Source organism: Enterococcus sp. DIV1328a (assembly GCF_050536905.1).
GTDB lineage: Bacteria > Bacillota > Bacilli > Lactobacillales > Enterococcaceae > Enterococcus > Enterococcus faecalis.
Window position 1 is genome coordinate 1,757,744 of record NZ_CP172912.1, and the last position, 57,671, is coordinate 1,815,414.

Here is a 57,671-nt window from a genome sequence, read left to right on the forward strand (position 1 = left end):
CCACTTGCATTTCATGGGTGATTAAGACAATCGTCAAGTTCAGTTCTTGATTTAACTTTTTTAACAAAGCTAAAATCTGTCCCGTTGTTTTTGGATCTAACGCACTCGTCGCTTCATCACAAAGTAAAATTTCAGGATCATTTGCTAAAGCGCGGGCAATCGCAACCCGCTGTTTTTGCCCTCCTGATAGTTGACTGGGGTAAGCGTCCCGTTTTTCACTTAGTCCAACTAGCTCTAATAAATGGCTGATTTTTTGACGCCGTTCACTTTTACTTAGCCCAGAATATTTTAATGAAAAATCGATATTACTAAATATGGTCCGCTCTTTCATCAAATTAAAATGTTGAAAAATCATTCCAATCTTTTTTCGTTGTTGTCGTAATTCCTTTTTAGAAAAAGTTAAAATATTTTCTTTGTTAATAATAACGGTGCCCGCTGTTGGTCGTTGCAATAAATTAATTACCCGTACTAACGTACTTTTTCCAGCACCGGAATAACCAACGATTCCGTAGATATCCCCTTTATCAATTGTCAAAGAAACATCTTGGACAGCCTGAATTTCTTGTTTTTTTTGTTGAAATGTCACACTGATATTTTTTAGTTCAATCATTCTTTATCCCCCTTCATTCTTACCAACCTGCATTTTTTTCATAAAAAAGAAAAAAGCATCCTCAACGACACAACTCGAGTTGTATCGTTGAGGACGCTTTTTTGCGTGTTACCACCTCATGTTCAGAATTTGCTCACACAAATTCCCTTTTCAAGTACGGAACAATATGTTCGATACCCTAGCTCGATAACGGGAGCCCCCGTCGCCGCCTTGTGTTTAACACTCGGAGCGCTTGCTCAATAGCCATTTTCCAAAACGTCTTTGTCACCTATTCTCAGCTACCTAGGCTCTCTGTTAGACAAATCAAGTCTTGTACTTACTATATCACTGCTTTTTTATTTCTATTCATTCTAAACTGATTTTCGTTTATTTTCAAAATCAAACAGACTAGAGTTCCTACCCCTTCAAGCATCGAGTAATCGCAGATAATAGCTGCTCTCTCTCTTTGCATCAGTCGTAGTGCCCAACAGGATTTGACTGTGGCGAGAATCGTAGGAACACTTTCGTGCAAATGACACAACTTACCCTTCGGTCACCTTGTACTGTTCATCACTTACAAAGGCCATCCTGCGTCGAGTAATCGCAGACAGCATCTACTCTGTCGCTTCGCGCCAGTCGTAGTGATTCACAGCAAAAAGCCCTTCACTAGCATTTTGCTAGTAAAGGGCGAATAATTCGCGGTACCACCTTTTTTCGAAATATAACTGATTCTTTATATCTCATCTCTTATCCAAGTCTTTATTAACTTGGTGCACATGGTAACGGGTGCTTAGCCGAAATTGCTTACTTATCAGCAATTTATTCTCAGAGGCCATCTTCAACTTTTCTGAACCTTGTCCCTTTTCACCAATCAGGACTCTCTTTTGAAGGTCATCAAAATTTACTCTTCTCTTCAACGAATGAATAGTTATCTGTGATGTTGATTTACACTTTACTAGAGAAAAAAGAGATTGTCAACAGTTTTTCTTAGAAAAAAATCATTTTTCTTTTTTTACGAAAGAGCAATTGACAAACTTTCGTCTATACGTTATTCTATTTCTTGTGCACGAGATTTGTACGATTTTTCAAAAGGAACTTTGACGATTACTCGTCGCAGTGTAGCCTTTGAAAATGAACTCTATGGGTTTCACTTCGTTGCAATCCTCGAGTTAGTTTAGCCTTTGAAAGTGCCGCCTTAGCTCAGTTGGTAGAGCACCACCATGGTAAGGTGGGGGTCGCCGGTTCAAGCCCGGCAGGTGGCTTTTTGGTAAAATCCCAACTCTTTAATAAAGAGTTGGGATTTTTTTGTTTTGCCTACCCTTAGTGTTCTGTCAAGATGAGAAAATAACAAAAGCAATTTCTTCATTCCACTCGTTATGGTATATTTTAATTGTTAAATAATTATTGGAGTGGAGTACAATGATGAAACAATTACCTACAGAATCAAAAAAATTTGATTTAAAGAATTGGTGTATTGAAAATAAAGCCTATCTTCTATTGATCATTTTAATTTATCAAGTGGCAGTTTTATCCATCGGCATTATCAATTTCCCTTACTTAGATGATAATGCTCGCCAAGTCGCTGGAATGACAGATTTTGGTACGACTTACGCACGTTGGGGCAGTGAATTTCTCTCATGGTTTGTTCAAGGAAGTCGTCATTTGACAGATCTGGGCTTGACCACACCGATTCTAACAGGTCTTATCTTATCTCTCACAAGCATACTGGCAATTTATATCATCAATGACCAAAAAATTAGCTGGGGTTCCTCTTTAGTAGCTACTTTAATTGGCCTCAATCCTTGGTTCCTCCAATGTCTTAGTTTCAGGTTTGATAGTCCCTATATGGCATTGAGTATTTTTTGTTCGTTTCTTCCTTTTTATTGGTGGCAGCGTAATTCTTTTACGTTTTTCTTGGTTTCTGTCTTTTCACTGTTTGTTATGTTTAATACTTACCAAGCCTCGTCAGGAATTTATATAGTTATCGTCTTATTCCTTACTTTCAAGCAGTTACTTGCTGGAGAAAATTTCATTGCTCTTTGTAAAAAAGTCGCACTTGCTGCTATCGCTTATCTACTTTCTATAGTCAGCTACCTTATCGAGTTAAAATTTGTACCTTCCGCAACAAACAACATTGGGGGCAGTCAGGCCTTACCAAGTTTCCACGATATTCCCAGTGTGGCTTATCAAAATAGTTACCATTATTTTTCAGAGCTATTGAACCAGAGTAATCGTTTATGGCTTTTATTACTGCTCCTACTGCTTGTTTTATTTTTTATTAGTCATCTATCAAATAGCAAAATCAACTTAGGCTTAAGTTTCCTTTATTGTATCTTGTATTTAGGACTTGCTTCTCTCTTAAGTTTTGGTATTTTTATTGTCTATTCAAGAAATATCGCAGGTGATGCGCCTCGCTATATTTACGGATTTGCTGTTTTCGTTACAATCAGCATGTTAAGTTTATTTAACAATCGACAAGTGAAAGCAATTTATCTAACTTCGTTACTTGTGGCCAGCTTGTTATCTTATTATATTTTATCGTTTGTTTTGGTTTATTCTTCCACATTAAACTATCAAAAAGAAGCATTCAATCGCCAAGCAGCTGTTTTAACAGATGATTTAAAAAATGTTGTAACAAACGAACGAAAAAAAGTTTATTTAAATACGTTTTTCAAAAATTCAACTGTTTATGCTAATACAAGTCGAAACTACCCAATTCTTTCAAAAATCGTGCCACCAAATGACGGTCTATACTTCCCTAATTACGTTTGGTTCAATACTTCATCGAATTTAGGAGTAGAGATGGCACCACTGAAAGATACGGATATGTCTAAAAATCAAAAAGTAGTAAGTAATCACTTTTATGACATTTATACAAACAACAAAGAAATATTTGTGTTTATGAAATAATTTGTTCCATCCAAAAACACTTCTTTTGCAATAAACGTGACTGTATGGTTTGATTAAGATGGATTAAGTATTCTTTTCGGGTACATTTATTACTTCCTGAAACTTGTTTCTTTCCCATTTTTCTTATGAAGTAACAAAATTTTTGAGAAAAAACAGCTCGTTTTCTATGTTATGATAGAGAAGTGAAAATCACCAGAAAGGTTGTTGCGGACTATGAGAACTCGTCAGAAAAAATTATTTTTATTTTCAATGATTTTATGGTTAGTTGAATTTTTAATTACACGGATTTCTGATTCTTTTCCAGGAGCAACGCCATTGTTCGTTGTGATTTGCTTGATTCAAGGAATTCTTTTTACTTATTTCTGTCTTGCTTTTTTCTATTATCCGCAATAATCAGTCAAGAAAAGCAATTAGAGCAGATTCAGCAAATTTCTGAAACTGAAAAAATGGCACGTCCTCGCTTTTAGGACGTGCCATTTTTTAAAGCATTATTTGTGTAAATGCCGTTCGTATCGCCTGTTGAACATTTTGAACAGCATCGATTTGATGGCCTTTTGCTTCAGTCAATTCTTTTTCAATATATTCAGGATAATAGGTTGCCAAATAACCCCAGATCCAGATAGTTGAATCTGAAATAACCGTCTCTGCTAATGGATACAAATAGGCAAGATGCAACCGAATTTCTTCTTCCAAATGCTGCAGCATAATTGGATCATCATTTTCTAAGTGATTCCTAAGTTCAGTACAAATTTCGGAATAGATCGGCGTATTTAACGGTCCAGTTTTTCCTTCTAGTAAGACTGTCTGAGGCTGATTGTCATACCAAAGAAAAGTCAGTGGTTCTGAAAATTGCAACAGTGCTAATTCTTCAATGAACCATTCCCGAGCAAAATAACTAAGTGCTTGGTTCATAACTAAATCTTTTGCGACTTCCACAAATACTGGTTTAGGCAAATATAAACTGGTTTTAATGTTCGCTAATTGTTGATAAACGGGCAATTGATCGCTTACTAACAAGTTCCTTTTAATTGCTTGAATTTGCTGCGTTTCTAATTGTTGATACGCCTCTTCCACTTGCATTAATTGCTGTTCTAACGTTTTTTGTTGTGCTAGCGTTATTTTTTTAGTTTGAAGTAATTGCTTCAATAAAATATACCCTTCAATAAAGCGACGACTTTGACTATAAATTTGCATATAAATTGCCGCTGTTTCAAGGTTCTCAAAATAAGACTCTTGGAACGCTTCTGCCAATGCTAGTGCTTCGTCAGCTTCACCCATTTCCAACAATAATTGGACAATTTTTTGGTTTACTGGCGGCGTTTGTTGTAGCTGATAGGCTTGTTGAAAATTTTCTAAAGCGGCGATCTGATTATGTTCTACAAGTGCTTCTTCTCCTTGTGCAATAAAACGTTCATAGTTTTTTGGAAATTCATGAATGGTACTCATATCTAACCTCCTTTATTTCTTATTTAAAGCAGATGAGCCTGGGACAAAAATCACTTTGGATTTTTGCTCCAGGCTCAAAACCTGATAACCGGCGGGAACAGAACCAACACTACGCGTTGCTCGGAGCTAAACGGTTCTGTCCCGACCTCGATTTTAACTATTCAAACGGACTTTTTTAGTAAAGATTACGAATAATAATTGCCGTTTCTAGGTCGCCCTCAGCGTTCATCTTCTCCGCCTTTTCTTCTAAACTATACCCAGCAAAACTTTCGTTTGTTAAAACATCTGCTACTGTAAATTTAGCAACTTTTTCAATACTGACCGCATCTGGGGCTACTTCTTGCACGCTATCCCAGCCTGTATCAATAAAGACCTTTGTATCTTCTGTAATCGCTTCGTTTGCTTCTAACGCCTGCATAATTTCTTTTAACTGTGCATACGTCATAACCTCGACTTGATTTTCCATTTAAACGCCTCACTTCGTCCATTCCTTTTAAGGATTAGGTTTTAATTTTAGACTTTTTCTTTAATTGTTTTTAATGCGTGATATAAGGCATATTTCATTGGTTTGGCTTTCCATTGGAAATTGCCCATTAATTCTTCGACATGACCGCCAAAGGATTGTTTGAATTTAAGAACCCCATCACTTCCATCAAAGACACCGTCAACGCCATAAAAATTATATTTGGGAATGTTATTTTCTACTGTGTAAGTTAACATTTTATGTTGAATTAAATACGGTGCATAGTATTGTTTATATTTTTCATACGTACCACTAAACAAGTAAACCACTTCTTGTGGATGAACAATGAATAAGGCGCCTGCTAAAATTTCAGGTTCATCTGATGTTTTCATTTCTTTAGCTTCGTCAATCCGTTTGCGCACGGTACGAACTTCATCTTCGAATTCACGTTTCTGGTTATTTTTTTTACGGCTTTTAGGATTGGCAATTAACGCTTCATTGACTTCGTTGAGCGTCTCTTGTAATTTGCGTAATTTCTCATGAAGATTTTCTAAATAAGTAGCAAAGTTTAGTTCCGCCACCATAAATTTCGCTCGTTCACCAAACTCTTCATAAACAGCTTGGTAATAAGCTAAATCCTTATCTTCAAAATTACGCCGTGCACTTGTTTCTTCCGTTAATTTCTTAAAGAGAGGTAACTCTTCGTAACGAAGTTCTCGGGTTGTTACTCCATATTCCCATGTTTTCTTGATGTCATATTTAGCATCTTTTCCATAAGATTTCCAAAGCTCTTCTTCTGTTAATCCAGCCATATCTTTGACAAACAGCCAACGTGGCGCGCCATCAAAATTGTGCACATCAAATCCTTGGTGTTCAAAACCAATTGATGTGAAATAGTCAAATGTTTCTTGATTGACCTTTTCAACTTCACCGCCATTAAAATCACGTAAACAAATTTGTTTATTTGGAGTAAAGGTTAAATAAAGGCCATCATTTTTTTTCACATATTTTTTTAAGCCTGTGAAAAAGGCTTCTACACATTTTTTATCTGTATAATCCATCAAAATTCCGCCGTCAATGTCGAAAGCATAACCAATTTTGACTTTTTTCTTGCTTAGGATACACGCAGCAATTAGTTGGCCTTCTCGATTGACGCCAACGTATTCACAATGCCAGCCACGTCGTTCCAATAAATGTTTCATTTCGGGTGTTTCTAAAAAGTTACCTGCAGGGTGTGTCATTGCAAAGGTAGTAAATTCTTGTTCAGTTAATGTACTAAACTGATCCATATCAAACAACTCACAATCTTTTTTTGTTAAATAAATTAGCACTTTTCAGCTTAACCTACTTTTTGCTTTCTTTCAAACAAAGTTACCTCACTGGCTAATTCTTATTTTTCGGTTCTTATTAATTATATCTAATTTTGCTAAAATGCAAACAGTTTTCAACGGAAAAAAAGAATTTCTTTGGAATCTTTCATTTTTGACTGAATATCTTTCTTTTATAAAAAATATCTGAGCGTGGGACAAAAATCACTTTGGATTTTTGCTCCACGCTCAAAAACTTATAAACGGCGGGAACAGAAGCAACACTACGCGTTTCTCGGAGTTAAACGCTTCTGTCCCGACCTCAGATATTAAAACTTATGAAAACCCGTTGAACATCTTTCTCTCAGGTTCTTGATTTACTCAACAGTTACACTTTTGGCTAAGTTCCTTGGTTTATCAACATCGTAGCCTCTTTGTAAGGTTGCATAGTACGCTAATAATTGGCCTGGAACAATGCTAACTAAGGCAGAAAGTAACGGATGCACATCTGGAATAATCAGTTGGTCCTGTGGTTTTGCCAAGGATTCCAAGGCAATCACAATATTTCTTGCTCCACGACTTTCGACTTCCTTTAAATTGCCTCTTGTATGGGCTGCGACTTTGGCATCTGTCACAATCCCAATCACAGGTGTTCCTTCTTCAATTAAGGCAATCGTTCCATGCTTCAATTCACCTGCCGCAAAGCCTTCTGCTTGAATGTAGGAAATTTCTTTCAACTTCAAGGCCGCTTCCATCGACACATAATAGTCGACTCCTCGCCCGATATAGAAGGCATTTCGAGTATATGTCAGATAATCTTCCACTAAGGCTTTCATTTGTTGTTTTTCATCAATCAAGGTTTCCATGACAGCTGCTACCACGCTCAATTCGTGAGCCACATCAAATGAGACGGCTGCTAATGTTTGGCGTTCTTCGCCAATTGCTTTTGCTAAAATAGCTAAGACAGCGATTTGAGCAGTATAAGCTTTGGTGGAAGCGACAGCAATTTCTGGTCCTGCGTGTAATAACAAGGTATCGTCCGCTTCACGTGATAATGTTGAGCCAGCAACATTTGTTAATGTAAGTGATGGATGCCCTAATTCATTAACCTGTACCAGTACTTGACGACTATCCGCCGTTTCACCACTTTGACTTAAGAAAATGAAGAACGGTTTTTCAGATAAAATAGGCATGTTGTAGCCAAATTCGCTTGATAAATGAACTTCCACAGGAATACTGGCAATCGTTTCAATTAAAGATTTTCCGACCCAACCTGCATTATAACTTGTTCCACAAGCAATAATGTAAATTCGGTCACATTGATTAATTTTTTCAAGTAACGCCTCATCTAAGGTCACTTTTTCACCTTGAGTATACGCTTGAACAATTTTGCGCATCACTGCAGGTTGTTCATCAATTTCTTTGAGCATATAAAACGGATATGTTCCTTTTTCAATGTCATTTAAATCTAATTGCGCTTCAAAAGGTTCTCGGTTGATTACTTGTCCTTCTGGCGTTTCGATTACTACTTTGTCCGCTGTAACAGTTACAATTTCACCATCAACAATCTCAACAAATTGATTGGTTTCTTTAATCATCGCCATCGCGTCACTACAAATAACATTAAAGCCTTCACCTAGACCGATAAGTAACGGGCTTTTATTTTTCGCTACGTAGATAGTATTGGGGTCCATTTTATCCATTAATGCAAAAGCGTATGAACCTTTAATTTCGGCTAAAGCCGCTTTAAAAGCATCTTTTGTTGAAAAAGCATTTTCAGCAAAATGAGCAATTAATTGAACGACGATTTCAGTATCTGTATCACCAATTAAGTGAGCACCACTTAAAAATTGTTCTTTTAATTCTTCAAAGTTTTCAATGACACCATTATGCACTAATGCAAAGCGTTGATCGCTTGAAACATGGGGATGTGCATTGGCGACAGTTGGTTCGCCATGAGTGGCCCAACGAGTATGACCAATACCAACTGTTCCATCGATTTCTGGCGTTAATTTTGCTGCTAAATCGGCAATGCCCCCAACTGCCTTAACTACATGGGGCTGTTGGCTTTGATCATTCACACAAATCCCAGCAGAATCATAACCTCTATATTCCAATTTTGTTAATCCTTGAATCAAACTTTCCGTGACATTTTCTTTTCCAATCATTCCGACAATTCCACACATAATGCTAATTCCTACTTTCCAATTGAAATTCTGTATTTACTAGGTCCTGTTTAACTAGCAAATCCCATTATATGTTTCTACCTGCGTGATAACCGCTTTGTTCTAACTTCACAATTAGTTTTTCTTTGTTATCTGTAGAGTGCAGTCCCTAGAGCCACCCGCCGAATCTTCGATAAGCTCTCTCCTCGTCACCTGAACGTTCAGGTCTGGCGCTATCCGATATTGGTCTATATACCTCCTTTGTAAACATATTCCGTAGAAACATAAACAATCATACAATTAAAAGTAGGTACTTGTCAACAAAAATCTAAAAACCGAAAATTGGTCTAGTTCTTTAAAGTTGTAAAAAAAGAATCTAGTACACTCATAGTAAGAGAAAGTACTAGATTCTTAATAATAAAAAAATATCCGTTCTATTTATAGAACCTTATCAATTTGTTATTTATTGGAATGGATTATAAAACCGGCCACCATTCACATGGAACAACCAGAAACTGATTCCTAATAAGCACAAGGCAAGTATCATTACCGAAAAATCACGCAGATGAAAAGGTTGTTGCGCATACCACGTTCGATTTTTCTTTTGACCAAAACGCCTTAATTCCATAGCGGTACTCACAGTTTCAATTCGATCTAAACTAGATAGGATTAAGGGTAAAACGATTTGTGCTACGCCTTTGATTCGTTGGCCTAACCGTCCCTTTTTAGACATCTCATACCCTCGCGCTTGTTGTGCTAAAGAAATATTAAAAAAATCTTCTTGGATATCGGGAATATAACGAATAGCCAGCGCTACTGCATAACTAATCCGATAACTCACACCAATTCGATTCAAGCTGGAGGCAAATTCACTAGGATTTGTTGTTAATAAAAAGATTAATGCCAACGGAATCGTACAGAAATATTTTAAAACTAAATTAAATTCATAAAATAATTCTTCTTGTGTCAAAGTAAACCGTCCGATTCCTTCCCAAATCACGGTACGTGATTGATATAAATCAACCCCATATTCAGGTGCAAAAAGGTAAACCGTTAAAATATTTAACAAAGAAAAAATAGCAATAAATTTAATAACAAAAGATATTTGATGCCATTTAATATTTGATAATTTTAACAAAACAAGCGAAACCACAGACATTCCTAACAGATAACGAGTATCATACGTGGTCATACAAGCCACAGAGACAACGATTAAAAAGACTAATTTGCTTGTGCCGTTTAAGCGATGAATCCAGGTTGAATCAGGATGATAGCCTAACATTTGTCGTTCACTCATCCAAAACGCACCTCACGATCGTAAGCAACAAATTTTTCCGTAAATAGCAAGGGATTTTCCAAGCCTAACGCTTTAGCAAAGGTAAACAAGCTCGTTTCTTTTAAAGAAGCTGCTTGAATTAATTTTTCATCTGTTAAAACAGCAACTGGAGTCGCATCTGCTAGTAAACGTCCATCACAAACTACTAACGCACGTGTTGTATATTCCAACATTAAGTGCATATCGTGAGTGATCATTAAAATAGTCACACCTAAGCGGTTCAATTCTTCTAAAAATGTCATCATTTCTGTATAATGTTTAAAATCTTGTCCAGCTGTTGGTTCATCTAAAATTAATAATTCAGGTTCTAAAACTAAGATCGATGCAATAGTTACCCGTTTTTTCTGCCCAAAACTCAACGCAGAAATCGGCCAGTTCCGGAAGGGATACAGCCCACAAATATGTAAAATATTCGTCACACGTTCCTCAATTTCTGCTTGTGGCACATCTCGTAAAACTAATCCTAAAGCTACTTCTTCAAAAATCATTTTTTTAGAAATCATTTGATTGGGATTTTGCATCACATAACCAATTTTATCTGCACGTTCTTTGATTGAATAATTGGAAAAATCCTGTCCCTCCCATAAAATCTTGCCCGATTGAGGCGTGATGAACCCGCAAATTATTTTAGAAAGTGTAGACTTCCCGGCACCATTTTTTCCTACAATGCTGATCATTTCTCCATGATGAATAGTTACTGAGAAGTCATCTAACACTTTTTCACCATGACGATCATATTGATAGGACACTTGTTCCAAACGTAATAGTTCAGCTCCTTTGACCGCACTAACTGAACTAGGTTGGACAGACCACTGTGTCATTTTGGGCAAAACCGTTTCGCCTGATACTTCGGCTAATTTGTCTAAATGACTAACTTGTGTTAAATCAATCCCAGCATATTTCATGGCTGTAACGTACAAAGGTTCACGAATCCCTTGCTGGGTCAACGTATCTTGACGTAACAATTCATCTGGCGTTGTATCAGAAATAATTGCGCCCTCATTCATGACAATAATTCGATCAACTGATTCGCAAAGAACGTCCTCTAAGCGATGTTCTATTATTAAAACAGTTGCTTTTGTTTCTTGTTGAATGGTGTCAATCAAAGTCATTGTTTCTTGTCCCGCTCGTGGGTCAAGATTAGCCAAAGGTTCATCAAAAAGTAAAATTTTTGATTGGTTAATTAGAACGCCCGCCATAGATACACGTTGTTTTTGACCACCTGACAAATCTTGTGGACGGTGTTGCAATAACTGATTCAGCTCAACAATCTCGGACCATTTGTGGACCGCTTTTTTCATTTCTGCTTGTTCAACTGCATCGTTTTCTAAAGCAAAAGCAATATCCTCAGCAACCGTTAAACCGATAAACTGCCCATCGGTATCTTGCAAAACAGTTCCTACATCAAAAGACAAATCAAATAGACTTGTTTCTTGGATATTTTTACCAGCAACCGTAGCTGTTCCTTGAATCTCACCTTCATAAATATTGGGAATTAACCCGTTGATACATTGCGCCAATGTTGATTTGCCACTACCACTAGGCCCAACGATTAAAACCTTTTCTCCTTCATAGATGGTTAATTGAATCCCCTTTAATGTCGGTTCAGATTGGCTATGATATTGAAAGGAAAAATTATTAAAAGTAATGATTGGTTTTTTCATTCGGCCTCACCTCAGTTTCTCCATAAAAGAAAGGGTCTGAGCATTAGCAAAGTAATTACTAGGGCAGACCCTTAACCATTTAAATTATTTCGACAGTTTCTTAATCTTTCGATAAACTGCCTTTCTTTGTTCTTGTTGATGCATAAGCTTTCATCAACAATGTTCCAATAATCCCCACAGCGACAATATTTGAAACAGTCGCGAATACGCCTTGTGTAAATACTTTACTTGCGGGTTCACTATAAATCAAAATATCCAAACTAGGCGCGATTAAGCCCCAAACGACGATATTGCCAAAGGCTTGGAAAATATTGAAACGCACCATGTCATTTGTTGTAAATTCACCATGTTGAAGATCCATTTTACGACCAGCGAAGCCAAAAATAATACCAATAATTCCTGAACAAATAATCCAGCTCCACCAAGCGCTACCATACGTGGTAAAATCTTTTAACGTGTGACCGATCAAACCAATTAGCCCTCCAGCTACTGGTCCAAAAACAACTGACATTAAAGCAAGAAATGGATACGACGTTTCTAAGTTCGTATTAGGAATCCCAGTTGGAATTACAACGAATCGACCTAAAATAACAAAAACTGCAGAGCCAATTCCAATTGCTACAATTGTCTTGACGGACATTTTTTCTTTCATTTCGCTCCTCCATTCTATAACTCCATTGATTTACAGCCGCTCCCTTCTTGATTTTATCAAATAAAAAAAGAAGATACGCGGTGCATCTTACTTCTAAAATAGTACCCTTTTAACCGCTCTATGTCAATGATAGACGGAGCTTATTAGCTATTTTCTTTTTTTGATTTCCAACAAAGAAACCAGACACTTAACGCAAGCTAGCATTAAGTGTCTGGTTTCTAATTGGTTCTTATTCAACGCCGATTTCTGCACGTACTACTTCGGCAATTTTATCAACGTAATAATCAACTTTTTCTTGTGTCGGCGCTTCAGCCATCACACGTAACAATGGTTCTGTTCCAGAAGGACGAACTAAAATACGACCTTCGCCATTCATTTCTGCTTCTGCTTGTTCGACAACTGCTTTGATTGCTGGAACTTCCATTGCACCATTTTTATCTGTGACACGAATATTGACTAATTTTTGTGGATAAATCGTCACTTCATCCGCTAATTCAGATAATTTTTTTCCCGTTTGCTTCATAACATTCAACAATTGAATCCCTGAAAGCATACCATCACCTGTTGTGTTGTAATCTAAAAAGATCATGTGACCAGATTGTTCGCCACCAAAATTGTAATCATTTTTACGCATTTCTTCTACAACATAACGATCACCCACTTGCGTTACCACATCTTTTAAGCCAATTTCTTCTACAGCTTTATGGAAACCTAGATTACTCATCACTGTTGTAACGATTGTATCTTTTTTCAAACGTTTTTTCTCAGCTAAATATTTAGCACAAATATACATGATTTTATCACCATCGATAATTCGTCCTAATTCATCGACTGCAATAATTCTATCACCGTCGCCATCGAAAGCCAAACCAGCATCCGCGCCTTTTTCAACAACCATTTCTGCCAAAGCTTCAGGATGAGTGGAACCCACACCATCATTGATATTCAATCCATTAGGACTTGTTCCCATTGTATAGAAATCTGTCTCTAAATCCGCGAAGACACGATTGACTGCTGTTGCAGTTGCTCCGTTGGCAGCATCTAAACAAACAGTCATATCTGCTAAATCGCCAGGAATACTTTGAACTAAAAATTGCGAATATTTTAGTAAGCCTTCTGGAAATTCATCTAATGAGCCTAAGCCTTCTGCAGAAGGTCTTGGTAAGGTGTCTTCTTCTGCATCTAACAATGCTTCAATTTCTGCTTCCTGATCGTCTACTAATTTGAAGCCATCTGCCCCAAAAAACTTAATCCCATTGTCTTCCGCAGGATTATGTGAAGCTGAAATCATTACGCCAGCGGATGCTTTTTGTAAACGAGTAAGATATGCTACACCAGGTGTTGAAATCACCCCTAATTGGAAAACTTCAATTCCGACTGATAATAGTCCAGCAATCAATGCTTGTTCCAACATCTCACCTGAAATACGTGTATCGCGGCCTACGAGAACACGAGGTTTTCTTGAACTATCTTCATGTTGACTCAACACATAACCACCGTAACGTCCTAATTTAAAAGCTAATTCAGGTGTTAACTCCTTATTTGCAATTCCTCTTACACCATCTGTTCCAAAATATTTACCCATTTTGATTCTCCTTAGTCACTTGATTCTCTGTATTTTCAGTTGAACCAGCAGTTGTACTTTCTACTGTTGATCCCTCACTTGTTGTTTCAGAAGTATTTGATTCTACTTGACTGGATGTACTTGGTTGTACTGCTTGGCTACCTGAGCCAACCGTTGTTGAACTTGCAGGTTCCCCTGAAGTTTCATTTGTATTTGATGACTGTTGTTGATTGTACACGGGGCTCAAAGAAACGTCAACCTCATCTGGTGTAACTACGTATTCTCCATTAACGGGAATAGTCACTGATTGTTTTGTTTCTTTGCGAATATCAGAAATATCTACCGGTACTTCAATTGATTCTAGCGTATCTAAAATTGATTGCGGGCCACTGACCCTAACTTGGTACGTTGATAAACTATAATTGTAATGAGCGATCCCAGCTGGTGGCGTACCTGTCATACTAACATTCAGTGGTACATCTTTTGTTGGCGCAGTTAAGCCTACTGTTACTTTGACTTGTGGTGCTGGATTTTCGATACTTAGGACTTGACCTTTGGCATCTAGCGCTTGGACATTTACCGTTTGTTTAATCGTATCAATTGTTTGTTTGGCACTTGAGACTGGCGCAATCACTTTGTCAATTGCTTTCGCTGTTTCTTCTCCAGTTGTTACTTCTACAGTTTTTGGATCTACAGAAATATTTTTTACTTTGTAGCCTTCTTTTTCAATGTTATCAGAAAGTTGTGCTTCTACATCGAATTTTTTTGTTACTCTCTTTTCAATCGTTACAGTCACTGTTTTCGGTTCAATTTCAGCTGTAACAGCTGAACTTAGTCCCCGAACTGTCAAAGGCACTTCCGAAGTCCCTAATGGCAATTTGGTTAAGTCTGCGACCACTTGGAAATTTCGTGTGTCAGCATTTGATTCCATGTTTAATTGAATGCGGTTCGCACTACGTAAATGAACATTTACACTCTCTTCAAATCCAGAGACATAATATTTGTCTTTATCGTATTGGACTTGGACCGGAATATTATTCAATGTTTCACTATACGTTTGGCTTGAACCTGAATTGGAGGGATTATTGCCTGTTGCATTGGCATTAAAAAATAACAACAATGCAAACAGCAATGAAAGCAAACCATTAAACCAGCTTTTTTGGGAGGCTTTTCTCATTTGCGTTTAACCCCCTTTGTTACATCATCGATAAAATGCTGTAAAGCACTTTTTTTATCTTCCGATGATTCCGAAATTAACTCCTTACGCAAAATTGTTAAATACTCTTCTTGCGTTAGACCAGGAATTAATTCATTGTTCAACGTCAAACTAACGTCACCAGTTTCTTCAGAAACAACAATCGTAATGGCATCACTGACTTCACTGATACCGACTGCGGCTCTATGGCGCGTTCCAAATTCTTTTGGAATTAAATTGCTTTCTGATAGCGGTAAATACGCACTAGCAACAGCAATTTTTTCATTTTTGATAATCACTGCACCATCATGTAGTGGTGTATTTGGAATGAAAATATTAATCAGTAATTCACCAGTAATATCGGCATCCAAATCAATACCTGTCTCAATGTATTCATCTAAACCAGTATTGCGTTCAATGGTTATCAAAGCACCAATTTTCCGTTTTGACATGTACTGAATGGCTTTGTCAAAGGCCTGAATAATACGCTCATCTTCTTGTTGCGCACCTTTATTCGGGCGGAAAAACGAACTTCTCCCTAGATGTTCCAGCCCTCTTCGCACTTCTGGTTGAAAAATAACAACCGCGGCGATTACACCATACATGATGACTTGATTCATTAACCAAGATAATGTATGTAGACCAATTATCTCACTTAGAATGCGGATAATGATAAAAACAGCGACACCTTTTAATAGTTGGACTGCTTTTGTTCCACGAACAAGCATGATTAATTTGTAAACGAGGTACCATACGACTAGGATATCTATGATATTGATAACAAAATCCTTAGATAAGAAATCCGTTGAGATGACTTGCTGCCAATAATTCAAATCTAATAATTGATTCAATTGAAACGACATCATACCCCTCACTTCTCTCTCAAGATTTCCTAACAAGTATACCACATTATTTTCTTTCATCACAGAACGCAAGCGGAAACATCAAAAAAATTTAGGAACTTTTTCAAATAACTTGAAATTTTTCATCAAAAAATCGCATTTCTAACTAAAAAACGTGTCCAAGCAAAAAGCTCAGACACGTTTTTTTGATTTCTATTTAATCTTGCTCACGTTGTTTTCTCTTGGCTGCTCGTTCTGCGCGGCGGGCAGCCCTTCTTGCTTCCGCTTCCGGATCAACTACGCGTTCTTTTTTCACTCGTGGCTTCTCGTTCTCTAGCGCAGTTATTTCTGGTTCACTTTGTTTTTCTAGTTTTGCTCGAATTTTTTCTTCTTGACCAGCTAAACGAGCATAATTATAGAACCGTCTCTTAGCATCATTAATTGTTTTATTAAATAACAATTCCGCTGTATCTGGTTGACTAGATTCTAAGGACGCAAAGCGAACTTGTTGGCGCATAAACTCTTTCATTAATGAAAAATCTGGTTTTTTGAAATCCAGTGTCATTGGTTCTTTGCCTTTTTCTCGCAATAATGGATTATAGCGATATAAAGACCAGTAACCTGAATGAACTGCGTCTTTCGCTTCTTTCAACGTTTGACTCATCCCACCTGCTAAACCATGTGTAATACATGGTGTATAAGCAATAATAATCGATGGTCCAGGGAATTTTTCCGCTTCTTCAAAAGCTTTAATCGTCTGCATTTGGTTTGCACCTGAGGCAATTTGAGCGACATAGACATTTTCATAAGTCATTGCCATCATCCCTAAATCTTTTTTAGAGGCATATTTCCCACTGGCAGCAAATTTCGCAATCGCTGATGCAGGAGTTGCTTTGGAAGTTTGGCCACCTGTATTGGAATAGACTTCATTATCTAAAACTAACATATTTACATCCGCGCCACTAGCTAACACGTGGTCAATACCGCCGTAGCCAATATCGTAAGCCCAGCCGTCCCCACCAATCATCCACTGACTTGGTTTGACAAAAAGATCTTGATCGTCATAAATTGCTTCCAATAAAGGTTGATTTGTTTTTTCTTCAAGCAAAGCTGCACGTAATTTAGCTGCACGTTGTTGCGTACCTTCACTTTCGGACAGATGTGCTATCCAATCTTCCATCAATAAACGTAAAGAATCACTGGCTACAGAAAAAGCTTCGGTCATTTTACTAGCTAAACGTTCGCGACGCGCTTGCGTTGCTAACAACATGCCGTAACCAAACTCGGCATTATCCTCTAAAAGAGAATTTGACCAAGCTGGACCTTGTCCTTGTTCATTAGTAGTGTAAGGTGTCACACCCGCTGCAGCACCCCAAATCGATGAGCAACCTGTTGCATTAGCAATCAGCATTCGGTCACCAAACATTTGCGTCAATAATTTAACATAAGGCGTTTCGCCGCAACCAGAACAAGCACCAGAAAACTCTAATAAAGGTTTATTAAATTGCGAACCTAAAACAGTATTCGGTTTTGCTGGGTTTTCCTTTTGACGTAACGTCATAGCAAACGCCCAGTTCATAGCCTGCTCTTTTTCTTCTTCATAAGGTTTCATTACTAAAGCTTTGCCTTTAGCTGGACAGGCTTCAACACAAAGTCCACAGCCAGTACAATCTTTGACTGAGACTTGGATACGATATTTCAAGCCGTCGGCACCACGTAGATCACGCACAATGAATCCTTCTGGCGCTTCAGTCATTTCTTCTTCATCGGCTAAGAATGGTCGTATCGCCGCATGGGGACATACAAAGGCACACTCATTACACATGGTACACCGATCGCTAATCCATTCAGGTACTTCTAATGCCACCCCACGTTTTTCAACTGCCGCAGTTCCCAAAGGCATCCGCCCATCTGTCATCCCATTTTTCGCTAGTGTCGCAACAGATAACGCATTGCCTTCTTGACGATTAATCGGTTCAACAATTTCATGAACAAAATCACTAACATTTTCTGAACGTTTTCGCGGTTGAACTTCAAGCGTTCTCCACTCTGCTGGAACAGGTACCTGATGCAACAATTCAACGGTCTTATCGATTGCTTGAATATTTTTTTCGACAACTTTCATAGACTTATGACCATAACTTTTCAGTGCTTCTTCTTTTAAAATTGGTAACACTTGCTCAAAAGGCATAATTTGCGCTAATTTGAAGAAAGCTGTTTCCATTGCGGTATTAATTCGCCCGCCTAGTCCGACTTCACTAGCTAATTTCACTGCATTGATTGTATAAAACTGAATCTCATTTTCAGCTAGATACCGTTTTAATTGATTGGGTAAAAATCGTGCTAGTTGTTCATCATTCCAAATGGTATTTAAGAGGAAAGTACCGCCTTTTTTTAACCCTTTTACTAAATCATAAGTATGCAAATAAGCGGCTGTATGACAAGCCACAAAATCAGAATGTTCAATGAGGTACGTTGAACGAATAGGCGTCTCGCCAAAACGTAAATGAGAAACGGTCAACCCGCCTGATTTTTTTGAATCATAATAGAAAAATCCTTGTGCATACTTGTCTGTATGATCACCGATAATCTTAATTGCTGACTTGTTCGCCCCTACTGTCCCATCAGAACCAAAGCCCCAAAATTTAGCTTGATAGGTTTTCGGATTCGTCAAATCAAGTGGTTTGCCAACTTCTAATGAAGTATAAGTTAAATCATCATCAATCCCAATTGTAAAACGCTTCTTCATGGCAGAACGTTCTTTCATTAATTCATCAAAAACCGCAACAATTTGATTTGGCAGCACATCTTTAGAACCTAAACCATAGCGCCCACCAATAATTGTTGGGCGAATGTCCGCTTCATACATCGCGCTTTGGACATCCAATAATAACGGTTCGCCACCAGCACCGGGCTCTTTCGTCCGATCCAAGACAGCAATTGCTTTAACTGATTGTGGTATTTTTTCAAGAAATGTTTCAACTGGAAATGGCCGATAAAGATGGACATTAAGAAAACCAACTTTTCTTCCTTGTTCTTGTAAATAATCAACCGTCTGTTCAATTGTTTGTGCAACTGAACCCATTGTGACAATCACTTCTTCTGCATCTTCTGCGCCATAATACGTCACCAAATCATAATTGGTTCCCCGTAACCGGTTAATTTCTGTCATATATTTTTGAACAATACCAGGTAATTTTTCATAATAAGGATTTATTGTTTCTCGTTGTTGAAAGTGAATATCTGGATTTTGGTTCATTCCACTAACGGAAGGGTGATTCGGATTCATGCTCCGACGACGGAATTCGGCTAATTTTTCTTGGTTTACTAAGGGTGCTAATTCTTCATAGTCAAGAACTGCCACTTTTTGAATTTCATGACTTGTTCTAAAGCCATCAAAAAAGTTCATAAATGGAACACTCGCTTCAATCGAAGCCAAGTGAGCCACTGGTGCCAAATCCATCACTTCTTGCACACTGCTTTCTGACAACATAGCAAAGCCTGTTTGGCGTGCGGCCATTACGTCTCCTTGATCACCAAAAATATTTAAAGCATTCGTGGTTAAAGCTCGGCTCGCCACATGAAAAACAGATGGTAATAGTTCTCCAGCTATTTTGTACATATTAGGAATCATTAAAAGTAACCCTTGTGAAGCCGTATAGGTCGTGGTAAGCGCGCCTGTTTTTAAAGAGCCATGGACCACGCCGGCAGCACCAGCTTCCGATTGCATTTCGACTACTTTCACAGGTTGACCAAAGATATTTTTCTTACCTTCGGCCGACCACTGATCAACAAGTTCAGCCATTGTTGAACTTGGTGTTATTGGATAAATGGCTGCTAATTCTGTAAAGGCGTAGGAAATATAAGCTGCTGCAGCATTCCCATCCATTGTTTTCATTTTCCGCATGTTTTTCTCATCCTTTATATCTAAAAAATAGAATAGTTGCACGCATATTCTTGTTTATTATAGCGGAATTTCACAAATTATGAAAGATTTTGTCAATTTTTTTGCTTAAAAATAAAAGAGAAATTGAGAAAAAACCACTTTATCCCCTATAAACAAACTATTTAACTGAATTAAAATTACTTTATTTTGTGAAATAGAAATTATCCATTCGTTCACAAACTAAAGAATGAAAGAGGGAGATAAGCGTTTCGACTTATCTCCCTCTTTCTAAACATTAAGATTATTAAAAGTAACAGCTTTTAGTACAACTCCAAATATTGTTCTCTTTCCCATTCAGAAACGGTTTGACGGAAGGCTGCCCATTCCATTCGTTTTGCTTCTACAAAATTGGCAAAAATGTGACGACCTAATGCATCAATCATTACTTGATCTTTACGTAATTCTTTGATGGCATTGTGTAAGGTTGATGGCAAATCTTCAATTTGTGCATGTTGACGTTCTTCCTCATTCATCACATAAATGTTACGATCAACCGCTGGCGGTGGCGTAAGTTCATTACGAATACCATCCAAACCTGCTTGTAATAAGACTGCCATTGTTAAATACGGATTCGCTGAAGGATCGACAGAACGTAACTCTAAACGAGTCGATAAACCACGAGACTCAGGAACTCGAATGAGTGGTGAACGATTTCTGCCGCTCCAAGCTACATAAACAGGTGCTTCATAACCTGGTACCAAGCGTTTATAAGAGTTCACTGTTGGGTTACATACCGCAGTATAGGCACGGGCATGTTTTAATAAACCACCTAAGAAATGATACGCAGTTTGGCTTAAGCCCATCTCTCCTGACTCGTCATAAAAAACATTACCTTCTTCATTAAATAATGACATATTGCAGTGCATACCAGAACCATTAATTCCAAACAAAGGTTTTGGCATAAATGTTGCATGCAAGCCATGTTTGCGCGCAATAGTTTTCACAACTAATTTGAACGTTTGAATATTGTCACAAGCATCAACTACATCAGCATATTTAAAGTCAATTTCATGTTGACCTGGTGCTACTTCATGATGCGAAGCTTCCACTTCAAAGCCTAAACTTTCTAACTCTAAAACAATATCACGGCGACAATTTTCACCTAAATCGGTTGGCGCAAAATCAAAATAGCCACCTTTATCATTCAAATCAGTGGTAATTTCACCATTCTCATCTAATTTAAATAGGAAAAATTCTGGTTCTGGTCCTAAGTTAAAAGAAGTAAAGCCTAATTCTTTCATATCTGCTAAGGCGCGTTTTAAATTACCGCGGGGATCTCCGGCAAAAGGGGTACCATCAGGATTGTAAATATCACAAATTAAGCGCGCAACTTTTCCATGGTCGCTTTCCCACGGAAAAATCATCCATGTAGATAGATCAGGGTATAAATACATGTCACTTTCTTCGATACGAACGAATCCTTCGATGGATGACCCATCAAACATCATTTTATTATCTAATACTTTATCTAGCTGACTCACAGGAACTTCAACATTTTTAATTGTTCCCATAATGTCGGTAAACATTAGTCGTAAAAAACGTACGTTTTCTTCTTCTGCAATATGTTTAATCTCTTCTGCCGTTTTGGCTTTTCTTGTCATCGGTCTGATCCCCATCCTTCATTTTTATTGGCTGCTGAAACGTTAAAGCCTTGGTACATTCGATTGGAACGGATTTTGCTGAGTAAGTCCTCCTTGCGAAAGGATTTCGTCGTATAAAATCTGACGAACATCTGCATCGGTTAACGGACGAGTCGCCTCGGCGGTGTTTTTTTGTTCCTCTAATTTCATTTCATACACACGCTTAATCCCTGCCATGTTCAATCCATCAGATAAATAATCTTTAATTTCTAACAAAACATCAATATCATTTAAAGAATACATGCGTCGGTTGCCCTCACTACGTTCTGGATGAATCAATCCCTGTTCTTCATAGTAGCGAATTTGTCGAGCGGTCAAATCCGTTAGTTTCATAACTGTACCAATTGGAAAAACTGACATGGAACGGCGTAACTCTTTTTCTCTCATCTCCATCCTCCTCTCTTAGTTATTTCTTAGAATAACAATAGAATGACAAATTGTCAAGAACTTATGTTAGATTTTCTAACATAAAACAAAAAACCTGATAAATATGGACTTTTCCATCTTTTCATGGCTGATTTTCTCCTGCTAACCAAAAAAATAGAAATGATTTGTTTTTACAAATCATTTCTAATCAACTTATCATTTTTTATTCTTTTTCGGATTCAGCCAACCATTTAGACTCTTTTTTCGCAAAACCTTTCACGATATACCGATTTTCATTTTCAGCATATTCTTCTGAAATCATTAGTGTCATCCGGCGAAGTTCACTTAATAGTTGTCCGTCAGTTGGGCTAATTTCTAATTGATAAGGCTCGAGTAATTCCATCATTTGGGCACGGATAGCTTGAACCAGTCGTTCTTTATCTTCAGAAATTTTAGTTGAGATCAATACATTGGGAAATAAGGTTGGGACAAATTCTTTGCTGTCCACTTGATCTCTTTTATTATAAACCGTCAAGCACGGAATATTTTCCAACGCTAATTCTTTAATCAATGTTTGAACTGTGCGTTCATGTTGTAACCGATCTGGCGCACTTGCATCCACCACATGGAGCAGTAAATCCATCGTCCGACTTTCTTCCAATGTCGACTGAAAGGCTTCAATCAGTTGTGTTGGTAAATCTTGAATGAAGCCAACCGTATCGGTCAGCGTAACTTCCATGCCTTGAGGCAATTGCCATTTTTTAGTTAAAGGATCTAACGTTGCAAACAATTGATCCTCTGAATAAGTTCCTGCTGTCGTCAACATGTTGAGAATGGTTGATTTGCCAGCATTGGTATAACCAATCAAGCCAATTTGAAATAGTTCTGAATTTTGTCTTTTTTGGCGGCTTCGTTCACGATGAGCAGTGACTTCTTTTAACTCACGACGGATGCCTAAGATTTTATTCCGAATGTGTCGGCGGTCCGACTCTAATTTCGTTTCACCAGGTCCACGTGTCCCAATACCTCCTCCAAGTCGGGACAACTGTTTTCCTTGACCAGCCAAGCGAGGCAATAAATAATCCAATTGTGCTAATTCAACTTGTAACTTTCCTTCTTTGGAGCGCGCACGCAAAGCAAAGATATCCAAAATTAATTGTACACGATCAATTACTCGCACAGCTAACGCTTCAGATAACAGTTGATTTTGACGCGGTGTGAGCTCATGATTAAAAATCACAAGATCCGCTTCATAGGCATCTGTTAATTGAATTAATTCTTCCAATTTCCCCTTACCGATTACGGTTTGTCGATCGACTTGTGGTCGTTTTTGCGTTAAAACAAACACCACTTCGCCATTAGCGGTTTCCGTTAAATTCGCCAGTTCTTCCATTGATGCAGAAAATGTCTGATAATTTTTTTCCGTCTCAACTCCTACTAGAATCACTTTTTCATGAGTGGTCATCGCCTACTCACTCTCCTTCTGTTGTAGCCATTCCGCTACTTCTTTTTCCAACTTGGGCAAATCTGTTGGCTGCTGAACCAAATCCCACCAATGCGCAGCCATTCGATTTCTAAACCAAGTCAATTGACGTTTGGCATATCGCCGCGATTGCTGTTTGACTGTTTCAACCGCCATCTCTAATGATTGTTCACCGGAAAAATACGGGAAAAATTCTTTATAGCCAATACCTTGAGCTGCTTGTGCATGTGGTTGCTGAAACATCTGTTTTGCTTCTTCCAACAGCCCTTCTGTCATCATTTGATCCACCCGCTGATTAATACGTTCATATAATAAAGCGCGGTCTGTTTCCAAACCTAACAAATAATAATCATAGAGACGAGCTGGTTTTTCCTTCGGGGTCAAAATACTATAACCGGTTTTATCAAAGACCTCTAACGCACGAATCACTTTTTTGCGATTATTAAAATGAATGCTGTCAGCCGCTAGAGGATCCTTTTGTTGTAATAACTGCCATAAAGCTTGGTTCCCTTTTTCTTCCGCAAATAAATTGTACGTTTCTCTAATTTCAGGCGAGTCATCTATCTCACGACTTCCTAGTTGAAAATCATAAAGGAGTGATTGAATATACAAACCTGTTCCTCCAACGATAATTGGTAGTTTCCCTTTTTCAGTAATTTCTTTGATTTTTTGACGACCCTCTTTCTGAAAATCAGCGGCAGAATATGTTTCGCTGACTTCACGGCAATCAATTAAATAGTGAGGAATTCCTTCTTTTTCTGTTTCTGTGACTTTAGCGGTGCCAATGTCTAACGAGCGATAAACTTGCATGGAGTCACCGCTAATAATTTCACCATTAAATTTTTTTGCTAAAGCAATACTTAATGCTGTTTTCCCCACCGCAGTGGGTCCTACAATAACTAATACTTTCTCCAATTATGTTTCTCCTTCTTCTTGCCAATTTTGACGAGCAAATTTTGCTTCTTCAGGAAAATCCGTATGAACACCCGCCAATTTTAGCTGAAAACAATTTTCCGTTTCTTCCATCCGATTAACAGTCCACGGCCGCAGCGGTTTGCCAATTGTGATAAGTTCTTTTTCATGAGCCAACACCCAAGACATTTTTGGATGTAAACTATCGACAAGCGCGAATGCCGGTCCCGCTTGACTTAAATCCTCTGCAGATTCATAAATAAAGGCAATTTCTGTCTTAGGATCAGCTTTTTTTAATTTAACTAAACTCGGAAAATAAAAACTAGAATATAAATAACGAAACGGCCAGTTTTTTCGCTTCATTTGTTGGACGACTTTTTTCTCAATTCCTTCATAATGGATAATGTCCGTTTTAAGTTCAATATTCAAAAAACCATTGAATTGTTCTTCTACAAGACAATTTAAAACATCTTCCAATGTTGGAACACATTGAACAGAAGGATTTTTCTGAAACCAGCTTCCAGCATCTAGTTGTTTTAATTCGTTTAATGTTAACTGTTGGATTTCACCATGACCATCTGTCGTACGATCCACCGTTTCATCATGCATAACGATTAAATAACCATCTTTAGATAAGTGAACGTCTAATTCAATTCCTTCAGCACCAACACGAACAGCCTCTCTGAAAGCAATACACGTATTTTCAGGATGGGTGCCTTTACTTCCTCGATGTGCAATAATATCTGTCATGCTCTCACTCCAATCTTGTTTATTGTACCATTGGAGTGAGGTGGGTTCAAATATAGGAAAAAGAAAAGAAAGAGCAAGACATCAATCAAAGCGACTGATGATGTCCCACTCTCTAAGTCTTATAAACAATTTAGTCTCAAATCCGTCTTTTATTCTCTTAATCTTTTAGTTCATACTTAACATATTTATCCAAACCGGATTGAATACTATAGTTCGGTTCATAACCAATGGCACGTAATTTAGATATATCCGCTAAGGAATCTTTGATGTCCCCAGCTCGCGCTTCTTTGTATGCAACTGGCAAAGTGACTTTCATAATATCATTTAAAGAAGAAATTAACTCATTTAAATCGGTTGCTTTTCCAGTCCCGACATTATACACTTCCCCAAGTGATTGGTCAGAATGAGCGACAAGATTCAATGCTTGAACCACGTCCTCAACAAAGACAAAATCACGGGATTGTTTTCCATCGCCAAAGATATTGAATGTCACTTCTTGATTGGCCAATAAGCGTTTGTAAGAGTCCATCACAATCGAAATAACGCCAGAATAAGGCGAATTAGGGTTTTGGTTTGGCCCATAAACGTTAAAGAAGCGAACAGCGCTTGTTGGAACATCATATAAATGACAATAGTTTAAAACATATTTTTCAGAAGCAAATTTATCGACTGCATAAGGCGTTAATGGACGAATTACTGATTCTTCCTGTTTTGGTAAAGTTGGCTCATCACCATAAACCGCTGCAGAAGAAGCAAACACCAAACGTTTTAAATCTTTCTGGTATTTCCGAATTAATTCCAGTAATTGTAACACACTCTCAAAATTCACTTGGTGTGTTTCCACTGGACGTGCTACTGAATCTGCTACACTAGCAATCGCTGCTAAGTGAAAAATGTAATCGAACTGATACTCTTGTAGTACTTTTTCCATTAATTGTTGATCAGTCACGCTACCTTCAATGAACGTGATGTTTTCAGATGCGTTTAAATTTTCAGTTTGGCCCATTGATAAATCATCAACGACCACAACTTGATTGTCTTTACTATAATAATTTGCTAAGGTTGAGCCGATAAAGCCGGCGCCGCCTGTGATTAAAAAGTTCCTCAAGTTTCCCACTCCAATTAAAATAATACATTAATTTTACCATTTTTAGGTGTCAAAGACTACAGTTTGTTTTTTTCAATAAAAAAGGAGAGAAAATAACTTTCTCAACCTTTTACTAAATATTTTAAATTCTTTGCGTTATTCACAAAACTCTTATGAATGAATAAGAAATAGATAATGTACACAATTCCATAAGAAATGAAACTATAAATACTACCGCCAAACCAAAGATTACTAAAGATAAACAATAATGTAACCAACGTTTCCAATACAGTACTATTACCTATTTTAACGTTCATATCTTTGCATAGAAAAATTTCCGCTAAATTACAACGAAATGCTAAACTTACTAATATCAACCCAACAGTTAAATTCAAGTTCCCAACAACGAAAATCACAAACAGCGACAGGATTAACGACAAGGCAAGTGTCAATACGTTAACAAATAAAATTGTTTTTTCTTTTCTCAACGTTTTTAAATACGTATTAATTAGTAAAGACATCCGACCTTCATAAATAACTATAGGAAATAGAATTCCCATAAATTTCAAACTCTCGCTATATTCGGGTAACCACATACCTAAAACAAATTTGACGGGTACATATAACAGCAGAATTGCATACGTCAACGGAACAAAAACACCTCTTAATGTGACAAATAAAGACGGCAATCGCTCTTTATTTGTCCGTCTTAACAACGGAAACATTACAATTCCAACAGCATTAATAAAAGTTAAAAACATATTTGATAAACTTAAAGTAAAGGACAATTTACCAAAGGTTTCGATAGTCCAACGCTGTTGAACAAAAAAGCGAATGGTTCCCATTATTAGCATACTTGCTATACTACTGAGCATTAGTTTACTACCTATGTTAATATTATCAACTATTTCAGGAGTAACTTCCTTCAAACTCATCATGTTCACACGCAACATGTCTTTAACTCTAAACATTCCCCAAACCGTAATAATCAGTTTAGAAAGTATATCCATAATGATTAGCCAATAAAAATCTCGTCCTCCTAATGCAAAGTAAATTGCAATGAACAGGACATATAAATAGCGATCATTTCTGGATAATTGAGCATATTCCTTAATACGATTTGTTGACTGAAAAACATACAGAATAAACGTTTTTGCAATTGTAATTACTGAAACAATGGCCGTCAATATCAAAATAATCCCTTGATATTCTTTCGGCATGAAAAAGTAAGCCCAAAGAATGACAAAAGCAGAAATACAACATTCAAAAATCGCTAAATACCAGAATTGAGAACCGAGATTTCTTTTATCTAAATTTTCGTATTCTTCTCCCCCGATTTTTAAATAGATACCATCAATCCAGCCTAAGTGAAAAAAACCAACATAGGAAGCATAGAAAACATATAATTGCCAATAACTATATTCTCTAACCCCCAGCAATTTTGGAACAAATAAGTTTAATAAAACGGATATCCCCAGGGTAGCAAAATTAGCAGCGACTGTATAGTATAGATTTTTTACAACTGATTTAGCTTTCTCATTCATTTATTGTACCTCTTATTCTTTTATAAGTTTAAATCAAAAAAATATTCATCAAAGATTTTCATTTTTCGTACTTTAAATAAAAAAATTATTTAACCAACCTTTGAATGAATACTTCTCTTTAACAGTTTCAGCAACTGGTTTCATAGGTACCTTTAAAAACGTTAATATCTCAGACATATTTTGTTTATTTAGTAAGAATATATTTTCTTTTTCATAGAAATCCATGTTTAAAACTGTGCGATTATTCGTAATTAACTTTTTATTAAGAAATAATGCCTCTAAAGGTCTTAATGATATTCCATGTTGATTTTCCTGTACAACATCTAGAATAGCCGATGTATTTGCTTCATACTTAATGAGTTCACTATAAGAGATAGGCTTCTTATAGTCATAGTTTGAATAAGAATTTTTCGAAGAATCTACTACATAGATAAAAGGATTCAAATTACACTCTACAAAGTACGCTTCTAACTCTAATAAATAAGAGAGACGCTGTTTATCTACACCAATAAAACAAACATCAGATTGATACTTTGGATCTTCCTGACTAGCAACAACCTTTGTCTCGTCTATAAATTGGTTATTAAAATGCATTTGGTATTTTTCACAATCACCTATATCAAAGGACCAAAGCTCACAGTTTAAATCAGCGTAATAAGAAACCGGTGTATCTTTTTCAACAGGATTACTATACCATATAGCAATCCTGATATGCGGATATTTACGATTTAAATATTTAATTACCGGTCGTGAAAAGTAATGAGAATTCAACAAAATAAAATCTATTTCAGAGAGATTATTTTTCCACTCTCCATAAAAAAATCTTGCAAATGTAGTGTCTATTCTTTTATCTAATTGATTTAATAATTTAACAATAAAAGGACGTTTAGAAAAATATTTTTCTACATGTACACCTAATTTTTGCGCATCAGTTGAAAACAGAACTGATTTTTCATCTAAAGTAATAATCATCATGCGATTATAATCCATTATTTTTCCTACCTTTTTTACTTTATTTCCAATAAAAAGTATACGGATGGTGCGTTACTTGTTCAGACATAGGTGGTAATTCCATATAATTTCCATAACGTAATGATAAAAATAGTTTTCTGTCTTTGATTGCTCGAACTTTATTGCCAGCAAATAACACATCTTCATAATGATCAAACCATTCTTTTGGAAAAACACCCCATTCTTCGTTGATAAATTCAATATAACCACATTCGATAGATGATTCAATCGGATAAGTAGTTACTTTATCCATAAATTTACGTTTCCAAAAATCATAATCTCCCTGTTTAAGTAATTTTCGGTACCTTGGATATAGAAGTACTCGTTTTAAGTATGCTTTCCATCGAGATTTAGAAATGGCATAAGAATTATTTAAGGTAGCTAACATATTTTCTCTATATGACTCGCATTGACGACCAAAATCTAAACGTTCAGAAGATGTGGTTGGAAAACCATCAATCGGAAAAATATCGACAAACACACCTAATTCTGGGTCCTCACTATTATAAAATTGCTTCGATTTAACACATGTTCTAGTATCAACTAATTTTGCAAACGTATAGCGATAGTTCTTTCTTGTTTCCAAGCTCAATAATAGATAATTTTTATCTTTAGATAATATATTAATTAGACGATCATAATTAGGTCTCGTTAAGACAATATCCAAGTCATCATCCCAAGGGATGTATCCTTGGTGCCTTTCAACACCAATTAAACTACCGTAGTAAATAGAATATTCAATATTATTTTGACGACATATATTATCAATATATACTAATATTTCTGTGCTCGTTTCTTGTATTTCTTTAATCGTTAATGGTTTCATTTTTATCTCCAAAATAAGAATTTATTATTGTTTTTTACTAATTGACTAGATACAGAACCTAAATATAGCCAAAATAAAAAGGTACCAATTTTATTAACTAAAATTAATTCTGTTAGAAACATTGCCGAAACTAAAATAGTCAGTACAATTAAGACATTTCTCAAAAAATTATCATTAAAAATATTGATTTTTTTTGAAAATAAAACTTGCAATGTTGTTAGGATTTTATTAATTAAAAACAGAATTAACGGAATAGTCCCTGCCAGCCCCGTTGTCGCTAAGGTATAAAAGAAAAAATTATGCGAAGTTTGTTGTTTAACCGCAATCAAAGTATTAGGTAAATAGTGTTGGGCATATGTTACCAAATTTCTAGGAGAGGTACCAAACCAGATATTTGACTGAAATATCTCAAACGAACTTTTCCAAAGTCCAAAACGATTATTAGAAATATCTGTCTTGTTTTCTACGTCTGGTCTATCCAAAGAAACATCTGGTCGATTTTTTGAAACGTTCGTTGTAGATTTGTATTCTACGTTATTCCACAAATCTAAAATAGCTAACATTCCTCTTTCAATTAGCTTCGTTGCTATATAGGCAAAAAAGACCATACCAATACTTGTAATAATAGAATATAAAAGTTGTAAACCTAATTTTTTTTCAGTCGTTTTTTGATACACCACAAAAAACGAACCCACAAAAATAATTACCATTAGCTCTACAAAAGCCGTCCTTGATCCAGATAAAGTTATATATATCCATTGTATCAAAGTATTCATTATCAATAACCATTTCCACTTTTTCAAAGTAGTTTGAAAAAGCAATGACACCGATAAAATTATTGAAACAACAGAAATGGTAGCTGCAAAGTTAGGGTCGGCAAATACCCCATATAAACGATTTTCAAAAAAGCCAATTCTTAAGCCATTATAAATTTTATCCAAAGGCGCTGTATATGAATACTGTATAAAAAACATACAAATAGCGATAACTACTAACAATCCCCAAACTATTAAAAGAATTTTTTCTAATACTTTAAATGTTTTTTTATCTTGTTCTTTACCAATTTGATAAATAACTAATAAAAAAATAGCCTGCCATATAACTAATTTTAGGTTAGCTATAAAATACGTTTGGTAATGAATGAGTGTTACAAAAAAAAGCATGACTATAAAAATGACTAACATCGGATCAAATTGTTTAAATCTTTTATTTTTTAGAATAAAAAACATCTGATTTAGAATATAAACCATCGCCCAAATTGATATCAACCCAAACACCAGAGTATCTACCTTACTTGGTAACAAGCTATAAAGACTAATTGTTCTTAATAAAAGCATAAATTCAAAAATTATTAAAAACGGTAATTTCGTTTTTTCCAAAAAGTTATTTACCCACATAATACTACTCCTAATTTATTCATTTTTTGTTTTCCTATGTTTTTCTTCCAATATAGCAATCATCTTATAATATGGTACTCCGATTTGAAGTGCGATTGCTCCGACTTTTCTAGGCATAGTAAAATATTGATTTTTCATTATAAATTTAAAATTTTTTCGTAAAAAAGTAACAATTTCTTTTTGAACTTTTTTTTCTTCATTATTTAACTTACTATTCATCATTTTATCTAATACTATAAAATTTGCCCAACATACACGTGTATGAACAACATTAGATAATTCAGGATACCAGTCTAAGATATAATTTTCATTTTCTTTCCAAACATTGATTGTATCTAAATCTTTCTTAGAAAAAAGATTGCTTGAAATACTATTGGCACGGTGAAAATAATAATATTTTTGTTGCGTATCAATAACAATTTTCTCTGTATGCTCTAGGATAGATAAAATAACTGCACCGTCTTCTGTAATCATGCCTACAGGGTATCGGATATCTTCAAAAATTTCTTTTTTATATAACTTATTCACAGCATGAACAGATACAACTTTAGCTTCTAAAATCATTTTCATTGCTGCTACTTTATCTAGTACTATATATTGCTGTTGTTTTTCTACAGGTTCTTTTCCCTCATAAACATCATAAATACCACAGATTGATAAATCGGCATCTTCTTTTACGATATTTGTATATAATAGTTCATACATATCATCTGCAATGTAATCATCACTGTCTACGAAACCTAAATACTCACCTGTCGCTATTTCAATTCCAGCATTACGAGCATCGCTCAGCCCTCCATTTTCTTTATGGATAACTTTTACCCGTTGATCTTGTTCAGCAAACTGATCACACATTGCTCCAGAACTGTCTGGAGAGCCATCGTCCACCAGAATTAATTCGAAGTCAGTAAACGTTTGAGCTAAAATAGAGCGTACACATTTTTCTAAATATTTTTCTACATTGTATACAGGAACAATAATACTAATTTTGGGCATATCAATTTCCGCTACCTTCTAAAATTTTAATTGTATGTTTTAATGGTTCTTCCATACTGTCGTACAGAGGCCGCCAACCTAATGCGTAGATTTTTTGATTGTCTAGTAGTGCTTTTGTTGCTTTAGAAAATCCTTGTTTTTCTTGGGCGGTGGCTTCACCATGAATCACTTTTGTTCCAGCCACATTGGCTAATGTTTCCGCAAAAGTACGTAACGTAATATCGCAATGTTCGTTTGAAACATTGTAAGCTTCCCCCTTTTGCCCTTTAACTAATAAAAATAAAAGAGCAGATACAATATCTGCAACGTATGCATAAGAGTATAGTTGGGTCCCTGCGCTTTTTAACACAATGTTTTCTTTATGAACTGCATTCATAATAAATTGAGAAGAAGCTTTACTATCCGAAAGTAACATCGTAGGCCCGAAAGTACGACTAATTCTTGGAATAACAACATCAATACCATATTTCTGAATATAGGCTTGACATAATGATTCACTTGCTCTTTTTCCTTCGGGATAACCGGCCCGTAGCGTGTTACAGTCAATATAGCCGCAATAGTCTTCCGTAAATTTATCAAGATCTCCACGATTTTCTCCATAGATTTCAACAGTTGATAAAAATAACACTTTTTCACTATTCGCTTTGACCGCATAATCTAAAATATGCTGCGTACCAGCAATATTGGTCATAATCGTTCCAATTGGATCACTGGCATATGATTTAGGATGTGTATTACTAGCACAATGCAACACATAGTCACAAGCTTCTGCTATCTGAATTTCTTCTGTGACATCTCCGATAACTATATGGAATAACGGATCTTCTAGATAACTAGTAAATCGCTCTTCTAAACGCGACAATGTTCGTCCCATCGCCCAGATCGAAATATTCGCATTTCTCGTTTTATTTTGGTACATAAGCACATCAATTAAAAAGGTCCCAATCATGCCTGAAGCACCAGTTATAAAAACAGATTTATTAGTTACTTTCGTCCAATCTGGTGTCTTCTCTAAAACTCGTTCAACGTCTGATAAATAATTATCGTCTGTAAATAACATGGTATCCCTCCACTACTCTTCTTTCATTTTCAAGAAGCCTTTAAATAACTGTAAGTCATCTTGTGTGGTTAACTTAATGTTTTTATCTGAGCCTAAAGCAAAATACAATGTTTCGCCTAAATCCACCATCATAGTATTTGTGTATGACGATTCAGAAATACCAATATTCTCACGGAATGCTTTTTCGTAAGCCCAAGTTAATTTTTCAAATTTATAGGCTTGTGGTGTTGACACGCGACGTAATGTTTCACGATTAATATATTGTCGAGTTGTTTCCTCAGTTTCTTTTACAAAAATTTGTTCATTATATGGCAACGAAGTCACTGCATTTCCATATTCTTGACACTTAACAATTACATCAGATAAAACTAATTCATCAACTAATGGGCGAATCCCGTCATGGATAACAATAGTATCTTCTGGATTTGAATGTTCTTTTAAGAAATTAACCCCATTGTTAATTGATTCTTGACCAGAATTTCCTCCTGGAATAATCCATTGTAATTTGTCAATATGGTACTCTTTTGCATAGGCATCTAGTGTTTGTTCCCAACCTTTTTTACACACAACTAAGATTCGATCAATGAGTGGATGCTTTTGAAAAGATTCCAATGTGTAGATAATTATCGGTTTTTCCTCTACCATAATAAATTGTTTAGGAATCTCCTGCCCCATTCGTTTACCGACCCCACCGGCAATAATTAAAGCTGTAATCATTTGATACAAAATCCTTTCTCTAACTAGTCAACAACTAGTTTTATTTCAATTTTGTTTAACTTATATATTCATCAACACAGCCAAAACTGCATTCAATCTTTTACATTTTCTCATAACTATCAGTAAGTTTCAATAATTTATCGTAGACCTTAATCGAACTGTAAATATTTGATTAAGAAAAAACTCATTGATGAATATAAATCTGGACAGGTTTCGGAAAGTTTGACTTTTTATTAAGTGTATTTTCCACTTTATTTTTAATTGTTGTTCTTGACAAAAATTGATAGGAATTGCCAAACCAAGTGTTTCTTTACTTCGATGATCGTTATACTAATAAATGTAGCTCCCAATGATCTTCTTCAATTATTGTTAACTTTCAAAAATAGTATTTTCTTTAAGAGCCTGTCCATAATACATTCTTTAACAAACCCTACCTTAGTTGAAATAAAAGATACGACGATAAGAATACTCCTTGATTCATTGACTTTATGTTTTAAACTAGTCGTATAATTCCAATTGTTATACAAGTCCACAACTAATATGAATTAAATTTTTAGATAATAACTTTCCTTGAAATATTTTCAAAATAAAGGAATTCAATAGTACATATTATTGCTTTTTGATGAGGAACCAACGTATGAGATAGTCGCTAAATAAATTTTTTAATCTATGTTTCCATTGTCTCTCTAGTAGTCTCACTTTGTTAGGGAAATCTGCCATTAAAACCTACTCTCTTGCATGAATTTCAAAAGAGTACTCCTTAAATTTGCGACTACGGCACACTTCCCTTTCCAAAATTCTTTAGAAGAATAAGAAGGACCTTCACCGAATTCTTCAATCTCTTAGTCCTTTAAGACTTAGAAATTGAAGAGATCGAAACGAAGTGTAGTGTACGATGATTTCATCTATTCATGCTTCACAGTGAAACATTACAACTTTTAGCGCTTTAGCTCTTTTGACGGCCGGACTGTGACGAGACGTATGTCGAGAAAACACCATAGAAGTTGTTGAGAACAATGCAACGCGTAGTGTTGCTACTGTTTCCGCCGTTTATCAATTTTTAAGCCTGGGACAAAAATCTGAAGTGATTTTTGTCCCAGGCTCTTTCTGTGTGTGATTCAATAAGTATTTTCACTATTATTTTTTTAATGCCCGACTATCTACCCAGCCGATTGTTTTGCCATTCAATTGAAATTGGTATGTGGTCAGACCATTAGATAATTTTGCAGACTGGATAATGGTTACGACTTGGTTGGCATATTGAGAAGCACGTCCCAAGTTCTCGCCATCTTCGGCAGTATTGTTCGCTTTACTAAAGACTCCATGTCCATTAGAAATTGATGCATCTGCGATAATGCCTTGTTTGTTCATTTTCGTGTAAGTCGCTGTATTGAGAGTAGGGGTAAACGCCTGCTTATTCATCCAGCCAATTGTTTTGCCTCCAATCGCAAATCGCAAAAATTCTGCACGGCTAGTTTTCGCATACCCTGTAATATGGGCGGATTGACCTGCGTATATGTCCCCTTTACCCATACTAGAAACTCCTGGACCGACATTGTAAATTCCATTGTATACATCATGTTTTTTTGCTTCACTCGCTACTTTTACTTTTGCGTTGTAATCGTAGTTTTTTTGACTAATTAAATCATCAAAGATTGTTCCAAATGCCCGACTATCTACCCAGCCGATTGTTTTACCATTCAATTGAAATTGGTATGCGGTCAGACCATTAGATAATTTTGCAGACTGGATAATAGTTACGACTTGGTTGGCATATTGAGAAGCACGTCCCAAGTTCTCGCCATCTTCGGCAGTATTGTTCGCTTTACTAAAGACTCCATGTCCATTAGAAATTGATGCATCTGCGATAATGCCATGTTTGTTCATTTTCGTGTAAGTCGCTGTATTGAGAGCAGGGGTAAACGCCTGCTTATTCATCCAGCCAATTGTTTTGCCTCCAATCGCAAATCGCAAAAACTCTGCACGGCTAGTCTTCGCATACCCTGTAATATGGGCGGATTGACCTGCGTATATGTCCCCTTTACCCATACTAGAAACTCCTGGACCGACATTGTAAATTCCGTTGTATACATCATGTTTTTTTGCTTCACTCGCTACTTTTACTTTTGCGTTGTAATCGTAGTTTTTTTGACTAATTAAATCATCAAAGATTGTTCCAAATGCCCGACTATCTACCCAGCCGATTGTTTTGCCATTCAATTGAAATTGGTATGTGGTCAGACCATTAGATAATTTTGCAGACTGGATAATAGTTACGACTTGGTTGGCATATTGAGAGGCACGTCCCAAGTTCTCGCCATCTTCGGCAGTATTGTTCGCTTTACTAAAGACCCCATGTCCATTAGAAATTGATGCATCTGCGATAATGCCTTGTTTGTTCATTTTCGTGTAAGTCGCTGTATTGAGAGCAGGGGTAAACGCCTGCTTATTCATCCAGCCAATCGTTTTGCCTCCAATCGCAAATCGCAAAAATTCTGCACGGCTAGTCTTCGCATACCCTGTAATATGGGCGGCTTGACCTGCGTATATGTCCCCTTTACCCATACTAGAAACTCCTGGACCGACATTGTAAATTCCATTGTATACATCATGTTTTTTTGCTTCACTCGCTACTTTTACTTTTGCGTTGTAATCGTAGTTTTTTTGACTAATTAAATCATCAAAGATTGTTCCAAATGCTCGACTATCTACCCAGCCGATTGTTTTGCCATTCAATTGAAATTGGTATGTGGTCAGACCATTAGATAATTTTGCAGACTGGATAATAGTTACGACTTGGTTGGCATATTGAGAGGCACGTCCCAAGTTCTCGCCATCTTCGGCAGTATTGTTCGCTTTACTAAAGACCCCATGTCCATTAGAAATTGATACGTCTGCGATAATGCCTTGTTTGTTCATTTTCGTGTAAGTCGCTGTATTGAGAGTAGGGGTAAACGCCTGCTTATTCATCCAGCCAATTGTTTTGCCTCCAATCGCAAATCGCAAAAATTCTGCACGGCTAGTTTTCGCATACCCTGTAATATGGGCGGATTGACCTGCGTATATGTCCCCTTTACCCATACTAGAAACTCCTGGACCGACATTGTAAATTCCATTGTATACATCATGTTTTTTTGCTTCACTCGCTACTTTTACTTTTGCGTTGTAATCGTAGTTTTTTTGACTAATTAAATCATCAAAGATTGTTCCAAATGCCCGACTATCTACCCAGCCGATTGTTTTGCCATTCAATTGAAATTGGTATGTGGTCAGACCATTAGATAATTTTGCAGACTGGATAATGGTTACGACTTGGTTGGCATATTGAGAAGCACGTCCCAAGTTCTCGCCATCTTCGGCAGTATTGTTCGCTTTACTAAAGACTCCATGTCCATTAGAAATTGATGCATCTGCGATAATGCCTTGTTTGTTCATTTTCGTGTAAGTCGCTGTATTGAGAGTAGGGGTAAACGCCTGCTTATTCATCCAGCCAATTGTTTTGCCTCCAATCGCAAATCGCAAAAACTCTGCACGGCTAGTCTTCGCATACCCTGTAATATGGGCGGATTGACCTGCGTATATGTCCCCTTTACCCATACTAGAAACTCCTGGACCGACATTGTAAATTCCATTGTATACATCATGTTTTTTTGCTTCACTCGCTACTTTTACTTTTGCGTTGTAATCGTAGTTTTTTTGACTAATTAAATCATCATACTGTTTTCCACCAATAGATGTAAATCGTCCAGTGTAATCAGCATTAATATCAAACACACCTACGCCGATATCAACACCTGGAATCGTTAATAATGAAGACCATTGCCATGCCGCATAACCTTCATTTTTGTGCCATAACTGATCTGCAGTCGGTTCAAAAGGATACTGAGCAATCCAAATATTTTCAGTCCCTAGTTGTGTAGGCGATAAAACTCCTTCTGTAAACCAGGCTGCCATTGAATAATGTAATACATTCGTAAAACCTCTTGCTTTTAATTGATTAGCAAAAGCAATTGAATTAGCTGTCAATTGTCCATTATTCATGCTACCTTCTTCTGCATCATTAATCATTAAAGTGTCTTTTGGTAATCCAGTATTAATTGCTGTATCGGCAAAGTAGTTTGCTTCTTTTATTGCCTGATCTTTTGTTGTAAAGTGACTATAGTGATAGGCGGATACTTTTATTCCCACTGCATTTGCATTTTGAACTTGTGCAAATCTTTCTGGATTTTGATAAGTTGTCGCTTCGGTCATTTTAACGACCACTCCGCCTATCCCATAACTTTTCATAGTTTGATAATTTGCTACACTTAAACTACCATTCCAAGAAGATACATCGATAAAGTTTTTAGGCGGACGATTTGCCTCTGTTATGCTAATAGGATCACCATAGGCATATGCGGCTCTTTTTCTTCTCGTTCCTTTCATTCCTGATCCCATAGGTTTGTTCATATCCTCTGTTATTACGATTTCGTCTTCATCTTTATTATTAGCTTCTGAAGAACTAGTCGTTTCCGAAGTTTCTTCAGCATCTTTTGATTGCCAAGTGTCTTTAGCATCACTCGTGTCCAAACTATTTTTTGTTTCCGAAGGAACTGAAGATGAGGTGCTAGAAGAACTTTCTGTCGAAGTTTCCCCGCTAGATGACGTAGAGTTTAGTGTTTCTGCTGTATCCGTAGAAATTACTTCTTCTGCACTTTCACTACTTGATGCATCGATTGCATACACTATTGATGAACTAGGAACCAATGCTGTCAACATTAGCATTGTAATAACAGATATTTTATTTATTCTCTTCATTATTTATTTAACCCTTCTTTTTGCGTATTGTTTACAATTAATCCTCATTTAATTATAGTATGTAAATTTTACTTGAAACCAACAATTTTTTACTTTTCAAATTGAAATTTCTCAAAACTGATTAGAATGAGCACTAGTTTCAAATAATTTTCTAATAAATTTTAGCTTACGTCAAGAAAATCTTGCTAACTTTTTTTTACTATTTTATTTCTAAACTTTATCTTTTTATTACATTGATTATGTTATTTATTTTTTTACAACAAAATGCTGAACGCTATTTATAGATAACGTTCAGCCTCAGTATAAATAATTGAAGTTTTTAAAGATATTCTGTATACGATTTTTTAGTATCAACAATTAGCGCTTCATGATGAGGTTGACGATCTTCCTCTGGTGGCAATTGCATATAATCCCCAAAAACCTGTGTTAAGTAGCGCTTGTAGCCCACTGGTATTGGCATTTTTGTATCTTCAAATGGAACAAAAATAGCAGATTTAAAATCTTCTAAATGATAAATATTGCCCATGTAGCGTGGTCCGACACACAATTCTGTGACATAAGGAGTTGAACCAAAGGAATACTTGGTCATTCTTTTTTCAGCGAAGCGCCAAATATGATAGCGAGTTTTTTTCGATGGAAAGATATTCAATAATACCCGACTCCCCGTTGCTAAAATGCCACCATGTTTTTCTGGTACCACTTGTGAACAGAATAAAGCATAAATTAATGCCCAAATTTTTTGTTTCTTCCTTTGAAAATTTCCTTTTGGCGCACCATCTAAAGGAAAAATATCGATAGGAATACCATGAGGAATCGCTAATCCATCTTGATAGGTTTTAATAAACGTTGTCTGTGCATCCCTAATTGTCATAAATGAATTATGATCATTATAAGTTTTTGAAGCAACTAACAATGGATAACGTTCTGTATCTGCATATTTAGGCCAAAGCACTTTTAATTTTTCATAATCTGGTCTTGGCATAAAGAAATCTAAGTCATCATCCCATGGAATAAAACCTTGACTGCGGATTGCTCCAATACAACCGCCTCCACAAAAATAACAGGTTAGATTATGTTCTTCACAAAAAGCCACAAAATATTTTGACATGCGTAAAACGACTTGTTGAATTTCTACTAATTGCGTCTGTGTTGTTTGTTCCACTTTTCCTTTTCCTCCCTATTCATTCTTTGCATATTTAAATGTTGTATAGAATAAAAAACGCATTAAGTAGAATGAACTTTTAATAACTGAAAATTGTTCATTTTGACGCAAAATTTTCCAAACCCAACTGATTGTATTCCATTTGTTAGAAGATGTAGAGGTGGTTAGCTTACGATAAATGGCTAATTTTTCGTTAATAAAATAGACCGTATTTATTTCTTTCAAAATGTTTAACCAAGTAGCATAGTCTTCATGTTTTAAATCCGGCATTAAATGGCGTTTAAGCAGATTAGATTCGACTACGACTGTTAAGCAGCCGATAGTATTTGTTTTTAAAAGATCTTGATAGGTTTGTGGTCCCTCACTAAAATTACGCTCATGAGTAATGTTGCCATTTTCATTACATACAAAATAAGAACTACATGTAAATAAAAGTTTTTTTTCTTCCATCCACTTGATTTGAACTTCTAATTTATTAGGAAGCCATAAATCATCACTATCTAAAAAGGCAATATATTGTCCCTTTGAAGCTTCAATTCCTTTATTTCTGGTCTTTGCAATGCCCATGTTCTGTTCATTTTTCAGTAAAAAGATTCTTGAATCTTTTTCCATAAAGGCAAGTGCAATATCAATAGAATCATCTTTACTTCCATCATCAATGAGTAATAATTCCCACTTCTGGTAGGTTTGTTCCAGAACGCTTTCAATAGATTTTGATAAAAATTTGCCCGCGTTGTACATAGGCATAATAATTGAAACAAGTGCTGTTTCCATTTGTTCACTCCTCGTTGCATTTTATGTAAGAATGTAACAGTTTATATTATCGCATAGCTCTTTTATTATTTCAACGTTCCTTGTTTCCAAAAAAAGTTTGAGACATAAGCTTAAATAACTTATGTCTCAAACTTTTAACGGTAAATTCTAATAGCATTCTCTTTACAATAATCCATCGTCAATTCTTCACGTTCTTCAGACTCATCCAATCCTCTTGATGATACTTTATCAAAGAGAATTTTGATGGTTTGAAGCAGAATTTTCATATCCAACAGTAATGAATAATTCTTGATGTACAGTAAATCAAAGTTCAATTTACTATTGTAGTCAGAAGCATACTTCCCATAAACTTGGGCATAGCCGGTAATCCCCGCACGTACATTGTGACGTAAATAGTAATTCGGGTTTTCCTGATTAAATTGATCAACAAAGAATGGTCGTTCAGGACGTGGTCCGACAATGGACATATCTCCGCGAATAACATTGATTAGTTGTGGCAACTCATCAATACGTAAAGCACGCAAGTATTTACCAACTGTAGTGACGCGACTGTCGTTACTTGTAGATAAGACTGGACCTGATTTTGCTTCCGCTGTTGCCGACATCGTTCTAAATTTTAAAATCGAGAACTCACGTTGATCTAATGTAATCCGAGTTTGTTTGTAAATCACTGGTCCCGGTGAGGTTGCTTTGACTAAAATCGCTGCAATAAGCATTAAGGGGGAGGTAATCACAAATAGGCAAACAGAGACTAAAATATCGAATAAACGTTTAATAAAATTCTCTTCTGGTTGGATTTCAAAATTTGAGACTTCGATAATACTTTCATCTTCAAAGTTCATCATGTTTGGTTTTAACATAATTAGATTTTCAAAACTTGTATCTAAAAAGATTTTTTTCTTGTGTTTGACAATTAATTGATACAATTTTACTTTTTCGTTCTCATCAACATTACTTGAAATATAAACAATATCGATTTCATCGATAATTTTTTTTAAGTTTTCATAGTAATTGCTGACAACAACACTCGTTACTTTATGCTTGTTATTTTTATCAGACATAAAGTTTTGAATTGACCGCATAACTTGATTTTCTTTACCTAGTAAAACAACTTTTCGCTCATTGCTGACCTTTAAGTAAAGATAATAAACAAGAATTCGCCAAAGACTTAGAACAATAATTCCGATTATAAAGGAATATCCTAAAACAGAACGCGGGAACGTAAACCAACGTCCGGCAAATGTCACAATCATAATCGTTAAAGTCATTAAAATTTGACCAATCACCGTGACAAAAATGATGTCACTAATTTTGCGATTATAAAAAATATACGCACCTAACAACAAATTCAAAAAGATAAAAAAGATTGAAATGTAAATTGCAGATTTTTCATAAGCCACAAAGTTAAATGAAGGAATTTCTCGGCCAAATTTCACCATAAACCCTAAGATGATTGATAAATTATAGAGCAAAACGTCTGCTAAAATAATTACAATTCGTCTTGCATTACTCCATTCACTTTTTGATGTCATTAAAAACTTCCTCTCTTCACTTCCAGTAATTACATTATTTGTAATAACATGCAACCCCTATATTACCATAATGTCAGCGGACAAGAAAGTTCTATAGGATGAAAATTATCTGCGATGTCTTTGGACACGACTTAATTCTTCAGGTTGGTCCCAGCCCTCTTCGTCAACAGGTGCTATCGGGCGCTCTTCATTGCTAACAGGACTTGTTTGTTTCACTCGTTTTCTTCTTTTAGGTGTCGTTGGTCTTTCATGTCTTCCTCGTTTTTTCTCTGGCCGGAAGTAGAAGGCTAGCCCAAGGAAACTATAAACTATCGGCATCCAATGAGGCGCTAATAAAATATCTTCCATAAATGAATGAATCCAGATTAAAAGGAAGCCTAAAAGTAAACTAACTTGCAAACGATCCAATGTTTTTTTGCGGAAACCAATCAATAAAATCATACTGACTAAAAAACCAAATAAAATCAGATAGCCAATGACACCGAAATTACTTAACGTAAATAGAAAAGCATTATGTGTCCCCAGCGGTTTCCATGAGGCCACAAAAGGCTCCATACCGACTTTAATATGTTGAGGATCAGATAACCATTTAGCAAAAAACTCATGCCAAATTCGTTCTCTTCCTGTAAATAAATCAACAGTATCCGATTCCGCACATAAGTAAAACAACAATGGTCCCAATGCAACTACTCCGACAAAACCAAACAGCCAAACTTTCGAACGTTGCAAGAAACGTTTTGGTAAAAGATTGTCCACCAGAATAAAACCAACTAAAATGGCAAACGAGGTTTTGGATTGACTGACCCATGTACCTAAAACACCACCAATGTATACAGGTAAAAGCAGCAGGTTAAAAACCTTGTTTCTGTATGCTTTGATCAAACTACTGGCCATCATTGTTGAAAACATCAACGTTGCACCAATCGTATTGGTATTAATCCAAATACTTTCTAGTTTATTTGATTCTTTAAAAATTTCGTCTGCTGGAATCAACTGAGGCAACTCCACGGACATCCGATACAAAGTCGCACTCAAAGCAACTAAAGAGACAATTAATAAAAGCGTTTGATCCACACGGTCAAAGACACAAACTTTAAAACAAAGGACCAACAAAATAATTAAAGGAATCATTGTATCTGTTTGCATTGTGCTATGACGGATTGATTCCGTAAAGTGAAACAAGAGCCAGGTGGCTAACGCCAACGCAACGGTTAGCCAGTCAATAAATTTTAATTTCGTACAATTTAATAGCAGTACAAGTATTACTGCTATTAATAATAAAATTGAACTATTGGCATACATATATTTTGTGACTGGCGCATCAATTCCTACGACCCACATCGTATACGAGCCGATCATTGTAACTAATAAAATAAGTCGACCGATTCTATTCAATACTTTTCCCATATTCAAACCTCATTCCATGAATGAATCACTAGTCGTTTATTCGATAAATATATGCCCCGTTCTGATCAGGTCCATATAATTTTTCAAAATGAATCGTTGGTGTGTCTAACGGTTCTAATGGTTTATAAACGACCGCATATTTAATCCCATATTCTTTTAATTTTTCTGGAGATAAACGAGCAATAATCGCATCTTTTTGCATCAACTCTAAAACAGGGGTCTGATTTCCTACTTCAACATTGATGTGCGCATAGCGATTATAAATAAATGTGTCTTTTCCTTTTGGATCTAATGGTTTCCAAGCCTCTAAGTCAGGTGTAAAAGCAACACCGTTAAATGTATGCACACCTAACATTGGCAAATAGCCATACATCAAGCGTTCGCCCACCCACAATTGGTTGGGGTCTTTTTTGTTAATTTCTTCCACTTCTACCGCTAATTTTTTTCCATAGACAGCAGAAACGCCACGAGAAATTGGATTTACAAAGGCTCCAGAAACCATAATGATTCCTAATAAGACAAGGACAAATAACGTGCGCCAACGTTTAAATAAAGCAACAATTAAAACGGTAGCGACAACCAAGACACCAATGATGTCCATTCGTGTAACGTATAACCGTAAATTGCCCGTATATAAAACAAAGAAATACAGAACAACATTTAATCCTAGCGCCCCTAACCAGGCCATCATTGGAATTTTTGCTTGGCGATTCCATAAATAATCGATGAACCATAAACTTAACAACACAGCGGCAAACCCGAAGGATAACATCGCCCGTTGTTCTGGCACATAAGACCACAATGTCAACTTAGCAAAAATTGTTGGAAATTGAACGCTCATCCAAACTAAGTTAAATAAACAATACACGAATAAGACAAAACCGTAAATGTTTTCTTTGATTTTTTTATAAAAAATAAATGGTGAGAGCGGTAAAATAACAAAAAATAATTGATAAAAACTACTGATTTCCGAATTATTTGAATATGGAACATCTTGAAACGGCATTTTCCAATTTGTTAAAAATAACAAAATGTCGCGTTTAGGCATATCGCCACCTAAACTTACCCGTTTTCCTGGATAAGCGGTATCCATTACTGCTTTTAAGGAATCCAATGAGCCATATAGCGATCCGCCAACAATAATCGCCGTCATCAAGAGTGCCCCACCTATCAGGACCCCATCCCACTTATCCAACTTAATTTTTTTACGAAATTCTAAAAAGAATAAAATTAAAAATAATAAAATCAAATAACCAAGTGGTACTTGTAACGCAGGATAAATAACTAAAACAAATCCTGAGGCCATAATAACAGCCGTTATCGCACAAATGACACGACGTCGAACACTACTATGATAATAGAAATAATTATAAATTCCCACTAAAAAACCTAAGCCAAAAAATACTAAATCTCCAACTGGCGAGACAAACCACCATTGAAGGGCCGAAGAAAACGGAATCCAAACACTTGCTAACAAAGCTAAATATTTATTCCGCCGTGTGACGATCAAGCCAATTTCAAAAGAAAATAAAATTAAGCCAATTAATTTAAGATTCCAATACCATGATAAGCCATATTCTTTACCTAGTAGCACGTAGCCCCACGTAAAAGGTTTCGCTAACGTGGCCAAATTCCACGCTGGCGAATTATAGCCTACCACCATGTCTTGACCATTTAACGTAATCACATCATTATGTGTTTTCAAACCCGTTTGTGTTTGCGACAGACTAAATGGGGTTTGAACGAGCCATTCATCCGAACGAACACCTCTTGGTTCACCAGCAATTAATGAACTTTTTTGGCCATCCGCATATTCAGAAACATACGCATCCCACATGTTTAATGAACTACCATGGACTTTAAAGGCGACCAGTAAAATAAAAATGACTGCCGCTAGCAGATAGCGCCAGCGTAACAAATGATCAACCAAGCGAGCGCTCTGCTCAGCTTGGTTGCGTAATGGTTGTTTTTCTTTTCTTGTAGTTAGTTGTTGTTCCATCTTTTCGCTCCATTTCGTCATCCGCAATTGCATCTAGTCAATTCGTAATGAAAAGTTGGGAATATCCCTTGTCAGATTAGGATTATAAAATGGATCATTTTCAATTAAAGGTCCCCATTTTTCTTCCATCATCACTTTTTCTTGTTCAAAACGTTTTTTCTTTTTGCCTTTATCATCATATCCACGAGTTTGAGATTCAAAATGATAAAGCTCTGCTTCATGAAGCCAGACGTTGTCACGTCCTAAAGCTTGGACTTTCAGGCATAAATCAACATCATTGAAAGCTACGGTAAACGCTTCTTCAAAACCACCAACTGCATCAAAATCTGCTTTTTTCATAAGTAAGCATGCGGCAGTTACTGCTGAATAATTAACATTAATAGCTAACCGACCAAAATAGCCTAAGTCACCATGGGGATAACCATAATGACCATGCCCAGCGACGCCACCTAATCCTAAAATAACGCCTGCGTGTTGGACCGTATTATTTGGATACAATAATTTCGCACCTACACAGCCAATCCGTTCTTGCTGAGCAAATGAAACCATCAAGGTTAACCAATTCTCTGTAATCACTTCGGTATCATTATTTAAAAATAATAAATACTCTCCGTGCGCTTTTTTCGCTGCACGATTGTTAATAGTTGAGAAATTGAATGGAATATCGATTGATTCAACGAAAAAGCGACCAGGTAATTGTTGTTCAAATTCTGCATATAATTCGTGCATTTTTGGATCTGTACTTCCATTGTCAGCCATAATAATCTCGTAATTTTGGTAGGTTGTTTTTTCAATAATCGATGAAACACAACGTTGTACGTCTTTATAGCCATTTTTAGTTGGAATAATAATTGAGACTAACTTTTCAGATTCAATGTCATAATAAACATCGTATAAGCCATTCGCCGCCCCATGCGTTGCATGACCATTAATACCTCGACGAACGAGCGCATCTTGCACGGCTCTTAGCCCCGCTTCAAAAGCATAACCTTTTGAGCCCTGATCCACTGCTGTTGAGGTTGGCAGCATCCGCCAATAGTAAAGAACTTTTGGAATATGTGTGATGCGTTCTTTTGTCGTTTTTTCAGTAAATCTTAAAACTAAATCGTAGTCTTGAGAACCTTCGTAACCTTTTCGAAAGCCGCCAATTTCTTCTAGAATACTCCGACGATACACACCTAAATGCGAAATGTAATTGGTTCCTAAAAGTAAATCAGGTGACCAATCTGGTTTAAAGGCTGGATCAGAACGATTTCCATCCATGTCAATCTTATCTTCATCACTATAAATTAAATCCAGTTCTGGGTTTTCATTCAGCACTTTAACCACTTCATAAAAAGCATTGATCGCTAATTCATCATCGTTGTCTAGTAAGGCGACAAATTCTCCGGTAGCAATCGCTAAAGCAGAGTTGGTTGCTTCGGAAATATGACCATTTTGTTCACGAAAGACGACCCGAATTCGCTCATCCAATTGCTGGTACTCTGTTAAAATCTTTTTGACATTGGGATCTGTTGAGGCGTCATCGGCCATACATAATTCCCAATTAGTATAGACTTGATTCAAAATAGAATCAATGCACAACCGAAGCCATTTTTCTTCAACATTATACACTGGCATCGCAATGGAAATTTTAGGTTGATAATGAAATGTTGCGATTTCTTGCGTCATCGCTTCTATGTCTAGTACTTCATTTCTAGCTAACCAGTTAGGATACGAAGCTTGATTTCTTAGTTTCTCAATTTTCGCTCGTTGAATGGTATGAGAAATACCATTTTTAGCCATATACTTAAATCCTTTTTTGGCTTTTATCCAGAGACGAGTCACTTTATCTTCTGTCCCTGGAATCACTGGATATTTTTTATTCAAGGGAAAATCCACCGTTACAACATGTGCTGATGATTGAAAATGAAAAGGGAGTACTTTTTTTTGTTTAATTCCTTCAAGTGTAACAACAAAGCCAGCTTCAATCGCAGGCTCTGTTTGATAAATTTGATTAACATCTTCACGTAAAACGCGCTGAATGTTATAAGCGGACACTTGGTTTTCATTATTAATTGTGAAAGTTGGGCTTTCTTTAGTGATTGTATCTAACGCCCAACCTGTAATGGTCAAATTATTTGTTGCTTTGTCGCGATAGATACTATCAAAGATCACCTTAATGTCTTCATTCATGTGCATTCTCCTTATAGATGTTTCGGATTTCGGTAGGGATCAACTAAAGCTTCCGCGGTCCATTTTTCCGCAAGTTCTTTATAAGATCCTTTTTTATCATGGTTTTGCATTTTTTCGTCTGCTTTCAAAATTGCATAGGACACATATACATTTCGTTTACCAGCGCTAGCAAATTGTAACGATAAATCGACACCCATCCATTCTTTTCCTAAGTTTTCGTTAATTCCTTCTAAATTTAGGTAAAGTTGTTTGTTGAATAGTAAGCAGTCTTCAGTTGCTGCTTGAATATTTCTTGGTAAAGCAATTCTGTAATAGTAACCTAAGCTTTTACCAGGGGTGCCTTTTTCGGGATAAAGTAATCGACCTTTGTCTGTATCAACTGATACTCCTACTGTTTCCACACGATAGCGTGCGTCAACTACGCGGCCAGTCACTAAACCAGAGGTCTCTTGTTGACCAATGTTCATTAACTCTTTTAACCAATCATTTTTCGTTGGTACCAATCCAGCATTTAATAAAGCCACATATTCTCCCTTAGCAGCTTGAATCATGCCATGACGTGTTTCTGTTGAAACATAACGAAGACGGTCATTTTGGATATTTATTTGATTCTCGAAGCGTGCAGGCAATAGAATTTCATAATTTGTATAGGCAGTTTTTTCTAATAATTGACGTAAGTAACTACTCATATTCTCTGTATCATTCGTAATAATCAATGATACCATCGGCACATGATCATAAAGATAGTTAATTTTATAGGAACCATAAAATTCGGCAATCTCTACTTGTGCTTTTAAGCCACGGCGTTCCGTTGCCGCTTGGACCGCTTTTTGACCAGCTACATAGGCGTAACCTTTGCTTTCAGGGTTTAGAGCAGTCGATGATTCAATGGCACGCCAATGATACATCATACCAGGAATATGCTTGATTTTCGTTGCTTGTTCCGTTGCTCGTAATACGAAATCATAGTCTTGAGCGCCGTTATATGCTGAGTTCAATCCGCCTACTTTTTCTAATAAATCACGTTTCACAACAACAAAGTGTGTAATGTAATTATGGTTTAAAATCAGTTCTGGATTCCAGTCCGATTTGTAAAACGCGTTGAAGCGACGACCATTTTCTGTAATTTTATCTTCATCAGTATAAAGAAAATCAATCGTTGGGTCTGTATTTAAAGCTTTGACCACTTCATATAATGCTTGTGGCGCTAATTCATCATCGTTATCCATGAAACCAACAAAATCGCCAGTAGCAATCGACAAAGCTGAGTTAGTTGCTTCTGAAATATGTCCGTTTTCTTCGCGATAAATAACTTTGATTCGTTGATCTAGTTCTTTATATTTTTCTAGCATAGGCTTAATATGTTCGCTTGGCGATGCATCATCTGCTAAACATAACTCCCAATTTTCATAGTACTGATTTTGTAAAGAAGAGACACATGCTGCAAGCCATTTTTCTTCGACATTATAAACAGGCACAGCGACAGAAATTTTAGGCTGAAATTGGAACGTTTTAATTTCCGCTAAAACTGCCTCCACGTCAACAGGGGCTTCTGCTTTTTCTTGTCGTTTAAAGTACCACTTCACTGAGCCCATCAAACCACGTGTCTGAATCGAACGCCATGCTCGATCAAATTTCGTGCCTGGTTGAACCATGTTTGGACGCTCCACCACGTATTGAACCTTCTGGCCTGATTTGGTGTCAATGTTTAGCGTGTAGGCTGGTAAATCTTCTGGATCTTTAATCGTAATGACAAAACCATAATCTTGATCGCCTTCTAATTCAAACATATCAATAACATCCCGACGATATTCTGTTTCCACCGTATAAGTGACTGATTCACTAGCTTCTGCAATGCTGAATCTTAGCGGATAATTTGTTTGTTTGTCATACGCCCACCCTCTGATAACAGAAACGTTATTTTCTACATCGCGAGCAATATCATCGATGGTTAAATTAATCATTTTATCAAATTTAGTTAACGTGATTCGTTTATATTTTCCAGTAGGCATAGGGGCAGTCTCCGTCTGTTTATTCATTTCTTCTAAAAATTGATTTCTTTCATCTAACAGTGCATGAATAAAGGTATTTTCACGTTCTGAATAGTTGCCTTCAAAGAAATAATCAATGGCTACTGTCAGGTCTTTGCCTGCCATTTGTGCATCGGTTACTTCGATTACAGGTACTTGCGTATCTAAGAAATAATAGATATTCTCTTGTACCAGAAAAGCATTCGTGGCTGCGACTGGGACTGTCTCGCCGTCTATCGTCATGGATAATTTGACAATTGCCCCCGTTAAACTTGGGAATAATTTTATCAGTTGGACGTCTTCTGGTATCTTCAGTTGGAACTGTTTTGTTTCAGGTTTTTGTAAATCAACTGGTTGATCCAACTCAGTCTCTTTTTCTTCGCCGCAATTAATTAAAATATGAACGTTTTTTTCATTGTATGAATTTACTGGTGTCACTCGCTCTGGCTGTTCTACTGGTTCAGCAGTCAAGGCAAAAAAGTACTGATACACTTCGCCAAAGGGACGCGCTTTAAAAGCTGCTTGTACTTCTACAGGTAACGCTTCATACGTCGTAGGAATTTCGTTGTAGCCAACTTGATTAAATGTAAAATCTTCTTTGGCAATGTATAAACCAACTTCTGCAAAAACTTTTTCAAATCCTTCTTGTAAATAGAATGATTTATGCGTAGCATCCAACAGCCCAGTTTCATTCCATGTTAAACGATTATTAAATAAATCAATTAAGACAGAATTATGCGCCAAATTAGGGAAAGTGATTAAGATTTGACCGCTTGGTTTTAAAAACGGTTTGACTTTTGCTAAGGCGCTTTGAGGATTCATTAAATGTTCCAACACATCCGCAAAAACGATATAATCAAACGTCTTACCAGCAAAGTATTCGACCCAATCATTTTCATCAATATTGCCATAAAAGGCATCTGTTGAAAATTGACTGACATGATCATAAAGTTCTTTGTCTAATTCAACAATTGAGACCTGGCACTTTTTTTCTTCCATCAAATAGCTAGTCATTCGCCCATTACCTGGACCAAATTCCAAGACATCACTATTTTCTTTGATTTGTGCTACGATTTTCCCAACACTGGTACTCTCGTCTGTTTCCATTTCAAAATCATACTTCATCTTTTGTCGTATCCTTCCATTTATGATCTAAGATGACAATTCCTTCTCCGGCATAACGACCGGTAATAAACATCGTCACGTATTTTGTTTTGTAGACTAATGGGACTGTTGCATGTTCCTCAAAGAAAGCAATATCAAAATAATATTCACCTGTTAATAATGACATTTTTTCATATTCTAAATAAAAAACATTCCGTCCTTTTTTCCAAGGAATTTGCACGCCATCTAATAACGTATTTAAGCCACAGACATAATGGTTGTCCACTGTTCGAATAGCGACCCCACAAACAGGCTTCTTAATTTGGTCATTTTTGACAGTATATTCAATTTTTACAATCACTTTTTCATCTTGCGTTACCATTTCTAAGGGTTCATAATCCGCGTTTAAAAGTTCCGCATGATCCACTTCAATAATATCTGGCGTTGGGGTTTCATCTTTCATGGTCGCTTCGCGGTCAACTGTTTTAATTGATTTCTTTTTCAAAAAGTTTTCGTAATTGGTAGTCACGTCCATCGTATCTCCATATTCAACGACTTTCCCGTGTTGCAACCAAAAAGTTCTATCACAAAAACGGCGGATGGAGTTTACATCGTGAGAAACAAATAAAATTGTTTTACCAGAATTTTTAATTTCTGTAAATTTTTCCATACATTTTAATTGAAACTCTAAATCCCCGACAGCCAACGCTTCATCGACAATTAAAATATCGGGATCCACGTTAATGGCTACCGCAAAAGCCAAGCGGACAAACATACCACTAGAGTATGTCTTAACTGGTTGATACAAATGATCGCCGATGTCAGCAAAATCAATGACATCTTGGACACGCTCTTCCATCTCTTCTCGGGAAAAACCCAAGACCATTCCATTTAAGAAAATATTTTCATATCCTGAATATTCAGGGTTAAAACCTGAACCTAATTCAAGCAACGCTGAAATTTTCCCATTAATCACCATGGACCCGGAGGTTGGCGTTAATACTCCTGTAATAATTTTTAACATGGTTGATTTTCCAGAACCATTTTCGCCGACAAAGCCAATCATCTCGCCTTTTTTAATTTGCATCGTGACATCGTCTAACGCATAAAACAAATCGTGGTAAGATTTTTTGGTTGGACTAAGCGCTTCTTTAAACCGATCGGACGGCTTTTTATACATGTTGTATGTTTTGGTAATATGTTGGATATCGATTGCATATTCTGACATGTCGTTCTCTCCTTATAGTACATCTGAAAAATGTGGTTTTAAGCGTCTAAACACGGTTGAGCCAATTAATAGTAAAACAATAGTAACTCCCCAGAAATATAAGCTATATTGCCAATGTTCCCAGAACCATGCACCGCCTAAATAAGATTCGCGGTATCCTTGAACAATATAATATAATGGATTGATTTTTAAGATTGTCGCAATCATTCCAGTTGGTTGCCATAAAATTGGCAATGTCCACATAACTGTTTGCATAATGATATTGATAAATTGCATAATATCAGGTAAAAATGGTTGTGTTGAAGCAGTAATCCACGTAATTGCTGTTAAAAAGACTAATAAACAAGCTAAGTAGTAAATTAATTGCAAACTGTACAAACTTGGATAATAACCGTTAGCTGTAGTAATTACAAAACCAATTAGAATGAAAAACAAGTGGGTGTACAAGTTCGATAAAATTTTAGACGTTGGTAAAATTTGTACATTAAACACAACTTTTTTAACTAAATAACTATATTCACGAAACACATTCGTGGCTGATAATAACGAATCTGAAAAGAAGAACCAAGGTACCATCCCTGTTACTAAATAGACAATGAATGGCATATTGTCGCCAGCTCTAGAACGAAGGCCTACAGAAAAGACAAACCAATACGTCAAAACAGTTACTAATGGCGTTAAAAACGCCCAGACAATTCCTAGTGCTGAACCAGCATACTTGGCCTTAAAATCATTAAATGAAAATTGTAATAACAATTTTTTGTTCTGAAAAATATTCTTGAAAATTGAAAATGTTTCTTTAAACATATACTTATTCCTTCCGTAATAAACTATTTTTATCTAAAATTTTTGGATACAAAAATGCCATTTTAAACAACATTTCTATTTTATCGATAAACGCCTAGCTTTTCAATAGTAGACCCCTTTTTATAAAGAAAAATTTAACTGATTTCACTATATTAAAAAATCTTGTCCAATTTTTAGGAGATTATGCTACAATAATGGAGGTCTTGCATTTTTTTGCACGGAAACTATTTTTGAGAGAAGGGAAATTATGGTTCTTTTTATTATTTACGTATTTCTGTCTTCTGCTGGTCTGGTCTTATTTAAACTAGGTTCTAGCAGTTTGAACATCCAACTCCAACAAACAATCTTTTCAATGAATATCTCACTTATTTCTTTATTAGGTTTATTTTGTTATTTAATTAGTTTTATTTTATGGATGTTAATTATTAGTCGTTCCGATGTTTCTTACATTGTTCCTTTAGGCGTTGCCTGTACAAACATCGCTATTTTAATTGCTTCAAATCTGATTCTAAAAGAGACGATTACAACGAATGCCCTTATTGGTGCTGTGGTTATTATTGTCGGCATTGTGATTATGAATCTTAAATAAAAAAGATCGCTATTCATTGAGCTGACCCTTAAAAATTAGACTTTCAGGTCCAACTTTTAAGGGTCACTACACATTAGCGATCTTTTTTATTTTCTTCAGATTTCATGATAGATAATTCCTGCAATAATGTTTTAATGCGATTTTCGTGTTTTGAAATCAACACAGAATTTTTAATTTCCATAATTAAAAGGACAATCACTGCAGCTGATAATAAAAAGTTTGACGTTGTTTCAAACCCAACGGCCATTGCTAACCATTCTGCCAAATGCGGGAAAATAGCAAAAATAATTAAGACAATTGAGATTAATAACCAAATCAAAGCATTTTTTAGGAGAAAAATATTTTTATTAATTCCTCGAATAATGTATAAGAAAAAGCCAATTGCAAATAAAAATAAAGCTAGCCATAACACGGTTGGTAGCATTAATCTCCCTCCTTCATAAAGGCAGCAATCAGAATTGCTGAGCCGACTTCCAGCATATACTTCACAGAAGCCAATGCACGAATCGAAGAAACACCACCAAGCCGTTCCATCATATTGACAGGTCTTTCAACAATCACAAAGTGTTTTTTTATTAAGTGAACAATCGATTCTGGCTCAGGATAATTTGTCGGATAACGCTTTGCAAAAAAAGCAATCACTTTCCGATTTCCCGCTCGATAACCAGAAGTCACATCATAAATTGTTTTACCAGAAGCCATTCGAATACAAAAGGATAACAAACGAATACCAAAACGGCGCATTTTCGTACTTTGAAAAGCCGCTTCGTTTCCAGGAAGGAAACGAGAGCCAATCGAAAAATCGCATTTACCCTCTGCTAATGGTTCCAGTAAGACAGGTAAACTATTGATATCATGTTGACCATCACCATCAAACTGAACCGCCACATCATACTCATTTTCTAAGGCGTATTTATAGCCTGTCTGTACTGCCCCGCCAATACCTAAATTCAACACTAAATGAATGGCATTAATTTGGTTGGCTTCTAAAATTTGTTTGGTTCTATCTGTCGAACCATCATTGATTACCACATAATCCAATTCATGTTGAAAATGCGTAACTTCCTGTTTAAATGTTTCAATGGAAGCAATCGTCCGCAAAATATTTTCTTCCTCATTGTAAGCAGGAATGATTAAAAGAACTTTCATAGAAGAACACCTTTCCACTTTCTCTCTACCCAAAAACCCTTTAGTTAAGTTTTTTATTGTTGAACATTTTCTAACATTTGTGCTAAGGCTTCTTGCCAAGTAGGAATTTTAAAGCCTAACGCTTCTGTTTTACTTAAATCCATGACAGAATATTGTGGTCTTTGCGCCTTTTGTGGAAATTGAGTTGAATCCACTGGCAGTACTTCCACTTCAGTATCTTTTAAAATTTCTTTAGCAAACTGATACCAGCTACAGCTGTTTTCATTAGACAAATGATAAACACCAAATGGCGCTTTTTCTGCAATAACAAATGCCATAAATTCGGCTAACGTTCTTGTCCAAGTTGGGCGGCCAAACTGATCGTCCACTACCGTTAGTTGGTCTCTTGTTTCCGCTAATTTTTGCATGGTAAAGACAAAGTTATGACCGTATTGACCAAATACCCATGATGTTCGAATAATATAATAGTCGTCCAGGATTTCTTGTACCGCTTGTTCCCCTAATAACTTCGTCCGACCATACTCATTTAAAGGATTCGGTTGATCATCAATCGCATAGACGCCTTCTTTTTTAGTTCCATCAAAAATATAATCTGTACTTACGTAAACAAGTGTCGCCCCCACTGCTTTAGCAGCTTCTGCAACATGACGTGTGCCATCTACATTCACTTTTTCATCTAATTCCTTGCCTTCGTCTTCTGCTTTATCAACAGCTGTATAAGCAGCACAATGATAAATGACGCTTGGTTGAATTTCTTTCACTTTTGCCAACGTACTATCCGCATCAGTAATATCTAATTCTGTGGAATCCGTTGAAACATACTCAATTCCTTGTTCGTCTAATAGGTGACGTAATTCTGTGCCCAATTGGCCATTTCCACCAGTAATTAAAATCATTTTTTTCGCTCCTTCTTGAAAAAAAGGCAGGGCAAAGTAGCTTTTGTACTTTGCCATCGCCTTTCGACTGTTATCTCACATGTCAGAAAAAATTACTGACCATTTTGTGCATATTTTGCTTCAACAGCTTCTTTATCTGCACGCCACCAGTCTTCATTTTCTGTATACCACTTGATTGTTTCTGCCAAGCCTTCACGGAAATTCGTGAATTCTGGTTCCCAACCTAATTCTTCGCGTAATCTGGTTGAATCAATCGCATAACGTAAGTCATGTCCTGCACGATCGTTGACATGCTCATAGGCATCAACAGGTTGTCCCATTAATTCTAAAATTAATTCCATCACTGTTTTATTGTCTTCTTCACCATCTGCTCCGATTAAATATGTTTCGCCAATTTGCCCTTTTGTTAAAATTGCCCAAACAGCCGAAGAATGGTCGTTTGTATGAATCCAGTCACGAACATTTTTACCAGCACCATAAAGTTTTGGTGTAATGCCGCTTAAGACATTGGTAATTTGACGAGGAATAAATTTTTCAATATGTTGATATGGACCATAGTTATTTGAACAATTTGAAATTGTTGCTTGTAAGTTGAAAGAACGAACCCACGCTTTGACTAACAAGTCAGATCCTGCTTTTGTTGAAGAATAAGGACTTGAAGGATTGTAAGGCGTTTCGGCAGTGAATTTTTCCCCTTCGCCTTCTCCATGTCCTGGTAAATCTTCTCTTAAAGGTAAATCGCCATAAACTTCATCAGTCGATACATGGTGGTAACGAACATTGTTTTTACGGCAAGCTTCGATCAATGTGTACGTCCCAATCAGATTGGTTTGTACAAATGGGAATGGGTCGTTTAATGAGTTGTCGTTATGCGATTCAGCAGCATAGTGAACGACCGCATCTGTTTCAGCGACTAAACGATTAACTAATTCAGCATCAGCGATATCTCCTACGACTAATTCCACACGATCACTTGGTAGACCTTCAAGATTTTTTTCATTTCCTGCATACGTTAATTTATCTAATACAGTTACATGAACTTCTGGATGATTCTTTACAACATAATGAACAAAATTTGAGCCGATAAAACCAGCTCCACCTGTTACGATGATTTTTTTCATAATTGAAACTCTCCTACTTTTTTCTTAAATTTCGCCATAGATAAACGGATTTTCCGCTTCAAATTCTTTTAAGGTTGGATGTTTTTGATCCTTTTCTGACGTAATCGCTTTTTCTGGCGCAATTGGCCAATCAATAGCTAACGCTGGATCGTTAAAAGCAATACCGCCGTCTGCTGCCGCATTGTAGTAATTGTCACACTTGTACATAAAATTCACGTTCGGTGTCAAGGTGACAAAACCATGAGCAAAACCTTTTGGTACTAAAAGCTGACGGTGATTATGTTCTGATAAAATGTAGCCTTCCCATTGACCATAGGTTGGACTCCCTTTACGAATATCAACAATCACATCTAATACCGCACCTGTTACAACGCGAATTAGTTTTGTTTGCGCAGCTTCGCCTTTTTGAAAATGCAATCCACGCAAGACACCTGCTTCTGTTGATAATGAATGATTATCTTGGACAAAATCAAAGTCTAATCCATGTTCTGCAAATTTAGCTTTGGAATAACTTTCTGTAAAAAAGCCACGATGATCACCGAAAACATCCATTTCGATAATTTTGACATCTTGTAATTTTGTATCAATAACTTTCACGTTTCTTCGCTCCTATTCTGCTGCTAAACGTAGCAAGTATTGGCCGTAGCCATTTTTCTTCAATGGTTGTGCCAATTCTACCAATTGTTCTTTTGTAATATAGCCCATTCGATAAGCAATTTCTTCCAAACAAGCGACTTTTAAATTTTGACGTTTTTCAATTGTTTCAATAAATGTTGACGCTTCTAATAAGGATTCGTGTGTGCCTGTATCTAACCAAGCAAAGCCACGGCCCATTACCTCAACAGAAAGTTTATTTTTTTCAAGGTAGACTTTATTAACGTCTGTTATTTCTAATTCCCCACGTTCTGACGGTTTGATCCCTTTTGCAATTTCAACCACTTCATTGTCGTAAAAATACAAACCTGTCACTGCGTAATTTGACTTCGGTTGTGCTGGTTTTTCTTCAATAGAAAGCGCCCGCATCTCTTCATCA

Annotated in this window: 44 protein-coding genes, 1 tRNA gene and 2 other annotated features (2 of these 47 running past the window's edge); of the genes, 4 read left to right on the forward strand and 41 right to left on the reverse strand. The window is 36.3% G+C overall.

The window, feature by feature from the left end:
- On the reverse strand, positions 1 to 610 hold the 5' portion of the coding sequence (locus tag IGL93_RS08560; RefSeq protein WP_010713268.1) for a methionine ABC transporter ATP-binding protein. Its footprint begins 461 nt before the window's first position; only the first 610 of its 1,071 coding nucleotides appear in the window; the start codon lies at positions 608 to 610; its stop codon lies off the left edge, out of view.
- An 86-nt stretch (positions 611 to 696) separates the two neighbouring features.
- Positions 697 to 947: a binding site (T-box leader), on the reverse strand.
- Between the two features lie 322 nt (positions 948 to 1,269).
- Positions 1,270 to 1,515: a binding site (T-box leader), on the reverse strand.
- A 263-nt stretch (positions 1,516 to 1,778) separates the two neighbouring features.
- Between IGL93_RS08560 and IGL93_RS08565 the strand changes: the two genes are divergently transcribed.
- From IGL93_RS08565 to IGL93_RS08575, 3 genes are all read left to right on the forward strand, one after another.
- Positions 1,779 to 1,851, forward strand: a tRNA-Thr gene (locus tag IGL93_RS08565).
- Between the two features lie 157 nt (positions 1,852 to 2,008).
- Complete coding sequence (locus IGL93_RS08570; RefSeq protein ID WP_010775961.1) at positions 2,009 to 3,499, forward strand: glucosyltransferase domain-containing protein; 1,491 nt, start codon at positions 2,009 to 2,011, stop codon at positions 3,497 to 3,499.
- Between the two features lie 213 nt (positions 3,500 to 3,712).
- Positions 3,713 to 3,892, forward strand: coding sequence for a hypothetical protein (locus IGL93_RS08575; protein ID WP_002383739.1), 180 nt, complete (start codon positions 3,713 to 3,715; stop codon positions 3,890 to 3,892).
- 87 nt (positions 3,893 to 3,979) lie between these two features.
- Here the strand turns inward: IGL93_RS08575 and IGL93_RS08580 are convergent, their stop codons facing one another.
- The 34 genes from IGL93_RS08580 to IGL93_RS08745 all read right to left on the reverse strand — a co-directional run bounded on the left by IGL93_RS08580 (position 3,980) and on the right by IGL93_RS08745 (position 52,883).
- The gene (locus IGL93_RS08580) at positions 3,980 to 4,945 is read right to left on the reverse strand and encodes a hypothetical protein (RefSeq protein ID WP_010775962.1); all 966 of its coding nucleotides are present in this window, start codon (positions 4,943 to 4,945) and stop codon (positions 3,980 to 3,982) included.
- 175 nt (positions 4,946 to 5,120) lie between these two features.
- Positions 5,121 to 5,411, reverse strand: coding sequence for a hypothetical protein (locus IGL93_RS08585; RefSeq protein WP_002359936.1), 291 nt, complete (start codon positions 5,409 to 5,411; stop codon positions 5,121 to 5,123).
- A gap of 47 nt (positions 5,412 to 5,458) precedes the next feature.
- Entirely contained in the window at positions 5,459 to 6,697 is a 1,239-nt protein-coding gene (locus IGL93_RS08590) for an aminoacyltransferase (RefSeq protein WP_033625292.1), read from the reverse strand.
- 395 nt (positions 6,698 to 7,092) lie between these two features.
- Complete coding sequence (glmS, locus tag IGL93_RS08595; protein WP_010775964.1) at positions 7,093 to 8,901, reverse strand: glutamine--fructose-6-phosphate transaminase (isomerizing); 1,809 nt, start codon at positions 8,899 to 8,901, stop codon at positions 7,093 to 7,095.
- A gap of 442 nt (positions 8,902 to 9,343) precedes the next feature.
- On the reverse strand, positions 9,344 to 10,177 hold the full coding sequence (locus IGL93_RS08600) for an energy-coupling factor transporter transmembrane component T family protein (protein ID WP_002356939.1): 834 nt from the start codon (positions 10,175 to 10,177) through the stop codon (positions 9,344 to 9,346).
- Complete coding sequence (locus IGL93_RS08605; protein WP_002356938.1) at positions 10,174 to 11,880, reverse strand: ABC transporter ATP-binding protein; 1,707 nt, start codon at positions 11,878 to 11,880, stop codon at positions 10,174 to 10,176. The genes IGL93_RS08600 and IGL93_RS08605 overlap by 4 nt, the downstream gene beginning before the upstream one ends.
- Before the next feature lie 100 nt (positions 11,881 to 11,980).
- A complete protein-coding gene (locus tag IGL93_RS08610; RefSeq protein ID WP_002356937.1) occupies positions 11,981 to 12,532 on the reverse strand; it encodes an ECF-type riboflavin transporter substrate-binding protein in 552 nt (183 codons plus the stop codon).
- A 229-nt stretch (positions 12,533 to 12,761) separates the two neighbouring features.
- Positions 12,762 to 14,117 (reverse strand): phosphoglucosamine mutase, encoded by a 1,356-nt coding sequence (glmM, locus tag IGL93_RS08615; RefSeq protein ID WP_002356936.1) that lies wholly within the window; start codon positions 14,115 to 14,117, stop codon positions 12,762 to 12,764.
- Positions 14,110 to 15,273: a CdaR family protein gene (locus IGL93_RS08620; RefSeq protein WP_002374494.1), complete on the reverse strand. Its 1,164-nt coding sequence runs from the start codon at positions 15,271 to 15,273 to the stop codon at positions 14,110 to 14,112. The genes glmM and IGL93_RS08620 overlap by 8 nt, the downstream gene beginning before the upstream one ends.
- Positions 15,270 to 16,154 carry a diadenylate cyclase CdaA gene (gene cdaA / locus IGL93_RS08625; protein WP_002389035.1) on the reverse strand — a complete coding sequence of 295 codons (885 nt, stop codon included), beginning with the start codon at positions 16,152 to 16,154 and terminating at the stop codon, positions 15,270 to 15,272. Before cdaA ends, IGL93_RS08620 begins: the two co-directional genes overlap by 4 nt.
- Before the next feature lie 196 nt (positions 16,155 to 16,350).
- Positions 16,351 to 20,082 (reverse strand): pyruvate:ferredoxin (flavodoxin) oxidoreductase, encoded by a 3,732-nt coding sequence (gene nifJ / locus IGL93_RS08630; protein ID WP_025190559.1) that lies wholly within the window; start codon positions 20,080 to 20,082, stop codon positions 16,351 to 16,353.
- 257 nt (positions 20,083 to 20,339) lie between these two features.
- Positions 20,340 to 21,680, reverse strand: a complete 1,341-nt coding sequence (gene glnA, locus IGL93_RS08635; protein WP_002356929.1) for a type I glutamate--ammonia ligase — start codon at positions 21,678 to 21,680, stop codon at positions 20,340 to 20,342.
- 42 nt (positions 21,681 to 21,722) lie between these two features.
- Positions 21,723 to 22,106 carry a MerR family transcriptional regulator gene (locus IGL93_RS08640; protein WP_002388239.1) on the reverse strand — a complete coding sequence of 128 codons (384 nt, stop codon included), beginning with the start codon at positions 22,104 to 22,106 and terminating at the stop codon, positions 21,723 to 21,725.
- Positions 22,107 to 22,308: 202 nt separating this feature from the next.
- A complete protein-coding gene (gene hflX, locus IGL93_RS08645) occupies positions 22,309 to 23,550 on the reverse strand; it encodes a GTPase HflX (protein ID WP_002356926.1) in 1,242 nt (413 codons plus the stop codon).
- A 3-nt stretch (positions 23,551 to 23,553) separates the two neighbouring features.
- On the reverse strand, positions 23,554 to 24,483 hold the full coding sequence (miaA, locus tag IGL93_RS08650) for a tRNA (adenosine(37)-N6)-dimethylallyltransferase MiaA (RefSeq protein ID WP_002362093.1): 930 nt from the start codon (positions 24,481 to 24,483) through the stop codon (positions 23,554 to 23,556).
- Entirely contained in the window at positions 24,484 to 25,230 is a 747-nt protein-coding gene (locus tag IGL93_RS08655) for a glycerophosphodiester phosphodiesterase (RefSeq protein ID WP_010713262.1), read from the reverse strand. It lies immediately after the preceding gene.
- A 157-nt stretch (positions 25,231 to 25,387) separates the two neighbouring features.
- Positions 25,388 to 26,347, reverse strand: a complete 960-nt coding sequence (locus IGL93_RS08660; RefSeq protein ID WP_029644919.1) for a GDP-mannose 4,6-dehydratase — start codon at positions 26,345 to 26,347, stop codon at positions 25,388 to 25,390.
- A 92-nt stretch (positions 26,348 to 26,439) separates the two neighbouring features.
- Entirely contained in the window at positions 26,440 to 27,861 is a 1,422-nt protein-coding gene (locus IGL93_RS08665; protein ID WP_002401292.1) for a lipopolysaccharide biosynthesis protein, read from the reverse strand.
- A gap of 72 nt (positions 27,862 to 27,933) precedes the next feature.
- The gene (locus IGL93_RS08670) at positions 27,934 to 28,851 is read right to left on the reverse strand and encodes a hypothetical protein (protein WP_010707341.1); all 918 of its coding nucleotides are present in this window, start codon (positions 28,849 to 28,851) and stop codon (positions 27,934 to 27,936) included.
- Between the two features lie 22 nt (positions 28,852 to 28,873).
- Complete coding sequence (locus IGL93_RS08675) at positions 28,874 to 29,698, reverse strand: LicD family protein (protein WP_010707340.1); 825 nt, start codon at positions 29,696 to 29,698, stop codon at positions 28,874 to 28,876.
- 2 nt (positions 29,699 to 29,700) lie between these two features.
- On the reverse strand, positions 29,701 to 31,095 hold the full coding sequence (locus tag IGL93_RS08680) for an O-antigen ligase family protein (protein WP_002401289.1): 1,395 nt from the start codon (positions 31,093 to 31,095) through the stop codon (positions 29,701 to 29,703).
- A 15-nt stretch (positions 31,096 to 31,110) separates the two neighbouring features.
- Positions 31,111 to 32,091, reverse strand: a complete 981-nt coding sequence (locus tag IGL93_RS08685) for a glycosyltransferase family 2 protein (RefSeq protein ID WP_010713260.1) — start codon at positions 32,089 to 32,091, stop codon at positions 31,111 to 31,113.
- 1 nt (position 32,092) lies between these two features.
- Positions 32,093 to 33,151 (reverse strand): NAD-dependent epimerase/dehydratase family protein, encoded by a 1,059-nt coding sequence (locus IGL93_RS08690; RefSeq protein WP_002378507.1) that lies wholly within the window; start codon positions 33,149 to 33,151, stop codon positions 32,093 to 32,095.
- A gap of 12 nt (positions 33,152 to 33,163) precedes the next feature.
- Positions 33,164 to 33,868, reverse strand: coding sequence for an IspD/TarI family cytidylyltransferase (locus IGL93_RS08695; protein ID WP_002378508.1), 705 nt, complete (start codon positions 33,866 to 33,868; stop codon positions 33,164 to 33,166).
- A 1,137-nt stretch (positions 33,869 to 35,005) separates the two neighbouring features.
- Positions 35,006 to 38,665: a GW dipeptide domain-containing protein gene (locus IGL93_RS08700; RefSeq protein ID WP_267547883.1), complete on the reverse strand. Its 3,660-nt coding sequence runs from the start codon at positions 38,663 to 38,665 to the stop codon at positions 35,006 to 35,008.
- Between the two features lie 319 nt (positions 38,666 to 38,984).
- Positions 38,985 to 39,827, reverse strand: a complete 843-nt coding sequence (locus IGL93_RS08705) for a LicD family protein (RefSeq protein ID WP_010713258.1) — start codon at positions 39,825 to 39,827, stop codon at positions 38,985 to 38,987.
- Between the two features lie 15 nt (positions 39,828 to 39,842).
- Positions 39,843 to 40,601 carry a glycosyltransferase family 2 protein gene (locus IGL93_RS08710; protein WP_010713257.1) on the reverse strand — a complete coding sequence of 253 codons (759 nt, stop codon included), beginning with the start codon at positions 40,599 to 40,601 and terminating at the stop codon, positions 39,843 to 39,845.
- A gap of 134 nt (positions 40,602 to 40,735) precedes the next feature.
- Positions 40,736 to 42,133, reverse strand: coding sequence for a sugar transferase (locus tag IGL93_RS08715; protein ID WP_002356909.1), 1,398 nt, complete (start codon positions 42,131 to 42,133; stop codon positions 40,736 to 40,738).
- 105 nt (positions 42,134 to 42,238) lie between these two features.
- Entirely contained in the window at positions 42,239 to 43,540 is a 1,302-nt protein-coding gene (locus IGL93_RS08720; protein WP_010775969.1) for an EpaQ family protein, read from the reverse strand.
- 28 nt (positions 43,541 to 43,568) lie between these two features.
- Entirely contained in the window at positions 43,569 to 45,572 is a 2,004-nt protein-coding gene (locus tag IGL93_RS08725; protein ID WP_002383759.1) for a DUF7657 domain-containing protein, read from the reverse strand.
- Complete coding sequence (locus IGL93_RS08730; protein ID WP_010775970.1) at positions 45,573 to 47,714, reverse strand: glycosyltransferase family 2 protein; 2,142 nt, start codon at positions 47,712 to 47,714, stop codon at positions 45,573 to 45,575. It abuts the gene before it with no gap.
- An 11-nt stretch (positions 47,715 to 47,725) separates the two neighbouring features.
- Complete coding sequence (locus tag IGL93_RS08735; protein ID WP_010775971.1) at positions 47,726 to 50,869, reverse strand: glycosyltransferase; 3,144 nt, start codon at positions 50,867 to 50,869, stop codon at positions 47,726 to 47,728.
- Positions 50,859 to 52,076, reverse strand: a complete 1,218-nt coding sequence (locus IGL93_RS08740; protein WP_002356901.1) for an ABC transporter ATP-binding protein — start codon at positions 52,074 to 52,076, stop codon at positions 50,859 to 50,861. The genes IGL93_RS08735 and IGL93_RS08740 overlap by 11 nt, the downstream gene beginning before the upstream one ends.
- A 12-nt stretch (positions 52,077 to 52,088) precedes the next feature.
- Entirely contained in the window at positions 52,089 to 52,883 is a 795-nt protein-coding gene (locus IGL93_RS08745) for an ABC transporter permease (RefSeq protein WP_002356900.1), read from the reverse strand.
- Between the two features lie 247 nt (positions 52,884 to 53,130).
- Here IGL93_RS08745 and IGL93_RS08750 point away from each other — a divergent pair, with 247 nt between their 5' ends.
- Positions 53,131 to 53,472, forward strand: coding sequence for an EamA family transporter (locus IGL93_RS08750; RefSeq protein WP_002356899.1), 342 nt, complete (start codon positions 53,131 to 53,133; stop codon positions 53,470 to 53,472).
- Between the two features lie 73 nt (positions 53,473 to 53,545).
- On the opposite strand, the gene IGL93_RS08755 is transcribed toward IGL93_RS08750, so the two are convergent.
- The 6 genes from IGL93_RS08755 to rfbA all read right to left on the reverse strand — a co-directional run.
- Entirely contained in the window at positions 53,546 to 53,896 is a 351-nt protein-coding gene (locus tag IGL93_RS08755; RefSeq protein ID WP_010713253.1) for a DUF2304 domain-containing protein, read from the reverse strand.
- Positions 53,896 to 54,621 (reverse strand): glycosyltransferase family 2 protein, encoded by a 726-nt coding sequence (locus tag IGL93_RS08760; protein ID WP_010713252.1) that lies wholly within the window; start codon positions 54,619 to 54,621, stop codon positions 53,896 to 53,898. Before IGL93_RS08760 ends, IGL93_RS08755 begins: the two co-directional genes overlap by 1 nt.
- 53 nt (positions 54,622 to 54,674) lie before the next feature.
- Positions 54,675 to 55,517 carry a dTDP-4-dehydrorhamnose reductase gene (gene rfbD, locus IGL93_RS08765; protein ID WP_002356895.1) on the reverse strand — a complete coding sequence of 281 codons (843 nt, stop codon included), beginning with the start codon at positions 55,515 to 55,517 and terminating at the stop codon, positions 54,675 to 54,677.
- A gap of 92 nt (positions 55,518 to 55,609) precedes the next feature.
- The gene (rfbB, locus tag IGL93_RS08770; protein WP_002359895.1) at positions 55,610 to 56,638 is read right to left on the reverse strand and encodes a dTDP-glucose 4,6-dehydratase; all 1,029 of its coding nucleotides are present in this window, start codon (positions 56,636 to 56,638) and stop codon (positions 55,610 to 55,612) included.
- Between the two features lie 24 nt (positions 56,639 to 56,662).
- Positions 56,663 to 57,235 carry a dTDP-4-dehydrorhamnose 3,5-epimerase gene (gene rfbC, locus IGL93_RS08775; RefSeq protein ID WP_002356893.1) on the reverse strand — a complete coding sequence of 191 codons (573 nt, stop codon included), beginning with the start codon at positions 57,233 to 57,235 and terminating at the stop codon, positions 56,663 to 56,665.
- 12 nt (positions 57,236 to 57,247) lie between these two features.
- On the reverse strand, positions 57,248 to 57,671 hold the 3' portion of the coding sequence (gene rfbA / locus IGL93_RS08780) for a glucose-1-phosphate thymidylyltransferase RfbA (protein ID WP_002364387.1). 443 nt of this gene lie beyond the right edge of the window; 424 of the gene's 867 nt are visible here — the last part of the coding sequence; its start codon lies off the right edge, out of view — the gene reads right to left on this strand; it ends in the stop codon at positions 57,248 to 57,250.

Coding starts and splice junctions, on each gene's coding strand:
- IGL93_RS08725 (WP_002383759.1), bottom strand. CDS start 45,572: ATGCAATTGCGGATGACGAAATGGAGCGAAAAGATGGAACAACAACTA.
- IGL93_RS08580 (WP_010775962.1), bottom strand. CDS start 4,945: ATGAGTACCATTCATGAATTTCCAAAAAACTATGAACGTTTTATTGCA.
- IGL93_RS08695 (WP_002378508.1), bottom strand. CDS start 33,868: ATGATTACAGCTTTAATTATTGCCGGTGGGGTCGGTAAACGAATGGGG.
- glnA (WP_002356929.1), bottom strand. CDS start 21,680: ATGACAAGAAAAGCCAAAACGGCAGAAGAGATTAAACATATTGCAGAA.
- IGL93_RS08700 (WP_267547883.1), bottom strand. CDS start 38,665: ATGAAGAGAATAAATAAAATATCTGTTATTACAATGCTAATGTTGACA.
- cdaA (WP_002389035.1), bottom strand. CDS start 16,154: ATGTCGTTTCAATTGAATCAATTATTAGATTTGAATTATTGGCAGCAA.
- IGL93_RS08600 (WP_002356939.1), bottom strand. CDS start 10,177: ATGAGTGAACGACAAATGTTAGGCTATCATCCTGATTCAACCTGGATT.
- IGL93_RS08670 (WP_010707341.1), bottom strand. CDS start 28,851: ATGGATTATAATCGCATGATGATTATTACTTTAGATGAAAAATCAGTT.
- glmS (WP_010775964.1), bottom strand. CDS start 8,901: ATGTGTGGAATTGTCGGAATGATTGGAAAAGAAAATGTCACGGAAAGT.
- IGL93_RS08655 (WP_010713262.1), bottom strand. CDS start 25,230: ATGACAGATATTATTGCACATCGAGGAAGTAAAGGCACCCATCCTGAA.
- rfbD (WP_002356895.1), bottom strand. CDS start 55,517: ATGATTTTAATTACTGGTGGAAATGGCCAATTGGGCACAGAATTACGT.
- IGL93_RS08685 (WP_010713260.1), bottom strand. CDS start 32,091: ATGCCCAAAATTAGTATTATTGTTCCTGTATACAATGTAGAAAAATAT.
- IGL93_RS08620 (WP_002374494.1), bottom strand. CDS start 15,273: ATGAGAAAAGCCTCCCAAAAAAGCTGGTTTAATGGTTTGCTTTCATTG.
- rfbB (WP_002359895.1), bottom strand. CDS start 56,638: ATGAAAAAAATCATCGTAACAGGTGGAGCTGGTTTTATCGGCTCAAAT.
- IGL93_RS08640 (WP_002388239.1), bottom strand. CDS start 22,106: ATGAGAGAAAAAGAGTTACGCCGTTCCATGTCAGTTTTTCCAATTGGT.
- IGL93_RS08710 (WP_010713257.1), bottom strand. CDS start 40,601: ATGGAAACAGCACTTGTTTCAATTATTATGCCTATGTACAACGCGGGC.
- IGL93_RS08570 (WP_010775961.1), top strand. CDS start 2,009: ATGATGAAACAATTACCTACAGAATCAAAAAAATTTGATTTAAAGAAT.
- IGL93_RS08590 (WP_033625292.1), bottom strand. CDS start 6,697: ATGGATCAGTTTAGTACATTAACTGAACAAGAATTTACTACCTTTGCA.
- IGL93_RS08745 (WP_002356900.1), bottom strand. CDS start 52,883: ATGTTTAAAGAAACATTTTCAATTTTCAAGAATATTTTTCAGAACAAA.
- IGL93_RS08735 (WP_010775971.1), bottom strand. CDS start 50,869: ATGAAGTATGATTTTGAAATGGAAACAGACGAGAGTACCAGTGTTGGG.
- IGL93_RS08750 (WP_002356899.1), top strand. CDS start 53,131: ATGGTTCTTTTTATTATTTACGTATTTCTGTCTTCTGCTGGTCTGGTC.
- IGL93_RS08665 (WP_002401292.1), bottom strand. CDS start 27,861: ATGAATGAGAAAGCTAAATCAGTTGTAAAAAATCTATACTATACAGTC.
- glmM (WP_002356936.1), bottom strand. CDS start 14,117: ATGGGTAAATATTTTGGAACAGATGGTGTAAGAGGAATTGCAAATAAG.
- IGL93_RS08605 (WP_002356938.1), bottom strand. CDS start 11,880: ATGAAAAAACCAATCATTACTTTTAATAATTTTTCCTTTCAATATCAT.
- IGL93_RS08730 (WP_010775970.1), bottom strand. CDS start 47,714: ATGAATGAAGACATTAAGGTGATCTTTGATAGTATCTATCGCGACAAA.
- hflX (WP_002356926.1), bottom strand. CDS start 23,550: ATGACCACTCATGAAAAAGTGATTCTAGTAGGAGTTGAGACGGAAAAA.
- IGL93_RS08720 (WP_010775969.1), bottom strand. CDS start 43,540: ATGGGAAAAGTATTGAATAGAATCGGTCGACTTATTTTATTAGTTACA.
- IGL93_RS08585 (WP_002359936.1), bottom strand. CDS start 5,411: ATGGAAAATCAAGTCGAGGTTATGACGTATGCACAGTTAAAAGAAATT.
- IGL93_RS08680 (WP_002401289.1), bottom strand. CDS start 31,095: ATGTGGGTAAATAACTTTTTGGAAAAAACGAAATTACCGTTTTTAATA.
- IGL93_RS08675 (WP_010707340.1), bottom strand. CDS start 29,698: ATGAAACCATTAACGATTAAAGAAATACAAGAAACGAGCACAGAAATA.
- IGL93_RS08760 (WP_010713252.1), bottom strand. CDS start 54,621: ATGAAAGTTCTTTTAATCATTCCTGCTTACAATGAGGAAGAAAATATT.
- IGL93_RS08740 (WP_002356901.1), bottom strand. CDS start 52,076: ATGTCAGAATATGCAATCGATATCCAACATATTACCAAAACATACAAC.
- IGL93_RS08610 (WP_002356937.1), bottom strand. CDS start 12,532: ATGAAAGAAAAAATGTCCGTCAAGACAATTGTAGCAATTGGAATTGGC.
- IGL93_RS08755 (WP_010713253.1), bottom strand. CDS start 53,896: ATGCTACCAACCGTGTTATGGCTAGCTTTATTTTTATTTGCAATTGGC.
- IGL93_RS08575 (WP_002383739.1), top strand. CDS start 3,713: ATGAGAACTCGTCAGAAAAAATTATTTTTATTTTCAATGATTTTATGG.
- IGL93_RS08715 (WP_002356909.1), bottom strand. CDS start 42,133: ATGACATCAAAAAGTGAATGGAGTAATGCAAGACGAATTGTAATTATT.
- IGL93_RS08690 (WP_002378507.1), bottom strand. CDS start 33,151: ATGTTATTTACAGACGATAATTATTTATCAGACGTTGAACGAGTTTTA.